Source organism: Tardiphaga sp. 37S4, assembly GCF_021044645.1.
GTDB lineage: Bacteria > Pseudomonadota > Alphaproteobacteria > Rhizobiales > Xanthobacteraceae > Tardiphaga > Tardiphaga robiniae.
The window spans coordinates 805,969-862,429 of the sequence record NZ_CP088008.1 but is presented as its reverse complement, the minus strand read 5'-3'; the positions used below and the strand labels follow the sequence as shown (position 1 = coordinate 862,429).

The window sequence follows — 56,461 nt, the reverse complement described above, 5'->3', positions numbered from 1 at the left end:
CCCGCGTGATGGGTGAATTTGGCGCCGTCTCCGTCGTCTCCGGCAACATCCGCGGCCAGACCACGACGTTGCCGTTGCAGATCGAACTTCTGTATCAGGACTACAATGTCGCCGGCGCCTTCGCAGCGGCAACGGTGCTGACGGCCGTGGCACTGCTCACCATCGTGATCAAGGTGGCGCTGGAGCGGATCTCGCCGGATCACGCGCAGGCCCCGGCCCGGCCGCCCGGCCACTGATCCCTTTAGGGGACTTCTCACCGGGTAGCGTTTGGCGTTAAAAGGTCCCATGGGCGCCGCGGTTTGGCGCCGTTTATGCTTATACTCCCTGAAATTAGAGCAGAATTGCCGCTTCTCGCGAGAAAGACACCATGAAACGCATCGACGCCCACGGACTGCAGATCGCCCCCGTCCTGTTCGACTTCATCGCCAAGGAAGCCGCCCCCGGGACCGGCATCCAGCCGGATGCGTTCTGGGCCGGCGTCGCCGCTCTCATCAAAGACCTGGGCCCGAAGAACCGCGAACTGCTCAAGGTGCGCGATACGCTGCAGGCCAAGATCGATGCCTGGCATCTGGCCAATAAGGGCGCCTTCGACATGAACGCCTATACGGCGTTCCTCAAGGAAATCGGCTACCTCCTCCCGGAGCCCGCGACCAAGCAGGTCGAGACTGCCAATGTCGATATCGAGATCGGCCAGATCTGCGGCCCGCAGCTCGTGGTGCCGCTCACCAATGCGCGCTACGCGCTGAATGCCGCAAATGCGCGCTGGGGCAGTCTCTACGATGCCTTCTACGGCACCGATGCGATCCCGCACGATCCGTCTGAAGGTGGCAAAGGCTACAATAAGGCACGCGGCGACAAAGTCATCGCCAAGGCAAAAGCCTTCCTCGATCAGGCCGCGCCGCTCGCTACCGGCAGCCACACCGATGTCACGGCCTACAGCATCATTGCGGGCCAGCTCTCGGCCAAGCTCAAGAGCGGCAACCTCACCGCGCTGAAGAACGAATCCCAGCTCGCTGGCTATCTCGGCGAGCTCGCCACCCCGACCTCGATCCTGCTGGTCAATAACGGCCTGCATATCGAAGTGAAGATCGATCGAACCAACACCATTGGCAAGGACGACTCCGCTGGTGTTGCCGACATGATCATGGAGTCGGCCGTCTCGACCATTCTCGACATGGAAGACAGCGTCGCCACCGTGGACGCTGACGACAAGGTGCTGGTCTATCGCAACACGCTGGGCCTGATGAACGGCACGCTCTCGGCCGATTTCGAAAAGGGCGGCAAGACGCTAAAGCGTTCGCTCAATGAAGACCGTGTCTATAAGACGATCGACGGCAAGAACCTGACCCTGCATGGCCGCAGCCTGATGCTGATGCGCAATGTCGGCCATCACATGTTTACGGATGCGGTGCTCGACAGCGCCGGCGAGGAAATTCCGGAAGGCCTGCTTGATGCCGCCGTTGCTGGCCTGATCGCAATCCACGACCTCAAGAGCAAGGGTCCGATCCGCAACAGCCGCACCGGCTCGATCTATATCGTCAAGCCGAAGATGCACGGCCCCGATGAAGTGGCGCTGACCTGCGAAATCTTTGCGCACGTTGAGAAACTGCTGTCGCTGCCCGAGAACACCATGAAGGTCGGCATCATGGATGAGGAACGCCGCACCACGGTGAACCTCAAGGCCTGTATCCAGAATGCATCCAAGCGCATCATGTTTATCAACACAGGCTTCCTCGACCGCACCGGCGACGAGATCCACACGTCGATGGAAGCGGGTCCGATGATCCGCAAGAACGACATGAAGGCGACGCCGTGGATCAAGGCTTATGAAGAGTGGAACGTGGATGTCGGCCTGATCGATGGCCTGCCGGGCCATGCCCAGATCGGCAAGGGCATGTGGGCCGCGCCCGACAAGATGGCGGACATGCTCACGCAGAAGCTCGGCCATCCGCAGGCCGGCGCCACCACCGCATGGGTGCCCTCGCCCACCGCCGCGACGCTGCACGCGTTGCACTATCATCAGATCGATGTCGCCACGCGCCAGAAGGATCTCGCCAAGGGCGGGCCGCGCGGCAAGCTCACCGACATCCTCACCATTCCGGTGTCGCAGTCGAACTGGGCGCCGGATGATGTGAAGCAGGAGATCGACAACAACTGCCAGGGTATCCTCGGCTATGTCGTACGCTGGATCGACCAGGGCGTCGGCTGTTCCAAGGTGCCGGACATTCATGGCGTCGGCCTGATGGAAGATCGGGCCACGCTGCGCATCTCCGCCCAGCACCTTGCCAACTGGCTGCATCAGGGCGTCATTACCAGGGATCAGGTGATGGAATCGCTGAAGCGCATGGCTGTGGTGGTGGACGAGCAGAACAAGGGCGACGCGCTGTATCAGAACATGGCGCCCTCGTTCGACGGCGTCGCCTTCAAGGCCGCCTGCGACCTGATCTTCGAGGGACGCACACAGCCGAACGGCTATACTGAATACATCCTCACGGCGCGCCGCCGCGAGGCGAAGGCGCTGGCTTGATCGCAAGCGGCACTATCAATAGCAAAAAGCCCCGGCAAACCGCCGGGGCTTTTTCGTTAGTCCATCTCGCTAGAAAACCGCGATGTATTTCAGCAGCGAGATCACACCGAGAATGATCACGACGACGCGGCAAATCTGCTTCGCGCGGCCGTCGATCGGCAACAGATTGATCAAGTACAGAATGAGAATGACGACGAGAAAAGTGATCAAGACGCCGACGAGCATGTGCGTATCCCCCCAGACTCAATGGAAACGAATAGCAGCCCCGGCCATCGCAGCTGCTCAACAGTGATCCAACGTGGGCGAGAGCATTGGGTTCCCGGATCGGAACAAAAGAACCTCGCCAAACTAGGCACGCAAGCTGGCCCTCAGGTCACCGACGGTCACGTAAAATCCGCGCCACCAGCGGAGTGCCGAACCCGCGCGGAGAAGCAGAACCGATCGCCGTGCCGCAAGAACGCTTACGCACGAACCACCTAAAGTAGCCGTATTAAAGCCTACTTCACGATACGTGTGCAATCGGAAATATTTACCATTTGAAGCCTTACTAAATCAAATATTTGGGGGATTCATGATGTTCAATCGATTGACCGTTTCCGCATTGCTTCAATCTGTCATCGTGGTCATGGCGCTCTGCGTGGTCGCCGTTCTGGCAACGACAGCCTGGGACTCCTACGGGCGGCTACGTTCAGCCAGCCGCATCTCGGTAATTGCGGACGCCTCCGCGAATGCCTTCAAGGCGATGCACAATCTGCGCACCGACCGTGCATCGACGAACCGGAACCTGAACAACGAGACAGTCATTCAGCCGGACGGAGAAAAATATCTCCGCTCCATTCGCGATTCCGAGATGCCGGCGATGCGAGCAGCGGCTGACCTCATTGCCACCATCGAATTCGCCGATCAAAAGACGCTGCACCCGACGCTGGTCCAGCTGGTCAACAAGCTGACCGCTCTGCAAACCGAATCCTGGGACGCGATGAGCAAGCCGAAGGCGTCGCGCCGTGCAGCCCTCGGCAAGGAGTATATGGAGACCACCCAAGCGCTGCTTGAAACACTGGAAAAAGTGTCGGCCCAGCTCGCCGCCGCGGTGAACCACAACGATCCCATGATCGATCAATTACTGTCGATCAAACAGGCGGCCTGGCTGTTGCGCAACACCGCCGGCGAAGGATCCCTCCTCGTCGCGAACGGCCTTGCTGTCGGGCGCGCCACACCTGAGAATAAGCTCGCCTACACCAAGTTTGTTGGCGGCATCGACGCTGCCTGGAATGCGCTGGAATTGTCCGCGTCTGGAATGCAGCTGCCGCCCAACCTGGCAGCAACCATGGCTGCTGCGAAGGTGGCTTATTTCGACCCGCAATATATGGCTCTTCGTGACCGTGTCATGAATGCGCTAGTGAGCGGCGAAAAGCCCGAAATCACCGCGAGCGAATGGACTCCAATCACCGTTGATCGCATGGCCAGTGCGGTTACAGTCGCCGAACGAGCGCTGAATGAAGCCAAAAGCCACACCTTGACGCAGTGGACTGCCGCGCAGCACGCGTTGATCCTGCAACTGGCGCTGCTCGCAGCCGCGCTCGGCATAGCATTCGGCAGCATGGTTGCCGTCACCCGCCGCGTCATCACCCCGCTGCACACCATTCGCGATGCGATGCTGAAAGTCGCCGCAGGCGATCTCGTCGTCGATGCCGGCTATTCCGAACGGAAGGACGAAATCGGCGCGCTCGCCGGCGCTCTGGAGACCTTCAAGCAACAGGCCAAGGAGAAAGCACAGATCGAACAGCAGGAGCGCAATCGCAACGCCGACGCGACCCAGCGGCAGCAGGCCATCGAACAGCACCTCGGGACCTTCGAGGTCCAGATGCGCGATGCGCTCAACGCGCTCGGCAACGCGTCCGATCAGATGAACACCACATCGGATGGCATGGCGGTCGTATCCAGCCAGACCAATGCCCGCGTGCAGGTCGCAGCAAAAGCTTCGGGCGAAGCCTCCCTGAACGTGCAGAATGTTGCCTCGGCCGCCGAACAGCTGAGCTCGTCGATCAACGATATCAGCCGGCAGGCCGCGCACGCCGCGGGAATCGCCAGTCGCGCCGTCAATCAGGCGCAGGAAACCGACGGCACCGTCCAAGGCCTCGCCAAGACCGCCAACCGGATCGGCGAGGTGGTCGGGTTGATCAATGATATCGCTTCGCAGACCAACCTGCTGGCGCTCAACGCCACTATCGAAGCCGCGCGCGCTGGCGAGGCCGGACGCGGCTTTGCGGTCGTCGCGTCGGAAGTGAAGTCGCTGGCCAGCCAGACCGCCAAGGCAACCGACGATATTTCCGAGCAGATCGCAGATATTCAGAAGGTCGCCAATGAGGCCATCGAGGCAATCAAGTCGATCGGCGGCATCATCGGCGAAGTCAATGAAGTAGCGACTGCCATCGCCGCGGCCGTCGAGGAACAGGGAGCCGCGACACAGGAGATCACCCGGAGCACGCAGCAGGCCGCCGATGGCACCCGCAATGTGTCGGACAACATCGCCGGCGTCAGCGCCGATGCGGATGCAGCTGGCGCCGCCGCGCAGGATGTGAAGGTAGCCTCGGAAACGCTGGCCACGCAGACGCGCCAGCTCGGCACTCAGGTAACGGACTTCCTCGGCAAGATCCGGGCTGCCTAGGCAGCGTCTCATCAATCACGTCATCGAGCGCTGACAAGCATCAAAAGCCCCGGCATCGTCGGGGCTTTTTTCGTTGAAGCGTCGCCGGACACGACAATTTTCCACCTAAAGTAGCTTTACAAGAAACGTATTTATCAAGACGGGCATGAGCGTGAATATTTACCAATTGCAGCCTTAAATACCGAAATATTTTTTGGGGGATTCATTGTGCTTCATCGATTGACCGTTTCCGCATTGCTCAAGTCCGTCATCGCCATCATGGCGGTCTGTGTCGTCATATTCCTGGTTCTCAGCGCGTGGGAATCATATGGGCGCCTCAACGTCGCGGGGCGCATGTCGACGATCGCCGAGGCATCCGGCCATGTGTTCAAGGCAATGCACAATCTGCGCACTGACCGGTCCACGACGTTCCGCACGTTGAACGCCGATATCGTGATTCAGCCCGATACTGAGGCCTATCTGCGCCGTATCCGCGGCGCCGAAATGCCGGCAATGAAAACAGCAGGAGAATTGCTGGTCACCGCCGACTTCCCCGGCAAGGCGACGCTGGTGCCCGAATTTAACCGGCTGATGCAGGCATTGATCGCGTTGCAGACCGAATCCTGGGACCAGATGAGCAAGCCAAAGGCCTCGCGCCGCGCTGGCCTTGCCAAGGAATTCCAGGACAATGTCGATTCCGTTCTGGCCATGCTCGAAAAAGTCTCCTCCGCCCTCACGGCCGCCGTAACCCACAACGATCCGGTGATCGATCAGTTACTGTCGATCAAGCAGATGGCCTGGCTGATGCGCAACACATCGGGCGACGCCTCGGTCATCGTGTCGAACGCGCTCGCGGTCAACAAGATCTCGCCGGAGCTGCAGCGGAGCTATGTGAAGCTGACGGGCGGCATCGAGACCGGATGGAATGCCTTGGAAATCGCATCGTCGGGAACTGAACTGCCGCAGGGTCTCGTCTCGGCCCTCGCTGCAGCGAAAACATCCTACTTCGATCCGCAATATCTGGCACTGCGCGACCGTCTGATTCAGGCCGTCGCAACCGGCGAGAAACCCGAAATGCCGGCGACGGCCTGGACACCGCTGACCGTGGACAAGATGAGCACAGCCGTGGTCGTCGCCGAACGCGCGCTTGATGAAGCCAAGAACCACAGCCTCGTGCAGTGGTCTGCTGCGCAACGCTCACTGATCCTGCAACTGGTGCTACTGGGGGCCGCCATCATGCTGGTCGTTGGCGCCATGGTCACCATCACGCGCCGTGTCACCACGCCGCTGCTCACCATCCGCGACGCGATGCTGAAAGTGGCGGGCGGCGATCTCACCGTCGATGCCGGCTATACCGATCGCCAGGATGAAATCGGCGGACTGGCCGGTGCGCTGGAGACCTTCAAGAAGCAAGCGATGGAAAAGGCCGAGATCGAGGCACAGGAACGCCATCGCAATGCCAATGCGAGCCAGCGCCAGCAGGCCATCGAGCAATATATCGGCATGTTCGAAATCCAGATGCGCGACACGCTCGGCACGCTGGGCAGCGCCTCCGATCAGATGAGCACGACATCCGATGGCATGGCCGCTGTGTCCAGCCAGACCAATGCCCGCGTGCAAGATGCTGCGCGCGCCTCCGGCGAAGCCTCAGTGAATGTGCAAAACGTTGCCGCCGCGGCCGAGGAGCTGAGTGCCTCGATCAACGACATCAGCCGCCAAGCATCGCATGCAGCCGGCATAGCCAGCCGCGCCGTCAGCCAGGCACAGCAGACCGACAATACCGTTCAGGGCCTCGCCCAGACTGCGAACCGGATTGGCGAAGTGGTCGGGCTGATCAACGACATCGCCTCGCAGACCAACCTGCTGGCACTCAATGCCACCATCGAAGCGGCGCGCGCCGGCGAAGCCGGCCGCGGCTTCGCTGTCGTCGCATCGGAAGTGAAGTCGCTGGCCAGCCAGACCGCCAAGGCGACCGAGGATATTTCCGAACAGATCGCGGATATCCAGAAGGTCGCCAATGAGGCCATCGAAGCCATCAAGTCAATCGGCGGCATTATCGGCGAAGTGAATGAAGTCGCCACCGCGATTGCGGCTGCGGTCGAAGAACAGGGCGCGGCGACGCAGGAAATTACCCGCAGCACCCAGCAGGCGGCCGATGGCACCCGCAACGTGTCGGACAATATTAGCGGAGTCAGTGCCGATGCCGACGCAGCTGGTGCAGCCGCTCAGGATGTGAAGGTGGCATCAGAGACGCTGGCGACGCAGACACGCCAGCTCGGCACTCAGGTGACGGACTTCCTCGGGAAGATCCGCGCGGCTTAAGCGCAATCGATCACGTGGCGCGGATTATTCCCGCGCCACGACCGGCATGCGCTCATATTTCGCCTGCACCGACGGCGACACCGGCGACATGTTCAGCGATGCACCGCGTTTGTCAGCGCCGCGGCCAGTGACCATCAGCCCATCGGCACCGGCGACGATATCGCCTTTGCGCAGTGTTGGATCGTTCTCGAGCTTCACCGGTGCCAAACCGATCTGGTCCTTACCGTTGCAGGTGCACCCGGCCACCAGTTCGGTGCGATACTTGAATGCATTCGGCAGCTCGGAATAGGGCTTGCCGCTCTCGGTCGCCGCCGTGTCGATACTGCTGCCATAAACAACCTTGGTATCGCTCGCCGGACAGAAATTATTGCACGACGCCGCGCGGCTCTGACTGTCGGTCGCTGATATCGGGAAGTAACGCCCATCGCACGTGCGCACGCAAAAAGCCTGACGCCCGCCGCTTGCTGCGCGAGGGCGCTGCTCCTGCACCGGCGGACCTTCATTGACGAAAGGGAGCGAGATATCCAGGCCACGACCACGCGCCATCCCGCCGAACAATGCCGAGAAGAAATCCTGTGCCTGCGCTGGGGCGGCACCGAGCATGACAATCGCCGTAACCGCGCCGAGAGCCATCCGTTGTCCTGGAAATCGGGTCATGGGGCCTCCAACGCGGCATCAAAGCAGAATGATCGACTCTCAGTAGAGCGACGACGCGGAAAGGTTCATCGCCTGACGGCCCGGAGCCTGCTGCACGCCGGCAGGGCGAACCGAGATCGATGTGACGCTGCGCGGCGCCGGAGCCGTGCGCGCCTCATAGTGTGGGGCAACGGACTTCGGCAGCACCACAACCCTGGTCCCAACGCTGACGCGACTGAAAAGGTCCTGCACATCTTCATTGGTCAGGCGGATACAACCCGACGACACGAACTTGCCGATGGTTGACGGATCATTGGTGCCATGGATGCGATAAGCGCTGGAGCCGAGATACATCGCGCGGGCACCGAGCGGGTTGCCGGGGCCGCCAGCCATGAAGCGCGGCAGATAGGGCTGGCGCGCAATCATTTCCTGCGGCGGATGCCAATCCGGCCATTCCGCCTTGCGCGTGACAGTCTGCGTTCCGGACCAGGTGAATCCTTCGCGGCCAACACCGACGCCGTAGCGAATCGCGCGGTTGTTGCCGAGCACATAATAAAGCTGGGTATTGCCGGTATCGATGATCACTGTGCCCGGCGCTTCGCGGGTCATATAGCCGACTTCAGCGCGGCGCAGGCGCTCGGGGAGAGCGGCATCCATATTTTCCCGCACCCGCGGTGCAGCCATCACGTCGTCGTCCGGTGGAAACGCACTTTGCGCAGCCGGTGCATAGTTCATCACCTGCGCCGATGCGCTGGAGATGAACGGCGGAGCAACGATCAGAGTGGCTGCAACAACGAGCGCGCTTGTGAGACGCAGCGACAGCTTGCGGTTTCCAGATGATGCCTGTGACATGTGACTGCCCCGTTTGGCGACGCGTCATCGTCGTGATGACCGCAACCAACTGCGCCGAAGCCTCACGGTTCCCTCCCCGCGGGCGTTCACCGAATGATTTGTCAACCAAGGAACCATCACGAAATCGCGACGGAACTTTTGCGGTATGCTCGTGTTGTAAAGCCCGATCGCATGTCAGCGATCTGACGCGCGAACGCGGTCTGCGCGACCAAATGGCGGCATGTCGGGACAGCTCATGAGTGAAGTCCGCGCTCTCCCCGAAAAGCCTGCAGGCACGCCGGTGCCCGAGAGCAAGATCGAGCAGCCGCCGGTGTTCCGTCGTGCCGAAGTGGTTGCTTTCACGCTGGTATCGATGCTGGTGATCACCGTGATTACGGTGCTCTATGTCGCCAAGGCATTCTTCCTGCCAATCGTGACAGCCTTCATCATTGGCACCATGTTGTCGCCCGCAGCGAGCTTTCTCGAAAAGCGCCGCATTCCGCGATCCGTCTCGGCAGTCCTGATCGTTATCTTGGTCTGCGCCGGGCTCGCCTTCATCGTGGGGCTTATTTCGTCCCCGCTGATGGAATGGACGACGCGGCTCCCCGAACTCGGTTCGCTGCTCAAGAACAAGCTGCATGTCTTCGACCGACCGCTGGCGCTCTGGCACCAGATACAGAGCATGTTCAGCAGCGCCGAAACGCTTGCGACAACAAAGTTCGAATTGCCCAAGATCGACTGGGTGCAGCCAACCGTCGAATTCCTGTCGCCAACCTTCACCGAATTCCTGCTGTTCTTCGCCACGCTGGTGCTGTTCATCGCAAGCTGGAAAGACCTGCGCCGCGCGCTGGTGATGAACTTCGCCGATCACGAATGGCGGCTGCGGACGCTGCGCATTCTCAATGCGATAGAGACCAGCCTTGGCGAATATCTGTTGATGGTCACTATGATCAATTTCGGAGTCGGCATTGCCACCGGCGTGATCTGCGCGGCCACCGGCATGCCCAACCCGGCCGGCCTCGGCGCGCTGGCAGCCACGCTCAACTTCTTCCCGATCATCGGCCCCGTCGCCATGTTCGTCATCCTGGTCGCGGTAGGTATCATTTCGTCGGAGACGATCGCAGCGGGCATGATCGCGCCGCTGCTGTTCGTCGGCCTCACCTTCATGGAAGGCCACTTCATCACGCCCACGATCATCGGACGCAAATTGCAACTCAACGCGCTGGCGGTGTTCATCGGGTTGGCGTTCTGGACCTGGCTCTGGGGCCCGATGGGCGGCTTCCTGGCGGCGCCGATCCTGATCGTCGGGCTGATCCTGAAAGAGCATTTGATGCCGATCAATTCGCCGCAGTTGCCGCCGGATTAATCCAGCTCTACTGATGGAACCTACGGTCTAACCGGGCGTTTCTGCATTGGATTTTCAGTATCAGGGGAGCTTCGCATGGCGGATATCGATGGCCTGGATGAACTCAAGAAACTGACCGACAAAGCAACCTATAGCCGCCTTCAGAAGGATCTCACCGCCGTGAAAAACGATGTTGCCGCCCTGACCGAACAGATCACCGACGCGCTTAATGCCTTTACCGGCCAAGCTACTAAACAAGCCCGCCGCGGCGTCAAGCAAGCCCGTGCTGACGCCGAAGACATGATGTCCGACATGCGGGAGCGCGGCAGCGCGGCCTATGATGCTGCGCATGACGCAGCCTATTCACTGGAGGAAACGCTGGAAGACAGCATTACCCAGCGGCCACTGGCCGCCGTCGGACTGGCGCTCGGCTTAGGCGTGCTGATCGGGATGGCCTGGCGCCGCTGAGCACATGCGCAGAATTGAGATGTGATGACTGGCGGTGCCCGAGGGTGCCGTCAGTTTTCTTTGTATTTTAGAGTTCGGGTTCGGGGGCTTCCATGCTGAAGAGTATCATCGACGATCTGAAGAACAGCACAGGCAACAGCCTGCGCATGACTTCACTCATGGCGCTGGCTGGTGTTGCTGGCTTTGTGGCACTGTGCTTCCTGTGTGCGGCGGCTTTCATCACGGTGATGCAGCGCTACGGCGTCATTGAGGCCTGCCTCACCATCGCCGGCATCTTTTTGGTCATCGCGGCGATCTTCGCACAGATCTATGCGACCAAGCAGAAGCAGGCCCGCGAACGCGCAGCAGCCGCGGCGCGCGCAGCGGCCAGAGCTGCTGCGAATGCGCCGCTGATCGATCCGATGCTGGTGGCGACCGGCATTCAGATCGCGCGCACGCTCGGCCTCAAGAAGGTTATTCCGCTGCTAGCGCTGGTCGGCGTCGCACTTGGCTATATGGCCAATCGCAGCAGCGCTGCGGCAGATGATGATACGAACGAGACCGGCGACCCCGATGAGGTCGCCGACGATTGATTTAAATTGTCAGCGTGAAGATCAGGTCACACAGCGACCCGGCTGCAGCATCTTTGCCATCTCGCTGAGCACACTCACAGGCGGTTCGCAGCCCACCGCCGCACGCTGCGGTTTGGCATTCATGGGGAGGGGCCGGATATTGACGGCTTCATTCTTGGTTGGAGCCACCACGGGCGCGACGCCCATCCGCAGAAGGACGGACGTATCCGACAGCCCCTGAACGCGGAACGAGAGAGTCTGGCTCTGCTCGTTCTGTGTGGTAATTAGTGATGCCCGGTCGCCCTTGGCAGCCCGGTTAACGCCGGTGGACGCAGCCTTGTCTGAATCGGTCAGCGTGCCCCGCAGATCATTGCCGGAAGCATACTGGATGGCGCCGAACATGGTCGCTCCAGCGACCATTCCCAAGACCAAGCTGGATACCTTTGACATGTGAGCCTCGCCTGCCCTGCACCGCGTCGTTGCGTGGCGCTCACAATAGGAACGTGCGTCAAGGCTCTAGGTTCAAGAACGGCGATCACTTAACCGTGTGTTAAATAATTTGACGCCCGCGGGAACGCTTTTCACCCTCGCGCGTCTTCCCGGAAGCCGGTCGTCCCCTGCCCCAATTGACCGGCGACGCGGGGTGGAGCTGTGGTGATGCCAGCTGCACCCCGCATTCTTTTGAGGAATAGGTAAGGCTCTCTCACCCTTCGAAAGAATCGCGGGTAAAGGTATTTCCCTGCCCACGACGCTCGGTTCATAGAGTTGTCTGTTCTTACTTCTTGCTCATCACCATTGGGCATGTACTCGCCGAGAGCGGCGAGAACGCGTCTTCGCCCTTCACCGTGGCGAGGATTCTGAACACGTCATAGCTATCGGTGACCTCGGAAGGCTTCTTGACCTCGGCGAGATACATGTCGTGGACCATCAGATTGTCTGGACGCAGCTTGCCGTTGCGCAGGAAGGCATCGTCAAAGGTACGCCCCTGCAGATCCTTGACCACGGCGACAGGATCCTTGGTATTCGCGGCCTCCACCGACTTGATGTAGTTCAGCGTCGAGGAATAGACACCGGCCTGCATCATGCTCGGCGGCTTGCCCATCTTGGCAGCATAGCGCTTGGAGAATGCACGCGTGCGGTCGTCCATGTTCCAGTAGAAGCCGGACGTCACCAGCAGGCCTTGCGCGCTCTTCAATCCGACGCTGCGGATGTCATTCACGTCGATCAAGAGCGCAATCATCTTCTGATCACCGCCCATCAAGCCGAACTCTTCTGCCTGCTTGATGGCGTTCTGCGTGTCACTGCCGGCATTGGCGATGGCGATGACCTTGGCGCCCGACGACTTGGCCGTCAGAAGCTGCGAGGAGAAATCCGCCGTGTTGATCGGATGCGGCGCACGGCCAAGCGCCTTGCCGCCGCCCTTGACGGCAACTTCCGTTACGTCACGCTCGAGCGCCTGACCAAAGGCATAATCCGCAACAACGAAGAACCATGTGTCGCCACCGCGCTGAAGCATCGCCTTGCCGGCGACATTGGCCAGCGCGTAAGTATTGTAGGTCCACTGAATGAAGTTCGGCGAGCAGAACTTGCCGCTGAGATCCGCCGAGCCGCCGGCCGATGTGATGAACATCTTGTTGCGGTCCTTGGCGAAGGTCTGCACGGCGATGCAAACAGACGACACCGGCACGTCGAGAATGACGTCGACGCCTTCCTGATCATACCACTGGCGCGCAATATTGCCGCCAACATCGGGCTTGTTGAGATGGTCGGCCTGGATCAGTTCTATCGCCTTGCCGAGCACCTTGCCGCCGCATTCCTCGATCGCGAGCTGCGCTGCCGCCACCGAGCCCTGCCCGCCATTGTCAGCGAACAGACCCGTCATGTCGGACAGCACACCGAACTTCAGTGGTGTATCCGCAGCGGCACGAACGATCGCTGGAGAAAAAACTGCAGCGCTGACGCCAGTTGCACCGAGGCCAGCTAGGAATGTACGTCGCTTCATCAATAGTCCTCCCGTTTTTGGTTTTTTGGTATGAAAGTATCGTCGTCCTATTGTGACGAAGATCATGGTGAGCCGGATGACGCTCCTTTGGCCGGCAGTTCGAATTCAAGCAGCGCAGAGCTGAATGATTTCCCGTGCGTATCCAGCGCGAGCGATCGCACAACACCGCCACCGAGCGCGCCCGTCAGCACGAAGTTTAGCGCGCCGAGCGCCGGCAATTCATAGCGCGTGACGGTGCCGGTGATGGTGTCGCCGAAATGGTCCGCGACGCAATCGGCGGTCACATGCTCGGCCAGAAACGCGAAGTCCCCCATATCGAAAGCGATGACAGAAATGTTGGACGTGTCACCCTTGTCGCCGCTGCGTGAATGCGCGATCTCACGGAGTTTCATGGTCAGGCCTCCATGAATGTGACTGATGACGTCACGACAGTTTCGGGCAGCAAAGCCGAAGCGACGCCGACGATTTCGCGTGCCGATTTCCAGGCCCCGCCGCCGCCGGCGGGTCCATTGGTGTAGAGCGTTTCGACCTCGTTGCCGATCTTCACGGCCTCTGCGAGCGAGTCGGTACGCCCGGCGACGCGGATGCGGACTTCATAGGGATCACGGCCTTCGGCCAGGGCGTCACCATGCAGCGCATTGACGCCGATCAGGTCGAACCGGCCCTCCGTCATCTTCACGCCGGTGATCGCAAGGCGTTCGCGCACAATTTCAAGCGCCAGACGCCCGCGCGCGACAGCATTGGCACCGGCATAGGAGATCTCGCCCTCGCCGATATAGCTGTCGAGATAGCCGACGGATGTTTTCAGAAGGCCCGTCTTAGGCGCCCCGCTCCCGCCGGTGACATGGATGCGGTCCGGACCAACCTCCTCGACACGCACCTGCGAGAAATCGGCAACCACATCCGGCTGGTAATAGCGGGTCGGATCATGAATTTCGTAGAGCAGTTGTTCGGTCACCGTCGCGCGCGTGATCTGGCCGCCCGAGCCCGCGACCTTGGTGACGACGAGATCGCCGTCCTCACGCACCTCGCCGATGGGAAAGCCAAGCCGCCCGAGGCCCTGCACATCCTTCACGCCGGGATCGGCGAAATAGCCGCCGGTGATCTGGCCAGCACATTCCAGGAGATGGCCGACCATGGTGCCCTTGCCGAGCAAATCCCAGTCATCCATCGCCCAGCCGAATTCATGCACCAGCGGCCCGAGAAACAGCGCCGGATCGGCCGCACGCCCTGTGATGACGACATCCGCACCGCCGGCCAGCGCCTCGGCGATGGGGGCTGCGCCTGTGTAGGCATTAGCTGAGATCACGCGGTTACCGAGAGCTTTGACGGAACCGCCGTCGTCCAGCGCAACGTCGGAATTTCGCGCCTGGTCCAGCACATCGTCGCCAGTCACTGCCGCGACTTTCAATCCGGTCAGACCAAGCGCCTTGGCGATGTCACGCGTTGCCTGCGCCGCCGCGACGGGATTCGCCGCCCCCATATTGGTGACGATCTTGACGCCGTTCTTTCGGCAGATGGACAGCACCGCCTTCATGCGGTCGGCAAGCAACGGGTCGAAACCGCCTTGCGGATCTTTCAGGCGGTCCTGCTGGGCAAGCGCAATAGTGCGTTCGGCAAGGCACTCGAAGACGAGATAATCGAGGTTGCCGCTTTCGGCGAGTTCGATCGCCGGTTCGATCCGGTCCCCCGAATAGCCGGCACCGGATCCGATCCTGATGGTACGCACGAGTAGTTCTCCCTGGATCAGACTTGCCTGCAGTCACATCGCGAAAACCGCGATCGCTGCATGTCTATCTCCCGATCTCTTTCGACGGACATGTCACGGGCCTGAGCAGGCGATCATGCGCATGTCGCTTTCGGGGATTGAAGCCAGAAGCTTCCCTCTATTCAATTGAATTAATTCTATCCAATTGATAGAAATTCTCTATGGATGTGAATCTCCGGCAGATCCGGTCTTTCGTCGTCGTCGCCCAAACCGGCAGCTTCACCCGCGCCGCGGAGTTGCTGCATCTGGCGCAGCCGACGCTGACGGTTCAGATCAGGCGCCTCGAAGAAACCCTCGAGGTGAAACTGTTCGATCGCAACACCCGCTCCGTCGAACTGACGCGAGTCGGCCGCGAACTGCTGCCGGTGTTTCAGCGCATGATCCGCGATCTCGATGCCGTCGTCGTGGATACTCGCGATATCGCGGCCAAGCGCCGGGGCGTCGTCCGGATCGCGGCGCTTCCCTCGGTCGCCGCGGGTGCCCTGCCCGAGGCCATCAAGTCGTTTCGCGAGTTGCAGCCCGGTACATCTTTCGTCCTGAAGGACGTGATCGCCAACCGCGTCCTTGACCTCGTCCGCTCAGAAGAGGTCGATCTCGGCATCATGGGCGGCAGCGTCACCGGCCACGACGTGGAAGTGCTGCTCGAAGTGCGCGACCGCATGCATGTGGTGTTTCCGGCGAAGCACCCTATCGGCGGCATCCGCAAGGTCACCATCGACGATCTGATGAAATATCCGCTGGTGCTGATGGATCCCGCGACCAGCGTCCGCGCGGTCGTCGACAGCGCCTTCCTGACCGCGGGACGCATCGCGCAGCCGACCTGCGAAGCGACCTATATGATGACGGCCATCGCCATGGTGCGCGCGGGGCTGGGCATCACCATCCTGCCAGGCTCCGCACGCGAAATCGGCGCGGAGCCGGACCTGCGCTCGCGGCAGATCGACGTCGCGGACTTCTCACGCGCCATCACAATCATCAAGAAAAGCGGCCGCACCCTGCCGCCGATCAGCGAAGCCTTTGGCGATCACCTTGCCAAATCAATCGGCGCGCAGCCATTGTTCGCACGCCGATGATGCGCAATTACTTCATCGCCTCATAGACCGCGAAGCTGTAGGCACCTTCCGGCTTCTTGGTAATCACGGGATCCGAACCGCCAGACATCAGCGTCGCAACGGTGCGATCATAGTCCTTGACGTCGAGCTTGCCATTGGCATCGCCGAGCAACTTGCTGACCTCGGTCATCATGCGCTTCTGGTCTTTGGCAGTCTTGGCGCCCGTGGAGTCGCCAGCCAGAATGATCTTCACGGCTTCGTCGGGATTGGTCTTGGCATAGTCCCAGCCCTTCATCGACGCCTTCACGAACTTCGCCATCTTGGCAACGAAGGCTGGATCCTTGAGATTCTTGTCGAGCACCCAGAGACCGTCCTCCAGCGTCGCGACGCCCTCGTCCTCATATTTGAACACGGTAAGCTGGCTCGGCTTGTAGCCGCCATCGATCACCTGCCAGTATTCATTATAGGCCATCGTCGATATACAATCGGCCTGCTTCTGCAGCAGCGGATCAACATTGAAGCCCTGCTTGATGATCTTGACGCCGGCCGGCGAACCATCGGTCTTGTAGCCCAGCTTCGACATCCAGGAGAGGAACGGATATTCGTTGCCGCCATACCAGACGCCGGTGACCTTGCCCTTCAGATCGGTCGGCTTCTTGATGCCGGTCTCGGCGCGGCAGGTGAGTTCGAGCCCGGACTTCTTGAAGGTCTGCGAAATATTCACCAGCGGCACGCCCTTCTCGCGCGAGGCCAGCGCCGACGGCATCCAGTCCACCACCACATCGGCACCGCCGCCCGCGATCACTTGCGGTGGGGCGACATCGGGACCGCCCGGCTTGATCGTCACGTCGAGCCCGGCGTCCTTGTAGAAGCCCTTCTCCTTGGCGACGAAGTAGCCGGCGAACTGGGCCTGTGCGACCCATTTGAGCTGGATGGTGACCTTGTCCGCCGCTTGCGCGGAGCCGAGCGAGAGAGCCATCGCTGCGCCGAATGCCATGATCTTCTTCATGCTCAACTCCAGAATTGGCGAACCTGCCGAACTAGGTCCGCATCGATGGATGCCAAAACGTCGTCACGCGCTCGGCGAGCGCAACAAGTCCATAAAATGCCATTCCCGCGATCGCGGCCAGCGCGATCTCCGCCCACACCATATCGAGCGCCATGCGCCCGGCTTCGGTGGAAATTCGAAAGCCGATGCCTTGCGTCGGCGTGCCGAAGAATTCCGCGACAATGGCACCGATCAGGGCCAGTGTGGCATTGATCTTCAGTGCATTGAAGATGAAAGGTAGAGCAGCGGGAAGATACAACTTGATGAGAGTCTGGGCATAGCTCGCGCCGTAGGAGCGCATCAGATCACGCTCGATATCGCCGGCAGCTTGCAGACCGGCCAACGCATTCACCAGCATCGGGAAGAATGTCACCAGCGCCACGACCGCGGCCTTCGACGGCCAGTCGAAGCCGAACCACATCACCATAATGGGTGCCACGCCGACCAGAGGCAGTGCCGAGAAGAAGTTACCCAAGGGTAGCAGCCCGCGGCCGAGAAATTCAAAGCGATGCGCGAGGATCGCCACCAGAAGCCCGGCGCCGCAGCCGATGGCATAGCCGATCAGCACACCACGGATGAAGGTCTGCACGAAATCCGCGCCCAATATCGGCAGCGACGCCATGAATTTCGTAGCGGCAGCGCTCGGCGACGGCAGCAGCACCGGCGGCACGCCCGCCCCGCGCACCACAACTTCCCAAAGATAGAACACGGCCGCACCGAACAGCAGCGGAATGGCGAGATCGATGACCTTGCGAAAGGCGCTGTTGCGCGGCTTCAACCCGGCCAGCGCGACGACACAGATCCACGACGCCAGCCAGACGCCGATCACCACCATCCAGAAGCCTGACGCGGCATCGCCAGCAATCAAGGGATCGCGCAACAGCATCAGTGTCATATCCGCAGTGATGCCTGCCCCGACAAGCCCGATCACGATGGCAGGCAGGCCACGGAAGCCGGCAGCGAAAGCGAACACAAGCACGATGACGCCGGTCAGCAGAAACGTCAGCGGGCGCGCCATCAGCGCGGCGACAGGCACACCCGAGAGCGGCAATGGCAGCATCAGTGTGATCAGCACGCACACTGCCGACATGATGAAGCCCAGGCGGATCTGGCGACGATTCATGCCCGCGCCCCCATCCGCTGCGCGACCTTGCGTTCGGCATAGCTCACAATCGCAATCAGGCCCGAGGCCAGCACGGCGGCGGCAACCAGTGCCGACCAGATCTGGATGGTCTGGCCGTAATAGGAGCCGGCCAGCAGGCGTGCACCGATGCCGGCTTCCGCGCCGGTCGGCAATTCCGCGACGATGGCGCCGATCAGCGAGATGGTGATGGCGACCTTGAGGCTGGCAAAGAGATACGGCACGGCCGATGGCCAGCGCAATTTCGACAGCACCTGTCTAGATGTCGCCGACCATGTCCGCATCAGGTCCATCTGCATCGGATCGGGCGAGGTAAAGCCTTTCACCATGCCGATGGTGATGGGAAAGAAGCTCAGATAGGCCGAGATGATCGATTTCGGCAGCAGGCCCTGTAGGCCGACGGCACCGAGCACCACAATGAAGATCGGCGCCAGCGCCAATATGGGCACCATCTGCGAGCAGATGATCCACGGCATCAGGCTACGCTCCAGCACGCGGCTGTGCACGATGGCGAGCGCCAGCACGATGCCGAGCAGCGCGCCCAGCGCGAAGCCGAGCAGCGTCGCCGACAGCGTCACCATGGAATGATAGACGAGGCTACGCGGCGCCGTCGGCGCATAGCCGAACACGCCGTCGATGAAAGCACCGACCACCTGATGTGGCGCCGGCAGCAGCGGCCGTTCCGCGCTCATGGTGCCTTCCAGCAATTCCATTGTCGTGTAAGGCGCTTCCTCGCGCTCGAAGCCGCCGCGCACAAGCGACAGGTTCATCAGCACGGCGCCGATGTACCAGACGACGATCAGCACCGCGACAATGGTCACCACCGGCGCGCTACCCTTGACCAGCGGATGCGTGCGCCATGCCGCACGCGCGACCGGCATCGTATCCACCGTGCTACTCGTCATAGGAATGTCCGGCGCGCAGCCCGGTGCGCACGCGCTGCGCGATCGCCATGAATTCCGGCGTCTCGCGAATTTCCAGCGTGCGGTCGCGCCGGAAATTGCAGTCGATGATATCAGTGATACGGCCCGGCCGCGGCGACATCACCACGATCTTGGTGGAAAGAAACACCGCTTCGGGAATCGAATGCGTCACGAACAGCACGGTCTTGCGGGTCTTGGCCCAGAGCTGCAGGAGCTGTTCGTTGAGATGATCGCGCACGATCTCATCCAGTGCTCCGAACGGCTCGTCCATCAGCAGCAATTCGGGATCGTACGACAGCGCCCGTGCGATGGAAACCCGCTGCTGCATGCCGCCGGAGAGCTGCCAGGGAAATTTCCGCTCGAAGCCGGTGAGATTGACCAGCTCCAGATAACGCGCTGCGCGCTGTTTCTGTTCGGTCGGCGAGAACCCCATCAATTCCAGCGGCAGCTTGAGGTTGGCCTCGATGCTGCGCCAGGGAAACAATGCGGGCGCCTGAAATACATAACCGTAATTGCGCCCGAGTCGCGCCTGCTCTGCGCTCATGCCGTTGACAGTGACGCTGCCAGAGCTTGGTTGCTGCAGATCCGCGATCACACGCAGCAGCGTGGTCTTGCCGCAGCCGGAGGGACCGATGAAGGAGACGAACTCCCCACCACTGATTTGCAGATCGACATTGGATAGCGCTTCGACCTTGCCGTCGGCCGTATCGAAAGTGAGCGACACCTTGCTGACATCGACCGCAACGGGGCGTGTCACTGTGGATTGATAGATATGAGGTTCAGCGTCGGCAGTTGAGTTCATGCGCACCGGTTCGACCAGAAGGGTCACGCAGCCCCGCCAGCCCGTCAAAGCCTATGAGCCCTGCGGGACGTGGCAATTTGCCGCCTATCGAGGGATGATATCGGCATTGATCGCTGCATCAACACAATACTGTCAGCCCCCTCCTTCTGCCCGCTGATAGTTTGCGCAAGCGAAGAGGACTTATTGAGCAGGTATCATCCGGCGCGCTCTGGATGGCTTCTGGCCAAACGAAAGCGGCCGGGCACATGGCCCAGCCGCTTCGATGTCAATCAATACCAGCGAAATCAGGACGCCCGAAGCTAGGGCGCCTTGAAATCAGGATGCCTTGGCTGTCTTGTTCTTTGAGTTGCGCTGGAAGAACAGCGCCTGGCTGGCGACGGCCGAGACCATCGCGGGCTGGAACGGCTTCGAGATCAGGAAGGCCGGCTCCGGACGTTCGCCAGTCAGGAAACGCTCCGGATAGGCGGTGATGAAGACCACCGGCACTTCGAAGATGCGCAGCAACTCGTTCACCGCGTCGAGACCCGAGCTGCCATCGGCGAGCTGGATATCGGCGAGGATCAGGCCGGGCTTCTTGTTCTTTGCGAGCGCAACCGCATCTGCATGGGTGCGTGCAACGCCGATGACGTTATGACCGAGATTCTTCACGAGGCTTTCGAGATCCATCGCGATGAAGGTCTCGTCCTCGATGATAAGAACGTCGGTGGCGATTTCGGCGGCCATTTCTCGGCCGGCCGTATCGGCCAGCGTACGCACTTCCGCCACATCAGCGTCGAGTACGAAGGCGACTTCCTCTTCCGAGAAGCCTTCGAGCGACAGCAACAGGAAGGCCTGTCGTGGCAGCGGGGTGATGTTGGAAATGCGCTTCTCGGAGGCGGCCTGCAGCGGCGCGACGTCCGGATTGTCGTTCAAGGCGACAGAGTTCCAAATCTGGGTGAACAGGCGAAACAAGCCGGCACGGGCTCCGTGTTGCTCGTCGAGCAACGACTGGTCCTGCAGCAACGCTTCCAGCATGGCGCCTACATAGGCATCGCCTGAGGCCTGGTTACCTGTGAGGGCGCGGGCATAGCGCCGCAACAGCGGCAAGTGTTCAGCTACGAGCTGTGATCGGGACATCCCCACTCCATCCTGTCTGGTCAAAGACGACTCTACGTCAAAGTCGAAGGGGTATTCGGATACAATCCGGCTCCCTCGTTGTGCTTGTTTACGCCCCAGCCAGACAAAAGTTCCATCGGGTCGGAACTTTCGGCCACGCTCCGCATTAGATCGCCGACAGACGCCGCAAAGGCTTCAAAAATCAAGAAAATTTCTCAAATTCCAGGGACATGTCTTCTGGGGAATGTGGAACGGGTCATGAAAGATGTGAAGCCAAAGGGCGGATTAAACGCCGAAATCCAGTCACGGATCGGGCATCAGTTGCGCGCCATGTACGACGATGTCGTGCGACAGGGCGTGCCGGACCGATTTGCGGAGCTGATCCGCAAGCTGGACGGGGCTGAGGCTCAAGCCCAGATCGCTGGCGATCCCGGCAAAAATGAAGGAGGGGAATAATGCCTCTCACAGACTCACTCCGCGACGACATTCTGGCGTCGGTGCCTAGCCTGCGCGCCTTCGCGATCTCGCTCTCCGGCAACGGCGACCGGGCCGATGACCTTGTTCAGGAAACGCTGTTGCGCGCTCTCGCCAATATCGACTCCTTCCAGGTCGGCTCGAATCTCCCTGCGTGGTTGTTCACCATTCTGCGTAACCTGTTCCGGTCGGACTATCGCAAGCGGCGACGGGAAGTTGAGGATGCGGACGGTAGCTATGCCAAGACTCTGAAGACCCAGCCGGCACAAAACGCCCATCTGGAATTTGAGGAGTTTCGCGCGGCGCTTGAGAAGCTTCCGCAGGATCAGCGCGAAGCGCTTATTCTCGTCGGCGCATCGGGCTTCTCCTATGAGGACGCGGCCACGATCTGCGGCTGCGCCGTCGGCACCATCAAGAGCCGCGTCAACCGCGCGCGTTCGAAGCTCAGCGCTCTTCTCTATGTGGATGGCGCGGAAGACTTCGGCCCGGACGATACCGTCCGCGCAGTGATCGGCGGATCGGGCGGTTAGTTCGATCCGACAATTGAGGCAAGACAAGCGGTCACTTCGGTGGCCGCTTTTTTTGTGCGAGTTGGTATGAGTGTATCAGCAGCGCGCCGACTTCTTCCGCAATCGGGGCGAAGGAACCGCCACCATCTTTCCGCCACACAGAAAGTGCCCCTCGCGCTCACATCGCCGGGGATTTTTGTTGATGCACATGCCATTAACGCCTCGCGACTGCTGCACGAGGACCAACCCGGGATGCCTGCCTTTCGACCACGAACAATCTCGCTTGCCGCCGCACTGAGCATCGCCTGCGCCGGCCATGCCCTCGCGCAGAAGCGATACGATCCCGGCGCATCCGACACTGAGATCAAGATCGGCAACATCATGCCCTATAGCGGGCCGGCTTCGGCCTATGGCATCGCGGGGATCATCGAAGCGGCCTATTTCCGTATGATCAACGATCAGGGCGGCATCAACGGCCGCAAGATCAGTTTCATCAGCTATGACGATGCCTATAATCCGTCCAAGGCCGTCGAGCAGGCACGCAAGCTGGTCGAATCCGACGAGGTGCTCGTCGTGTTCAATCCACTCGGCACACCGTCCAATGCGGCGATCCAGAAATATCTCAACATCAAGAAAGTGCCGCAACTGTTCGTCGCCGCCGGCGCGACCTATTTCGGAAATCACAAGGCTTTCCCGTGGACCATAGCGTGGCAGCCGCCCTATGAGAGCGAGGGCCGCATCTATGCGAAATATCTGCTGAACGAAAAGCCCGACGCGAAGATCGCGATGCTCTATCAGAACGACGACCTCGGCAAGGACGTGCTGAAGGGCCTGAAAGATGGTCTCGGCGACAAAGCTGGAGGCATGCTGATCGCCGCCGAAAGCTATGAGGTCACCGAGCCGACCATCGATAGCCACATCATCAATCTGAAAGCCTCTGGCGCCGATACGTTCATCAGCGTCACGACACCGAAGTCGGCTGTCCAGAGTATCCGCAAGGTCTCCGAACTCGGCTGGAAGCCGCTCTACATCCAGGGCTATGCCAGCGCGTCGATCAGTTCCGTGCTGAAACCGGCGGGACAGGAGATTTCGCAAGGCATCCTGTCGGCCTATTACGCCAAGGACGGCTCAGATCCACAATGGGACAATGACCCCGGCATGCAGCGCTTCTACGCGTTTCTCGCCAAATACGCGCCGGACGCCCGCCGCAACGACATCTCCGTGGTCTATGGCTACGGCGCAGCTCAGACCATGGTTCAAGTGCTGAAGCAGGCCGGCGACGATCTCACCCGTGCCAATGTGATGAAGCAAGCCGCCAGCCTGAAGGACTTCGTGCCGGACACGATGCTGCCGGGCGTCAAGCTCAACACGTCCGCGACTGATTTCTACCCGATCGAACAGTTGCAGATGATGCGCTTCAAGGGCGACAAATGGGAGCTATTTGGCCCTGTGATCTCGGGCGAGATCAGCCGCTGAATTATACCGGGGGACGGCATATCCATTGCCCAATAAAGCAGCCCTTCGCGCCATCATCGCGAGGGGCTTTTTGTTGCCGCATACACGCGAACGGTGTTCAATCCGGCCGGAGCCGCAAAGGCCCGCAAAACAAGACGAATAAAAATCAGGGAGTTCTGAAATGCCTTCGATCCGATCGCGCGCACTGGCTTTGTCGGTTGCCGCGGCCTTCAGCGCCGCAGCCAGCGGCGGCGCGCTGGCCCAGAAGAAATACGACACCGGCGCCACTGACACCGAAATCACGATCGGCAACATTATGCCGTATAGCGGCCCTGCCTCGTCCTACGGACTGATCGGCAAGACTGAAACCGCCTATTTCAAAATGGTCAACGACCAGGGCGGCATCAACGGCCGCAAGATCAATTTCATAAGCTACGATGACGCCTATTCGCCGCCGAAGGCGGTCGAGCAGGCCCGCAAGCTGGTCGAAAGCGACGAGGCACTGTTCATCTTCAATTCGCTCGGCACGCCGTCGAATACCGCGTTCCAGAAATACATGAATGCCAAGAAGGTGCCGCAACTCTTCGTCGCTACCGGCGCCAGCAAGTGGAACGATCCGAAGCACTTCCCGTGGACGATGGGCTGGCAGCCGAGCTACGCGGTCGAAGCACAAATCTACGCAAAATATCTGATGAAGGAGAAGCCGGACGCCAAGGTCGCGGTGATCTATCAGAACGACGATTTCGGCAAGGACTACCAGAAGGCGTTCAAAGAAGCGCTGGGTGCCAAGGCTGCCACGATGCTGGTCACGGAAGAGAGCTATGAGATTTCCGAGCCGACCATCGATTCCCACATCGTGAAAGTGAAGTCGCTCAATCCTGATGTTGTCGTCCATTTCGTAACGCCGAAATTCGCGGCTCAAGGCATCAAGAAGATCGGTGAACTCGGCTGGAAGCCGCTGCAGCTCGTGACCAATGTCAGCGTCTCCGTCGGAGCAGTGATGCAGCCGGCAGGCTTTGCCAATGCAGAGGGCGTCCTGTCGGCCGACTACCGCAAGGACGGCGCGGATTCGCAATGGAAAGACGATGCGGGCATGAAGAAATGGTCGGCCTTCATCGACAAATACATGCCGGGCGCCGATCGCACCGACAACAGCCTCGTCTACGGTTATGGCGCCGCGCAGACACTGGTGAAGGTGCTGGAGATGTGCGGTGACAACCTGACCCGCGAGAATGTCATGAAGCAGGCGGCAAGCCTGAAGGACTTCGCGCCAGACACGCTGCTGCCGGGCATTACCATCTCCACCTCGGCCACCGACTATGCGCCGATCGCGCAGTTGCGGATGATGCGCTTCAAGGGTGACAAGTGGGAGCTGTTCGGCGACGTGATCAATGCCGATACAACTGCGCCGGACTAGTGCCGCAGCACTTTGCACTGCACCACTGAAATAACGGAGCCCCTGCGATTTGGTCGCAGGGGCTTATTCTTGTGACTGGCGCATCAGGGGTATTCAATGCGGACAGGAGTCGCAGAACTCCACCAAAGACCTGGGAAGAAATGATCACGGAGATCCATGATGCTCGCACGATCCATGCGCCTTGCAGCACTGCCTGCTGCTATGGCGCTTCTGGCCGCCAGTGTGTCCGGCGCGCTCGCGCAAAAGAAATACGACACCGGCGCCACCGATACTGAAATCAAGATCGGCAACATCATTCCTTACAGCGGCCCCGCATCTGCCTATGGAACGATCGGCAAAACCGAGACCGCCTATTTCAATATGATCAACGCACAGGGCGGCATCAACGGACGCAAGATCAATTTCATCAGTTACGACGACGCCTATTCGCCGCCGAAAGCCGTGGAGCAGGTGCGAAGGCTGGTCGAATCCGACGAGGTGCTGGTGGTGTTCAATCCACTGGGTACGCCCTCGAACACCGCGATCCAGAAATATCTGAACGGCAAGAAAGTGCCGCAGCTTTTCGTTGCCACCGGCGCCACCAAGTGGAACGATCCGAAGAACTTCCCGTGGACGATCGGCTGGCAGCCCTCCTATCAGAGCGAAGCGCAGATCTATGCGAAGTATCTTCTGAAGGAGAAGCCGAACGCGAAAATCGGCGTGCTTTACCAGAACGACGATTTCGGCAAGGACTATCTGAAGGGCTTCAAGGACGGCCTCGGCGACAAGGCGGCATCGATGATCGCCATCGAGGACAGCTACGAGATCGCCGAACCGACCATTGACACCCATGTGGTGAAGCTGAAAGCTGCGAACCCCGACGTGCTGATGATCTTCACCACGCCAAAATTCGCGGCACAGACTATCAAGAAGACCGCCGAGCTTGGCTGGAAGCCGCTACAGATTCTCGCCAATGTCAGCGTCTCCGTGGGAGCGGTGATGCAGCCCGCCGGCTTCGACAATGCGCAAGGCGTGCTGTCGGCCTCCTACACCAAGGACGGCACCGACTCGCAGTGGAAGGACGATCCCGGCATGAAGAAGTGGAACGCGTTCCTCGACAAATACATGCCGGACGCCAACAAGGCGGATTCGAGCACGGTCTATGGCTATGGTGCTGCGCAGACGCTGGTCAAGGTGCTGCAGATGTGCGGCGACGACCTGACCCGGGCGAATGTCATGAAGCAGACCGCCAGCCTGAAGGACTTCACGCCGGACACGCTGCTGCCGGGCATCACCATCAATACCTCGCCCACCGATTTCGCGCCGATCTCGCAATTGCAGATGCAGCGCTTCAAGGGCGACAAATGGGAGCGCTTCGGCGAGATATTCAGCGCCGACGCCGTCACGCAATAGCTCGGCTGCGGCAGCAGTTCTGCTGCATCAGCGAACACGAATTATACCGCCCCCGCGACATCGTCACGGGGGCTTTTTCTTGCTGCGAAATGCAGGCGGGTGTTGAATGCTCTCAGGAGCCGCAGAGCTCCTTGTCAAGAAACGTGACACATCACAATTGATCAGGGAGATCAGAAATGCCCGTAATTCGTCTGCGCCTAGCCGCGTTTTCAGCCGCCTATTTGGTTGGCTGGGCTTTGCTCGCCGCGTCCGCCACCGGGGCGCTCGCCCAGAAAAAATATGACACCGGCGCCTCAGATACCGAAATCAAGATCGGCAACATCATGCCCTATAGCGGACCCGCCTCCGCCTATGGCGTGATCGGCAAGACCGAGGAAGCCTACTTCAAGAAGATCAATGCTGCTGGCGGCGTCAACGGCCGCAAGATCAACTTCATCAGTTATGACGATGCCTATTCGCCGCCAAAAACCGTCGAGCAGGCGCGCAAGCTGGTGGAATCGGACGAAGTTCTGCTGGTGTTCAACTCGCTCGGCACACCGCCGAACTCGGCGATCCAGAAATACATGAACAGCAAGAAGGTGCCGCAACTGTTCGTGGCCACCGGCGCCACGAAGTGGAACGACCCGAAGGACTTCCCCTGGACCATGGGCTGGCAGCCCAACTACCAGAGCGAGACGCAGATCTATGCGAAATATCTTCTGAAGGAAAAGCCCGGCGCGAAGATTGCCGTCCTTTACCAGAACGATGACTATGGCAAGGACTATCTCAAAGGTCTGAAGGACGGCCTTGGCGCAAAGGCCGCCTCGATGATCGTAGTGGAGGAGAGCTACGAGACCTCCGAGCCGACCATCGACAATCACATCGTCAAGCTGAAGTCGTTGAACGCCGACGTATTCGTCAACATCACGACGCCGAAATTTGCGGCGCAGGCTATCAAGAAGGCCGCCGAGATCGGCTGGAAGCCGATGCACTTCCTCAACAACGTGTCCAACTCGATCGGCAGCGTGATGAAGCCGGCCGGCTTCGAAAACTCGCAGGACATTATTTCCGCAGCGTATCTGAAGGACGTCGCGGACACCCAGTGGAACAACGACCCCGGCATGAAGGAATTTCTCGCCTTCCTCGACAAAGATTTTCCGGAAGGCAACAAGCTCGATGGATTGATCGTCACCGGTTACGGGGTCGCCCAGACGCTGGTTGAGGTTCTCAAGAAGTGCGGTGACAACCTGACCCGCGAAAACGTCATGAAGCAGGCGGCCAGCCTGAAGGACTTCCGAACCGAGGTGCTGCTGCCCGGCATCAAGATCAACACATCTGCGACCGACTTTGCGCCGATCAGCCAGCTTCAGCTGATGCGTTTCAAAGGCGATAAATGGGAGCTGTTCGGCGAGGTCATTAGCGCTGATGTAGGCGGCTGATCGCCCTCATTCCACATAACGGAAAATACGTGAGGCCCGCGTCAAAAACGGCGCGGGCCTTATTGCGTTTTTGGTCGCTTTCCATTTGAGCCATTGTGCAATCGCGGTATGACTATCTCGCAGGCGCAAAAGAGCCTGCAGAACAAGAAAATCTCGCCTTGCAAGCAAGGGAAGGAACTCAAATGTCTGCCACGTCCGCGCGGCTGTTGTCGCTCTCGGCCGCCACCGTGTTGCTCGTCGTTTCCTCGACCCACGTCCTCGCCCAAAAGAAATACGACACCGGCGCCAGCGACACCGAAATCAAGCTCGGCAATATCGTGCCCTACAGCGGCCCCGCTTCGGCCTATGGCGCGGTGGGCAAGGCGCAGGCAGGCTATTTCAAGATGATCAACGATCAGGGCGGCATCAACGGCCGCAAGATCAACTACGTCAGCTATGACGATGCCTATTCGCCGCCGAAGGCTGTCGAGCAGACCCGCAAGCTCGTCGAGTCCGACGAAGTGCTCTTGATGTTCTCGGCGCTCGGCACGCCGTCCAATACGGCGATCCAGAAATATCTCAACGCCAAGAGGGTGCCGCAGCTGTTCCTCGCCACCGGCGCTACCAAATGGGCCGACCCGAAGAACTTCCCCTGGACCATGGGCTGGCTGCCCAGCTACCAGAGCGAAGGCCGCATCTACGCCAAGTACCTGCTGAAGGAAAAGGCCGGCGCCAAGATCGGCGTGCTCTATCAGAATGACGACTTCGGAAAGGACTACCTGAAGGGCGTCAAAGACGGCCTTGGCGACAAGGCCTCGTCCATCGTCATCGAGGAGAGTTATGAGCTCACCGAGCCGACCGTGGATTCCCACATCGTCAAGATGAAGTCGCTCAATCCCGATGTGGTCATCATCTTCGCCACGCCGAAATTCGCCGCGCAGACGATCAAGAAGATCGCTGAACTCGGCTGGAAGCCGACTATGATCGTGCCGGGCGTCAGCGTCTCGATCGGTCAGGTGCTGCGTCCGGCGGGCTTCGAGAACGCACAGGGCTTGCTCTCCGCGCATTACTCCAAGGACGCCACCGACCCGCAGTGGAAGGACGATCCGGGCATCAAGGCCTATCGTGAGTTCCTCGCCAAATACGTCCCGGACGGCAACCCGTCGGATTCGTCGCTGATGTCCGGCTACAATATCGCCGAGACCATGGCGATCCTGCTCAAGCAGTGTGGCGACGACCTCACCCGCGCCAATGTGATGAAGCAGGCGGCGAACCTCAAGGATGTCCAGCAGTCGACGCTGCTGCCTGGCGTCAAGGTCAACACCTCGCCCATCGACTTCTCGCCCATCGAGCAGATGCAGCTGATGCGTTTCGAAGGCGAGAACTGGAAACTGTTCGGTGACGTGCTGACCGGTGAACTCGGCGAAAGTGGCAAGGGCGGTTAGTTCTTACTTCCCCTCTCCCCCAGCGCAGCGAAGCTGCGCGCCGCGGGAGAGGGTGCCCGAGCGAAACGAAGGCGGGAGAGGGCTCCTTGCTTCTTAAGCGAAGCCCGCCTCTCCCGTCTCGAACCGCTCCCCGGTTCGATCCACCCTCTCCCACCAGTCGCGGCTGCGCCGCGTCCGGGGGCGAGGGGAAGCGCTTGCCGTCCCTGCCGTAGAGCGGCATAACCCCGCCATGACCGACAAACGCCCCCTGCTCCGCGCAATTTTCGATGCCGCAGTTGCTGCGGCCCATCCCGATGTCATCCTCAGCGCCCACCTGCCGGCGCCGCCGAAGGGCCGCATCATCTGCCTCGCCGCCGGCAAGGGCGCCGCCGCCATGGCTGCCGCCGCGGAAAAGCACTATCTCGACACGCTGAAACTCGATCCCGCGCGCCTCACCGGCATCGCCACCACGCGCCATGGCCATGGGGTGCCGACACGGCGCATCCGTGTGGTCGAGGCCGGCCATCCCGTGCCCGATGAAGCGGGCCTCAAGGGTGCCGACGACAGCCTCAAGCTCGCAGCGGAAGCCACCGCGGACGACCTGCTGCTGGTGCTGATTTCCGGCGGCGGCTCCGCCAACTGGACCGCGCCAGTGGCGGGCATCACCTTCCAGCAGAAGCAGCAGCTCAACCGCGCGCTACTGCGCTCCGGCGCCGTGATCGGCGAGATCAACACCGTGCGCAAGCATCTCTCACGCATCAAGGGCGGCCGCCTCACCCGTGCCGGGCAGAAGGCCGAGATCGTGACGCTGGCGATTTCCGACGTGCCGCACGACGATCCCGCAGTGATCGCGTCGGGACCAACGGTGCCGGATACAACAACGTTGGCCGATGCCCGCGCCATCATCGCGAAATTCAATCTCGCCATCGATGACGCGGTACGGGCGGCGCTCAGCGATGAGGCCAATGAAAGCGTGAAGCCGGATGACGCGGCGTTCGCGCGCGCACGGTTTGAGCTGATCGCACGGCCGCGGGAGTCGCTGGATGCCGCGATCAAGGTCGCGAAGGATGCAGGCTATGAGATCATCGATCTCGGCGCCGACCTGGAAGGCGAAGCCCGCGAGGTTGCCGCCGAGCATGCGAAGCTGGCGCTTAAGGCCAAGGCCGACGGCAAGAAGCTCGCGATCCTCTCCGGCGGCGAACTCACTGTGACCGTCACGGGCAACGGCCGTGGCGGCCCGAACCAGGAATACGCGTTGGCGCTCGCGGATGCTTTCAAGGATACCACCGGCATCGTCGCGCTCGCCGGCGACACCGACGGCGCCGATGGCGGCGCCGGCAGCGCCAGCGATCCCGCCGGCGCGGTCATCGATGCGCGTACGTTCGAGGCAATGCGCGCACAGAAGCTCGATGCGAAGGCAACGCTGGCGAATAACGACGCGACGACGTTCTTCACCGCGACAGGCGATCTGCTGCAGACCGGGCCGACGCTGACCAATGTGAATGATGTCAGGGTGATTTTGGTGGATTGAGACTATCTCGTCATTCCGGGCCGCGAGCGCCACTTAGCGGTCGCGAACCCGGAATCCCGATATGAGTGTCACATGTCGAGGTTCCGGGCTCGGTCCCGTCACCTGCGGCGCCGGTCCCGCCCCGGAATGGCGGGTGTTTGGCTAAAAGTCCCGTGCAATCTTCGCCATCATGCCCAGCAGCGCTTTGTGCTCGGCCGGCCCCAGCACCTCGATCAGCCGCGCTTCATGCCGCGTCGCCACCAGCTTCTTGGCACGGGCCAGCGTGGCACGCCCCTTGTCGGTGAGCATCAGCACATGGGAGCGGCGATCGCTCGGCGAGCGCATCCGCGTCAGCAAGTCGCGACTCTCGAGAGCGTCAAGCAGCGAAACGAAATTCGGACGGAGAATGCCGAGCGTATTGGCGATTTCGGTCTGGTTGCGGCCTGGGTTCTTGTCCAGCAGCAGCAGCACCGAGAACTGCGCCGGCGTCAGCTGCAGTGGCGCCATGCAGCGTAGGAAGTCTTCAAACACTTTCAACTGCGCACGTTTCAGCGAATAGCCTAGCAGTTCGGACAGTTCGCCGAGCTGTAGCGCACCGCCCTCCTCGTCGAACCCGACGGGCGCGACCTGCTTGGCTTGATCCTGAGACGTCATCTTTGAAACAGTCATCGCTCGCTTTCCGCGATACCCGGCGGCTTGAATGAAACACCTGGTCGACGTGCGACAGGCCTTGAGATTATGTTCAATAATCGTTATGAAGTATATCAAATAGAGGGCGGGTTTCAACCGCCATTGTTGATCGTCCCGCGCCTGTGGTATCCGGCGCGCCAGACAGTGTGGGGGAGCGCGCGGCTTTGAATACGACGATTTTGCTGTTCCTTTTGCAGGACGGCATCACCAATGGCGCGATTTATGCGCTGCTCGGGCTGGCCCTGGTGCTGGTCTTTGCGGTCACACGTATCATCCTGATCCCCCAGGGCGAATTCATCACCTTTGGCGCGCTGACCTATGCCAGCCTCTCGGCCGGCCAGATGCCGGGCACCATCAAGCTCGCCGTCGCCATGGGCGTCGTGGCCTTTGCCTTCGATCTCTTCACCTTCCGCAAGGCGCTCCATGCCAGGCGCGTACTGCGCTCGATTGCCGTCAATATCGTGTTCCCGCTGGCGATCTGGGGCGTGATGTGGGCGCTGGGTGGACGGCCGGGGAATATCGCCCTCAACATCGCGCTGTCGCTGCTGATCGTCGCCGCCATCGGCCTTTATCTCTATCGCATCGCGTTCCAGCCGATCGCCCACACATCGGTTCTGGTACTGCTGATCGCCTCGGTGGGCTGCCACCTCGCGCTGCAGGGTTTTGGCCTCGTCTTCTTCGGCGCCGAAGGCCAGCGCGGCCCTGCGATCTCGTCTGACGCCATCACCATCGGCGCGCTGCGCTTCACCGGCCAGAGCATCGCCGTCTATGGCATCACCATCGCTCTGATCGTCGGGTTGTGGCTGTTCTTCGGCTACACGCTTTATGGCAAAGCACTGCGCGCCACGGCGGTAAACCGCCTCGGTGCTCGCCTCGCCGGCATCCGCACCTCACTGTCGGGTCAGATCGCATTCCTGCTGGCCTCGGTCATCGGCGCCATCTCGGGCATCCTGATCGTCCCGATCACCACGCTCTATTACGACACCGGCTTCCTGATCGGCCTGAAGGGCTTCGTCGCCGCGATCATCGGCGGCCTCGTCAGCTATCCGCTCACCGCCGCGGCCGCGATCCTGGTCGGCTGCGTCGAGGCATTCTCGTCCTTCTATGCGAGCAATTACAAGGAAGTCATCGTCTTCACGCTGATCCTTCCGGTTTTGGTGCTGCGCTCGCTCGCCGCACCTGAAGTCGAAGAAGAGAAGGATTAAGCGCCATGCAACAGCGTCTCCTTCCCATTCTCGTCTTCGCGCTGGTAATGGCCGCGATCCCGTTCGTGCCGGGCGTGCCGCCGTTCTGGATCGTGCTGCTCGACAATATCGGCCTCGCCGCGCTCGTCGCCATGGGCCTCGTGCTGCTCACCGGCGTGGGCGGCCTGACCTCATTCGGCCAGGCGGCGTTCTGTGGTTTCGGCGCTTATACGACGGCTTATCTCACCACCGCCTATGGCATGTCGCCGTGGCTGACGCTGCCGATGTCGCTGATCGTCTCGGGCCTCGCCGCGGTACTGCTCGGCATCATCACCATGCGTCTGTCGGGCCACTATCTTCCGCTCGGCACCATCGCCTGGGGCATCAGCCTGTTCTATCTGTTCAGCAAGCTGGAATTCCTCGGCCGTAACGACGGCATTTCGGGCATCCCGCCACTGTCGATCGGCACGTGGAAGATGCTGGATCCCGGCTCGATCTATTTCCCGATCTGGATCGCGGTCATCATCTGCGCGCTGCTGTCCATGAACCTTCTGGACTCGCGGACCGGCCGCGCCATCCGCGCGCTACGTCGTGGCCATATCGCAGCCGAAGCATTCGGCGTGCAGACGGCGCGCGCGAAGCTCCTGGTCTTCATCTACGCAGCAGTACTCGCCGGCCTGTCCGGCTGGCTCTATGCGCATTTCCAGCGCGCTGCGAATCCGACGCCGTTCGGACCGCATCTCGGTATCGAATATCTGTTCATCGCAGTGGTCGGCGGCGCGGGCTATGTCTGGGGCGGTGTGCTCGGTGCGGCCGTGGTCGTGATCCTCAAGGAAGTGCTTCAAAGCTATCTGCCGCTGATCTTCGGCGGGGGCGGCGGCCAGCTCGAAACCATCGTGTTCGGCATCCTGCTCGTCGCGCTGCTCCAGCTCGCGCCGACCGGCATGTGGCCGTGGCTGACCGCGTGGCTGCCGTCTGGCGACAGCCGCAAGCGCCCCACGCCAGCCGATGCACTGCCCGCCCGCAACGACCACCGTCCGGACACCGGCGTATTGCTGCAGGTCGACAAGGCACGCAAGCAGTTTGGCGGCGTCGTCGCCGTCAACGACGTGTCGTTCAATGTGCAGGCGCGCGAGATCGTCGCTTTGATCGGCCCCAATGGCGCCGGCAAGAGCACGACCTTCAACCTTATCACCGGCGTACTGGCCGCGACCGCCGGCAAGGTCGCGGTACTCGGCAAGAGTGTGTCCGGCGCGCCGCCGCAGGAGATCGTCAAGCTCGGCATTGCCCGCACCTTCCAGCATGTGAAGCTGGTGCCCGACATGACCGTGCTGGAAAACGTCGCCCTCGGTGCGCATCTGCGCGGACGTTCGGGCGCCATCGCCAGCATGCTGAGGCTTGACCGCGCCGACGAAGCGAAGCTGCTCGCGGAAGCTGCCAAGCAGATCGAACGCGTCGGCCTCGGTGACCAGATGAACCAACTCGCAGGATCCCTGTCACTCGGCCAGCAGCGCATCGTCGAGATCGCCCGGGCGCTGTGCGTCGATCCGATGCTGCTGCTGCTGGATGAGCCTGCCGCCGGCCTGCGCCACATGGAAAAGCAACGGCTCGCGACGCTGCTGCGCCAGCTCCGCGACGGCGGCATGTCGGTGTTGTTGGTCGAACACGATATGGGCTTCGTCATGAATCTCGCCAATCGCATCGTAGTGCTCGATTTCGGCACCAAGATCGCCGAGGGCACGCCTGCCGACATCAAGACCAATCCCGACGTCATCAAGGCCTATCTGGGAGCGGTCGCATGAGCGCATTGCTGCAAGTCACCGATGCGCATGTCGCCTATGGCAAGGTCGAGGCCGTGCGTGCGGTCAATCTCGAGGTTCGCGCCGACGAGATCGTCACGATCATTGGCGCCAACGGCGCCGGCAAGACCACGCTGCTCAATGCGGTGATGGGTATCCTTCCGCTGAAGGGTGGCGTGACATTCGCCGGACAGGACGTCTCTAAGATCGACATCGAGGACCGCGTCGCTGCCGGCCTCAGCCTCGTGCCCGAACATCGCGAATTGTTCGCCACGATGAATGTGGAAGACAATCTGCTGCTCGGCGCCTTCCGCATCGACAAGGCCACCGCCGCCCGCTCGTTCGAGCACGTCTACAATTTGTTTCCGCGCCTGAAGGAGCGCCGCAAGCAGCTCGCCGGCACACTCTCGGGCGGCGAACAGCAGATGCTGGCCATGGGCCGTGCTCTGATGGGCGCGCCAAAGCTCTTGATGCTCGACGAACCAAGCCTCGGCCTCGCCCCTATCATCGTCGCCGACATTTTCCGCATCGTCAGCGAGCTGAAGGCTGCCGGCGTCTCAGTGCTGCTGGTCGAGCAGAATGCGCAGGCGGCACTGAAGATCGCCGACCGTGCCTATGTGATGGAGCTCGGCGAGTTCATCCTGGATGGCGCCGCCAGCGATATCGCCAGCAACCAGCGCGTGGTGGCGAGCTATCTTGGCTTTCAGCACGAAGGCGCGAGCGCAATCTGATCTCGATCATATGAAAAAGCCGGCTGTCTCGCGACAACCGGCTTTTTCGTTTCTTGAGTTCAGCGCTTACTTCGCCGGAACGTACTTCCCGTCCTTGACCGTCAGCAGGATCCGCGAACGGTCATCGACGCCGTTGCGGTCCTTTTCGGTGTAGTTGTAGACGCCCTGGGTGGCCGCGATTTCCTTCTCGCTCATCAGCGCCTGGCGGATGGCCTCGCGGAATTCCGGGGTGCCGGGCTTAGCGGTCTTCAACGCCACGGGCACGACGCGCTTCAGCACTTCGAACACGTCATAGGCGTGACCGGCGAACTGGCTGCGGCTGTTGGCGCCGTATTTGGCTTCATAGGCTGCGTTGAGTTCAAGGCCGGGCTTCTTGGTCAGCGCCGAGTCCGGCTGGCCTTCCGGATACATCACGGGACCCGCAGCCATCAGCACGTTTTCGGCAGATTTTCCGGCGATGCGGATGAAGTCTGATGAGGCGGCGCCATGGGTCTGATAGATCAGGCCCTTGTAGCCGCGGTCACGCAGTTCGGACTGCGGCATGCCGGCACCGGTGCCGGCGGCGCCGATCAGGATGGCATCGGGATTAGCTGCAATCAGCTTCAGCGCCTGGCCGGTGATCGACGTATCCGGACGCGCGAAGCGCTCATCATCGACGATGGACATACCCATCGCTGATGTCTGCGCCTTGAGGTCGTTGAACCACAGGTCGCCATAGCTGTCCGAATAGCCGACATAGCCGATGGTCTTCACGCCGTGGACCTTCATGTGGTCGTACATGACCTTGCCGACGATCTCGACTGGCTGCGGCATGTCCACCGACCACTTCACACGCGCTGACGTAAACGGCATCGGCGACAGGCTGAAATGCGGCACACCGGCTTCGTTGGCGACCGCCGACATGGCGACCGAGGACGGCACGATCGACGAGCCGACCATGATGTCGGCCTTGGATTCCGACACGAACCGGCGCGCGTTGGTGGTGGCGATGGACGGATCGCCGCCGTCGTCGAGCACAATCAGCTTCAACGGCACGCCGCCGATGTCCTTGGGCACGAATTCCAGCGCGTTGCGCTCGGGCACGCCCAGCGCGGCCGCGGGGCCCGTGGTGGAAATGCTGATGCCGACGGTGATGTCGGCAGTCTGGGTTTCGGCCGGGGTGGCAATCGCCAGCGAGACGGCAACAGCCGCGATCGCCAGATGAAGCTTAGACATGTCTTATCTTTCTCGTGTGGAAGCGGAGAGCGCCGAAAGCGGCAGCGATACCGGCAGACGTGGCGCTGGTTGTGGCCGCGCGAAGGCTCGCGCACAGCAAAAAGCCGACCCTCTGGCGAGGGCCGGCCTTGTTATCGAAAAATGCCGGCGAAGCAAAGACGCTTCGCGCCACTGCCCTCCGTCAGATCTGCATTACTGGGCGAGAACGTATTTGCCGTCTTTCACCGTCAGCAAGATGCGCGAACGCTCATCCAGACCATACCGATCCTTTTCCGTGAAGTTGTAGACGCCCTGGGTGGCGGCAATCTCACGCTCGGTGAGCAGCGCCTGCCGGATCGCCTCGCGGAACTCCGGAGTGCCAGGCTTGGCGGTCTTCAGCGCCGTCGGGATCACTCGCTTCAGCACCTCGAAGGCGTCATAGGAGTGGCCGGCGAACTGGCTGCGGCTGTTCGGGCCGTATTTGGCCTCATAGGCGGTGTTGAGCGTCATGCCGGGCTTCTTGGTCAGGGCCGTATCGGCCTGGCCTTCCGGATACATCACCGGGCCGGAGGCCATCAGCACGCCTTCGGCGGCCTTGCCGGCGATACGGATGAAGTCCATCGAGGCGGCGCCGTGGGTCTGGTAGATCAGGCCCTTGTAGCCCTTGTCGCGCAATTCGGTCTGCGGCAGCGCGGCGGCGGTGCCGGAGGCGCCGACCAGGATCGCGTCAGGATTGGCAGCAAGCAGTTTCAGTACCTGACCGGTGACCGACGTATCCGGACGGGCAAAACGCTCTTCCGCCGCGATGTTGATGCCCATCGGCACCGCCTGGGTCTTGAGATCGTTGAACCACAGATCGCCGTAGCTATCGGAATAGCCGATATAGCCGATGGTCTTGATGCCCTTGGACTTCATGTGGTCGTACATCACCTTGCCGACGATTGGCACGGGCTGGGGCATGGCCACCGACCACTTGGCGCGTTCCGGCGTGATCGGCAGCGGCGACAGGGCGAAATGCGGGATGCCAGCTTCGTTGGCCACGTTGGACACCGCAATGCTGGTTGGCGTCACCGCCGAACCCATGATGATGTCGGCCTTGGATTCGGTCATGAAACGGCGGGCATTGGTGGTCGCGGTGGTCGGATCGCCGCCATCGTCGAGCACGATGATCTTGAGCGGCACGCCGCCGATTTCCTTCGGCACGAATTCCAGCGCGTTGCGTTCGGGAATGCCCAGCGCCGCCGCGGGGCCCGTGGTTGACGTGGTGATGCCGATAGTGATGTCGGAGGTTTGGGCAAAAGCCGGTGCAGCGAGTGCCAGCGATGCGGCAACAGCCGCGATCGCCAAGTGATGCTTGGTCATGGGTCTCTCCCTCAGAGTCATTTTTTATGGCTTCAGCTAAATCAAAGTTCGGCTGGCTTATCAGCCCCTTCTTTAGGTCAGTGCGCCCGTACCGGTAAAGGGCTGGCGCACTGATGCTTTGCCGCAGGCTTAACGTGGCGCCATGCGCAGCGAGGCGTCGAGCCGGACCACCTCGCCGTTGAGATACGGATTGTCGATCATGTGCAGTGCGAGAGACGCGAATTCGTCGGCATGGCCGAGCCGGCGTGGGAACGGGATCGCTGCGGCGAGACTGTCCTGCGCCTCCTGCGGCAGGCCCGCCAAAAGCGGCGTCATGAACAGGCCCGGCGCGATGGTCAGCACGCGGATGCCGAACTGGGCCATCTCGCGGGCGATGGGCAGTGTCATGCCGACGATGCCACCCTTGGAGGCCGAATAGGCGGACTGGCCGATCTGGCCGTCATAGGCCGCCACCGAGGCCGTCGAGATCACCACGCCGCGCTCGCCGGTCTCCAGCGGCTCCAGCTTGGACATCGGGTCCGTTGCCAAGCGGATCATGTTGAACGAGCCAATCAGGTTGACGCGAATGACCTTGTCGAAATCGCCGAGCGCCATCGGACCATCGCGGCCGATCACGCGCTTGGCGACGCCGATGCCAGCGCAGTTCACCAGCACACGCGCCGGGCCGTGCGCATTGGCGGCGGCGGCGACCGCGGCTTCAGCGGAGGCGGCGTCGGACACGTCGCAGGAAATGGCAACACCGCCGATTTCCTTGGCGACGGCTTCGGCGAGGGCGATGTTGAGATCGAGCAGCGCGACTTTCGCGCCCTGCGCGGCGAGCCTGCGGGCGGTCGCAGCGCCGAGACCGGAAGCGCCACCCGTGACGATAGCGGCCTGGTTCTTCAATTGCATGATGTCCTCCCCTGTTCGATTTCTCTGCCGTTCATTGGCGGCTTTCAACTAGATCGCGATCACTTTCGCAACTTCCGGATTCCCATAAATATCGTCGATCAACCTGGCGCGATGCTCCAGCACGGCGCGCTGATTGACCGAGCCCTTGTCCGTGACCTCACCACGATCGATGGACAGCGGAGTGTCGAGCAGCACCGCCTTGGCAATCCGCGTGGACGAGCCGGTAGCACCGGCCATGAAACGTGCGAGGCGCTCACGGAACGCGTCGCGGATGATCGGATCATTGGCTGCCGCGGCAAGATCGCCAGCCGGCAAGTCAGGATTGATGACACGGCAGCCATCGAGATCGAGGATTACGAGAGCCGCGAGTTCATCGCGGTTGATGCCAGCGATGACGACATCGCGGACCAGTGGCGCGCAGGTGCCGACGAAGCGCGCGCGAAGCGGGCCGACGCTGACCCAGGTGCCGCTGCCGAGTTTGAAGTCCTCGGAGATGCGACCGTCGAAATCAAAGCCGGCAGAGAGATCATCGGGATCGACGGCCTTCAGCGCATCGCCGAAGATGTAATAGCCTTCCTCGTCGAACGCCTTCGCGGTCAGTTCCGGTTCGCGCCAATAGCCCGGCGTGATGTTCGGCCCTTTGGCGCGCACTTCCATCTTGCCGTTGTTCGGCACCAGCTTGGCATCGTTGCCTGGCACCGGGAGACCGACATGACCGGAGCGGCTGGTCGCGGGATTGACGCACATGAAGAAAGGCGAGGTTTCGGTCGCGCCGAGACCCGTCAGCATCGGCACGCGCACACCAGTGGTCTGAACCGACAGCTCATCGAGACTGTCCCAGACATAGGCGGACAGCGCAGCGCCCGAGAAAAACATCGCATGCAGGCGGGTGAAGAATTTTTCGCGCAACTCTGCGTCTTCGCGCAGATAGGGCAGCAGCGATTCATAGCCCTTAGGGACGTTGAAATAGACTGTCGGTGAGATCTCGCGGAGATTACGAATTGTCTGTTCGATACCCGCGGGCGTCGGCTTGCCGTCGTCGAGATACATCGAACCGCCATTGAACAGCGTCAGCCCGATATTGTGATTGCCGCCAAATGTATGATTCCATGGCAGCCAGTCGATGATCACCGGCGGCTCGTCCTTCAGGAAGGCCAGTGTATCGCGCAGCATGATCTGGTTGGCGCACATCATGCGCTGTGTATTGATCACGGCCTTCGGATTGCCGGTGGAGCCGGAGGTCAGCAAAAACTTCGCAATGGTATCCGGACCGATGGCTGCGTTCGCAGCGTCGAGATTGGCGGCCTCCGGCGTCACGAGCAGATCGGAGAGTTTGGTCACGCGCCGGTCCGGCAGAGCGCCGGTGGAAACGACAACTTCGGTGTCGGCCGGTACGTTGAAGTGAATGGCGTTCGTGAACGCATTGGCGTCCTCGACGAAGACCAGCCCCGGCGTCAGCAGCTTCATGAGATAGCCGAGCTTGCCGTAATCCTTCGACACCAGCGAATAGGCCGGCGACACCGGCGCATAGGGGATACCGGCATAGAGCGCGCCGAAGGCGATCAGTGCATGATCGACGGAATTGCCGGAGAGAATGACGATGGGCTTGTCGGCGGACAGCTCGCGCGACAGCAGCGCCGAGGCGATGTGGCGCGCCGCATCCAGCATCTGCGCGTAAGTGACTTCACGCCAGCCGCCGCCTTCCGCGCGCTCAGCCATGAAGACGCGATCCGGCGCTTCCCTGGCCCAGTGATGCAGATAGTCGGTGACACGCTCCGGATAGTCGCCGATGGCATTGGTCGGACGCAGATAGATGGTGCCGTCATCGCGCCGATCGATGGTGACCGCGGGATCGCCATAGGAAATCGGCCGCAGCGGATGCGCCGTCGTCGCGCGCTTTGTCTGATCGATCTTGTCGGCACTTGCAGACATTGTTTCCGCCCTGTGTATTCGTCCCGATTGTTGTTTTTATTTTTGTTCGTTGTCGTCTTGCCGGATTAGCCGGGTTTCACCTTGCCGGCCTTGCGCTCCAGAAAATCCCTGATGCGATTTTTTGCCTCCTGATCGCTCTGCGCCACCGAGGCCATTAGCGCTTCGAGCATCAGGCCTGTCTGCGGACTGGCTTCGGCGATCAGCGGCAAGGCTTGCAGCACGGCGAAATTTGTCAACGGCGCGTTCTGTGCGACACGCTCGGCAAGCTCGATGGCCTTGGGCAAGGCGCCGCCGGCTTCCGTCAGATACTGGGCGAAGCCGAGCGCCATGCCTTCCTCCGCCTTGTAAACACGGCCGGTGAGCATCATGTCGGCCATCCGGTGCACACCGATCAGGCGCGGCAGACGCATCGAGCCGCCACCACCGACGAAGATACCGCGACTGCCTTCCGGCAGCGCGTAATAGGCCGAGGGATCGGCAACGCGAATATGCGCGGAGCAAGCCAGTTCAAGGCCGCCACCGATGACCGCACCCTGCAGCGCTGCAATCACCGGCACGCGGCAATGCTGGATGATATCGAACACCCGGTGCCACATCCGCGAATGCATCAAGCCGGCTGTCGCGTCGCGCTCGGTGAGTTCGGACAGATCGAGACCCGCGGAAAAATGCCCGCCGATGCCGTGGACGACGACGGCACCGATTTCCTCGGGCAGCGACGCGAAGCAACGCTCGATGTCCAGGATCAGTCCATCGTTCAGCGCGTTGCGCTTGGCAGGACGGTTCAGGCCCACGATCAGCACGCGGCCTTGGGTTTCGATCTGGAGCATGGCAGCGGTAGCGGCGACGGCTTGGTTCATGAGCGCGATTAGGTCCTAGCTAGAATAATTATATCTTATAACGAATAGCGCATGAGTCAATCTTGCGGTGCAATAGGCTGATCTCGTCCCGCATAAAGTCAGGTATTCTGGTGCGACAGCGATCCGGTCTCGCCTGATAGACCGGATCGCCTCTATTACCGGGGCTAGCGGATCGCCACCGGGTTGATCATGCTCTGTACACCGCCCTTGAAGCGGGGCTGACCAAGCACAAACAGGAATTCGTAGCCTTTGTCCTTGGCCAGTTCGGACGTATCCATGTTTTCGAGGATGTAAGTCCCGTTCATCGCCAGAAGTATCTGGTGGATTTCAAATACATTGCCGGTTTCGAACGGCAGCACCTCGACGCCCCAGGTATCGGCGCCGACCGCGACGACACCCTTGCTGGTCAGATACTTAGCGCCCTCGGCGCCAAGGCCGGGCTCGCCGGCATTGTAGCGTTTATCGTCCTTGCCGAGCAGGCTGAGCCATCCCGTGTGGAACAGCACGACGTCGCCTTGCCTGATCTCAACGCCCTGCGCCTTGGCGACCTCCTCGATTTCCTTGACATTGAAAGCAGTGCCTTCCTTGACCACGTCGGTCTTGTAGTAGGCCGCCATGTCCAGCAGCACGCCACGGGTGACGAGCGGCGGCACCTTGTCGATGCCGAGCTTCTTAAGGCCAGTAGGATCACCAAAGTCTGCAATTTTGTTGCCGTTATAGTAGACGTGATTGACGCCGAGATGGCCGAGCCCGTCCATCTGGCTGCCGACGCCGACCCAGCCGTTGAGCATGTCGTCGTTGTAGGTCGCGTGATTGGGACCGAGCCCGGGGTTGCCGGCCTGACCGGGCTGCACCACGGTGATCTTGAAACCGCGGGGCGGATAGGCCGGCGTGTCCGCGCCCACCGGAATGCCGAGTGCATAGGTCTTGCCGGTCTTCACCAGCTGCGCGGCCGACTTCACCAGATCGGGCTTCATGTAGTTCGCGGCGCCGATCTCATCGTTCGGCCCCCATTTCGATTTGGTCCAGTCCTGCGCCAGCGCAGGCACAGCCATCAGTAGCGAAATCGCAGATCCAAGCACCCAAGCTCTCAGCATCGTCGCCTCCCTGTGTAACGCCGGCTTTTTGCCGGTCGATGGAGATTTAACACCAGAAATTGCGGAGAAAGTAAGCTGCCACCTCCGCCATTGCGAGCGAAGCGAAACAAATCCAGAAAGCCAAGAACTGGATTGCCGCGTCGCTTCGCTCCTCGCAATGACAGCGGAGAGGATGGAGCCCTACAGCACCTGATGCACCGCGAGTTCGACGCGATCGGGATGCCGTGCGCCGACGCCGATGAACAGGTTCTGCATCAGCCACCGATAGCTGGGATGCCCTGTCTCGAATTTCGGCACCGAGCGGAAGTAGATCAGCGCGGGATCGACCGCCTCGCCCCGAGCGATGCGGTCGAGTGCTTCTTTCGGCCCGAAGCGGACACCGATATTCTCAATATAGACCACGGCGCCGTCATCGAGTTCGAACGTATATTTCGCTTCCAGCTCGGTGAAGCCATCCGGACGGATAATCTGAAAATCGGCGCCGCCCGAATGGATCGTACCCTTGATGCCCTCGCCCTGCACAGTGCCGCCAAGGACCGGAATGACGCGACGGATGCCATATCCGAGATCACCGGCCACGATCGGCGTGCCAACCTTGATCGACAGGCTGAAGACATATTTCGTCGCAAGCTGCGGTGTGGTCACAACATCACCCGATCATCCGCATCGGCAGCCAAGTGGCAATCAGCGGGAACAGGATCAGCAGCACGAGACGGATCAGGTCGGTAACCACGAATGGCAGCACGCCTTTGAATATCGTCGACATGCTGACGTCCTTGATCACACTCTTGATGACGAACACGTTCATGCCGACCGGCGGATGAATCAGGCCGAGCTCGACGGTCATGACGATGACGATGCCGAACCAGATCGGATCGAAACCAAGCGCCATGATCACCGGAAACACGATCGGCACGGTGAGGATCACCATGGCCATGGCATCCATCAGGCAGCCCAGCACCAGATACATCAGGAGGATCAGCGCCAGCACGCCGTAGGGGCCGATGCCGAGGCCGGTGAGGAACTCGGTGACGTGCTGCGGGGTCTGGGTAATGGTGAGAAAATAGCCAAAGCACAGCGCACCGATGAGCACGGTGAACACGGCGGCCGCGGTCCGCGTCGCTTGCAGTAGTGACTGCAGGATGCCGTCCTTGTTCAGCTTGCCGCGCAGCACGCCGATGATGAAGGCGCCGACCGCGCCGACCGCACCGGCTTCGGTCGGGATGAAGAAGCCGCCATAAAGGCCGCCAATCACGAAGACGAACAGCAACAATGGCGACCAGACATCGCGGATCGCCGCGGCGCGCTCGCGCCACGAGGCTTTCGGGCCAGCCGGCAAGAAGCCCGGCTTGACCACGCCGATGATCGCAATGGTTATCATGTGCATGACGATAGCGAGCAGGCCCGGCACGATGCCGGCGATGAACAGCTTGCCTATGTCTTGCTGGGTAATAATGCCGTAAACTGCCAATACCGTGGACGGCGGCAGCATCGCGCCGAGCGTGCCGCCCACGGCGATGACGCCTGTGGCGAAGCTCTGCGGATAATTGAAACGGCGCATTTCCGGATAGGCAACGGCGGAGAATGTCGCAGCCGTCGCCACCGACGAGCCGGAGATCGCAGCGAAGCCGCCGCAGGCGGCGATAGTCGCGATGCCCAGCCCACCTTTCCAGTGGCCAACAAAGGTGTTGGCCGCGCGAAACAGTTCACGGCTGATACCCGACACCGAGACGAAGGCGCCCATCAGGAGGAACATCGGGATCACGCCAAAGGAATAGTCCGTCACTGTCCGCATGGTAGTCTGGCCGACCAGTTTCAGCGCTGGCGCAAAACCAGTGAGATAGCCGAAGCCCGTGATGCCCACGAGCCCCATTGCCATACCCACCGGCACGCGCAACAGCATCAACACGAACAGGCTGACAAAGCCGATGACGGCAACCGCTTCGTTACTGAGATCCATGCGATTTACTCTGCCGTCTTGATTTCGGGTTCATGCATCTCTTCCGGATGGAAGATCAGCCTGTAAGTGCGGATCGCGATCAACAGCACCGCCGAAACGTCGCCGATCCATGACAGCAGGAAGAACGGCCAGACCGGTAGTTGCAGATCCATGGTGACGATGTGGCTCGAATAGGTGTCCACAACCTTGTCGAACAGCGTGTAGGTCTGCACGGTCACGACGAACAGCAGCACCAAGGTTGCGAACACGTCGATCCAGCGCTGATACTTTGGCGTGGCATTGGCCCAGACCAGATCGACGGTGATGTGCGAGCCGCGATAGGACGTCGCGGCGATGCCCCAGAAGATCAGCACGCCAAGCATGAACTGGCCGATATTGTAATAATCGGGGATCGTGACCGCAAAGAATTTTCGCATAAACACCGCGATGAAAGTGTTCAGCGCGACGATACCGACGAAGAACGCGGCAATCCACTCGATGGAATCGATAAAGCGATCCATCACGTTCTTGCGGGGCGGCTCCGGCGGAATGCCGAGGGCGCTGGATTGGGAGATTTCGGACGTGGCGGTCATCGTCGATGTCACAATGCTCAAGAGGAGAAGCCAGCCTCCGCCCTCTCGATCGTCATGCCCGGGCAGCGCGAAGCGAACTTCACTAGATGACCCGGGCATTCATCTTCTGGGTGGCGAAGGAAAGTGGATGGCCGGGTCAAGCCCGGCCATGACGTGGTGAGAGGTCCGTGCGATCAACGGACTCGGCGGAAAGCTACAGCCCCGCGTCGTGCTTCTTCAGCATCGCCTTGAGGTCGGCGTCGATGGCATCGGCATCGCCGCCGGCCTTCTTCACGGCCGCAGCCCAGGCGGCGTTGAGCGGTTGAACGCCCTTCTTCCACTCGGCGAGCTGCTCGGGCGTCAGCTTGTAGACTTCGTGATCCGGCAGCGCCTTCATCTTGGTGCGGCCATTGGCTTCGAAGTCGACCCAGGGATCGGTGACCTTGGAGGCCCATTCCGGTGTGCAGTGATCGTCGATGATCTTCTTCTGCGCTGCGGACATGGAATTATACTTGGCGAGGTTGATGTTGTAGGTGAACACCGTCGAATAGAGCGGCACGTCGATGTGATACTTCACCACCTTGTCGATACCGAACAGGAAGATCGAGCCCCACGGGAACGCGATCTCGTCAGCAACGCCGCGCTCGATCGCATCGCGCGATTCCGGCGCCGAGGCCTGCACATTGGTTCCGCCGAACAGCTTGACCATTTCGCCGATGGTGCTCTGCGCCGGGCGGACCTTCACGCCGTTGAGGTCTGACGGCACTACGATCTTCTTCTTGCCGTGGATCGATCCGGGATCGTGGATGAAAGCGAAGCACAGCTTCGTGTCCTTCATCTCGGTCTTGGCGTATTTCTGATACCACTCGTTGAGCGCGAGGGTGCCCTTCTTGCCGTCCGAGAACACGAAGGGCAGCTGGCCCGCGGCCACGATGGGGAAACGGCCGGGCTGATAGCCGGGATTCACATAGGTGATATCGGCGATACCATCGCGCGCCATGTCGTAATGGTCGAACGCCTTGCCGAGCTGTTCGGAGGGGAATACCGACATCTTGATGCTGCCGCCCGAGGCCTTCTCGATATCGGCCGCCCAGGCCTGTGTGGCCGGCACCAGCGGATGCGCCGGCGGCACCCACAGCGATACTTTCATATTGACGGTTTTGTCTTGCGCCTGCGCCGGGCTCATTGCAGTCGTCAGACAGCCAGCCGCCAGCAATGCAAAGATTGCCCTTTTCATCGACGTCTCTCCCTCTACGCCCGTTTGGACGTGTTCTCACGAACCTGTTCACCGGACCTTGAATGGCCCTTTGCGAATATTGTTATATGTTATAATCATCCTTGCAAGCGGTGCGATAGCACGCGTTGCGGAGCCAGTGTCGCGACCCCGCTTGACTTGTCAACTCAGTCGGACGACAGAGCCTATATCAACCGCGGGAGCAAGCGTTGCGAACAAAAGTTGCCATCATTGGAGCTGGTCCGGCTGGAATGTTGCTAGGGCAACTATTGCATGCCTATGGGATCGATAACGTCATTCTGGAGCGCAAGGATCGGGACTATGTCCTCGCCCGCATCCGCGCCGGCGTGCTCGAACAGGGCACCGTTGGCCTGCTGGAAAAGCTGGGGATTACCGAGCGCCTGCATCACGAAGGCCTGATCCATGACGGGATCGAACTTCTATTCGGCGGAATTCGCCACCGCCTCGACCTGAAGAAGGCATCCGGCGGTAAGGTCGTTACCGTCTACGGCCAGACCGAAGTCACCCGCGACCTGATGGACGCCCGCGACAAGGCCGGGCTGACCACGGTCTATGACGCCGACAATGTCTCGCTGCACGATTTCGACGGCACAAGCCCCCGCGTCCGCTACGTCAAGGACGGCGTAAGCCACGAGATCGCCTGCGATTTCATTGCCGGCTGTGATGGGTTCCACGGCGTCTCGCGCCAGAGCGTTCCGGCGTCCGCCATGCAGACTTTCGAGCGCGTCTATCCGTTCGGCTGGCTCGGCCTGCTCTCGGATACGCCGCCAGTGTCGCATGAGCTGATCTACGCCAATCACGAACGCGGCTTCGCGCTGTGCTCGATGCGCTCGATGACGCGCAGCCGATATTACGTCCAGTGCTCCCTCGACGAAAAAGTCGAGAGCTGGACCGACGACATGTTCTGGGACGAGTTGCGCCGTCGCCTCGACACGGAGGCCGCCGAAAGCCTCATCACCGGCCCATCGCTGGAGAAGAGCATCGCGCCGCTGCGTAGTTTTGTCGCGGAACCGATGCGCTTCGGCAGACTGTTCCTCGCCGGCGACGCCGCCCACATCGTACCGCCGACCGGCGCCAAGGGGCTCAACCTCGCGGCCTCCGACGTCCATTACCTGTCGATGGCGCTGCGCGAATTCTATGACGAGAAATCCTCGAGCGGTCTCGACTTCTATTCGGCCATCGCGCTGAAGCGCGTGTGGAAAGCCGTGCGCTTTTCGTGGTGGATGACATCGATGATGCATCGCTTTCCCGACAATGACGGTTTCGGCACCAAGCTGCAGCAGGCCGAGCTGGATTATGTCGTACATTCGGATGTCGCGACAGCGTCGCTGGCGGAAAATTATGTGGGACTGCCGTATTAGGATCGTAGACGCCGCGTTGTTTTAAACGGCCGGATAAAGCCGTTTCAAACTTTGTTGGCCTGTCCTTTGCGCGTGCTTTCGTTTCTATGGCGCAAACAATCCAGATGGATGTGCCATGACCGACACCGCGATCCCCGACGGCTTCGCGCCACACTATCGCAAGAGCCCCCTCACCACGCCGTGGGAACCGATCTATTCAAAGGTGACGGAGACCAATGTCATCCTCGGCCTCCGCATTGCTGAAGCGCATACCAATTCGCGCCGCATGGCGCATGGCGGGCTGATCACGGCGCTGGCCGACAATGCGATGGGCCTGAGTTGTGGCCATGTGCTCGGAGGCGGCACACGGCTGCTCACCGTCAATCTCTCCGCCGATTTTCTCGGCTCCGCGCAGATCGGGCAATGGCTGCAGATCGACACCGAGGTCATCAAGACCGGCAAGCGTCTCTGCTTTGCGCAGGCACTAATCACGGCAGACGGCGAGCCTTGCGCCCGAGCGAATGGCACGTTCAGCGTGGCCCCGCCAAAAACGTAGCGAAGCTATCGCTTGCTGAAATCCCACTGGCAGGTTTCGGCGGCAAGGTCGATGAAGACGCGCACTTTAGCCGATAGCAACCGCGACGTCGGATAGACGATGTGGATCGGCACCACCGGCGGCTCGAACTTCGTCAGCACGCGCTTCAGCCGTCCCGCCGCCAGCCCCTCCGCAGCCTGATAGGCCAGCACGCGAGTCAGGCCGCCACCGTGCTCGGCGTGCCAGATGGCGGCATCGGCGACGTCGGTGGTGAAGCGCGGCGTATGCGTGATGCGAACATCCCGGCCATCACGCACGAAGCGCCATTCCGGCGCTGACGCGATCGAACCGAACTGGATCGTGTCGTGCTTTGCGATATCCTCTGGTGCCGTCGGCTGGCCGCGCTGCGCCAGATAATCCGGCGACGCCACCACGATGCGCGACATGGTGCCGAGGTTGCGCGCCACGAGGCTGGAATCGGCGAGATCGCCGATCCGCACCGCGACATCGATGCCGTCCTCGACCAGGCCGACCATGCGATCGGTCAGCCGCAATTCACCCGAGACATCGGGATAGCGCTGCAGATAGGCCGAGATCAGCGGCGTCACATGCAGCCGCCCGAAGCCGACTGGCGCCGAGACGACCAGACGCCCGGTCGGCTTGGCCCGTTCGGCCTGTGCGGAGCCTTCGGCTTCCTCGATATCCGCGAGAATCTGGCGCGCTCGTTGCAGATAGCGCGCGCCGACATCGGTCAGCATCACCGAGCGCGTGGTCCGCTGCAGCAGGCGAGCGCCCAGCCGTTCCTCCAGCGCCGCCACCATGCGGGTGACCGCCGACGCGGAGAGTCCGAGCTTGCGGGCCGCAGGCGCAAACCCCTGCAGGTCCGCCACGGCGACGAAGACGGTCATGGCTTCGATGCGATCCATCGAACCATTTCATATCCAGCAATAATGAAGTGTCAATTCCGATGATTGTTCTTGTGCAAGGAAATAGCCAACTTGGGGCGGCGGGAACGCATCCCGTCCCAAGCTCCAATCAGGGAGTAAGTCATGTCAGACATCCACACCTATTCCAGCGACATTGCCTTCACGCCGACCGTCAAGGCGATCCAGACGCGCAAGGGGTCGCGTTCCGGCTACGCGCATGTCGAGGAAAACGGCGGCTGGCGCACCGAGATCGACGACAATCTCGCAGCGTTTCTCGCCGAGGCGAACAGCTTCTTTCTGGCTACCGCCAGCGCTGACGGCCAGCCTTACATGCAACATCGCGGCGGACCGAAGGGCTTCGTGAAGATCCTCGACAAGCAGACGCTGGCCTTTGCGGACTATAGCGGCAATCGGCAATACATCACCCAGGGCAATCTCGCCGAGAATCCCAAGGCCAACATCTTCATCATGGATTATGCACATCGCCGACGCGTCAAGCTCTGGGGCACCGCGCGGGTGGTCGAGGACGATCCGGCGCTGCTGGCGTCGCTAATGCCGCAAGGTTATCGTGCCAAGCCGGAACAGGTGATCCTGTTCACGATCGCCGCGTGGGACACCAATTGCCCGCAACATATCCCGCAGAAGTTCGATGCCGCCGATGTTGCAGCAGTACTGGCAGCGCGCGATGCGCGAATTGCGGAGTTGGAAGCAGAACTGGCGACGCTGAAGGGGGCAGCGTCGCCGCATTGAAGGCGACACAGCCTCAGGCAGCGACGCTGCACTGCCAGACGTGTTCGGGATAATACTCTGCCATCATCCGATCCACATAGGTGACGAGGTTGCCGTAGCGGTGCAACTGACGCTGCAGGGGTGACGGAAACAACGGCGACATGATCCCGGCCAGAACGCCGAATGCGGTCGCATCGACACCCGCCGGGCGGTTGCTCATCAAGTGAGACTTCCCGGCCAGCAGCACCGACAGAGCCATCAGCGAACGATCCGCGAGTTGTAGCGCCTCATCGGCAGGATGCCGGCCGAGGCCATTCGCCAGATGGTTCTGAATGACGGATTTGCGCGCGGATGCACGAATCTCGTCGCGCTGCGCTTCGGGAATGCCGTCGAAGAAATGCGACGGTCCCTTGGCGAAGTTATCGGCATCGACCCAGCGCACCCCGACAAGTGCCCAGTAGAGATGATGCTCGATCATCCGCTCGATCGCCCAGGCCTGAGCGCGCTGGGCGAGATCGAGACCCCTATCGAAATCGACGTCATATTTGCGTTCGATATAGGCGCGGATAAAGGTGGAGTCGGCAATGCACTCAGCGCCGTCATCAATATAGGGCATCTGCCCTTTCGGCGAATCCTGCGGCCGTGCCGGTTGCTTCTCATAGGGCAAGCCGGCCATCTTGAGCTGGACTTCCGTCTTAGTAACGAAAGGGCTGATTTCCGGCAGGCCAAAGCCTGCACCTGCGCCGTGAAGGACGATCATGTGGTTTCTCCAAGTGATAAGGACAAGAGACTAGGCAGTCGCTGCTGCCACCGTGGTGTCAGCAGCCGTCACGCCGGGTCGCGCCGGCGACCCAGACACGCGTCTGGACCGCCGCGGTGGAAACCATGCGCCAGCCGAGCCCGATCAGGGCCCAGCGGAGGTCTCCCGACAGGGCGAGAATGGCGCGTTCCAGCAGCCATGCCCGGATGCGCCAGAGCCGGTCATCATGCGAAAAGACGGCGAGGCTATCGAAAGCGGTCATTGCAGAATCCTTCGTTCGTTTGAACCTGGACCCTGTATGACTGCCCCCTGCTGCCAACATGCTGTCAGCATCGACATCTGCCAACAAAGATAGAGGGACGACCATGAGACGCGCCGACCGCCTGTTTCAGATCATCCAGGTGCTTCGGCGCACGCGGAAGCCGCTGACGGCGGATGCCATTGCAGCCGAACTGGAAACGTCCAAGCGGACGATCTATCGCGACATCGCGACACTGATGGCGCAACGCGTCCCGATCCGCGGCGAAGCCGGCATGGGGTATATCCTCGAACGCGGCTTCGACATGCCGCCGCTGATGCTGACACCCGACGAGATCGAAGCCGCAGTGCTCGGCGCGCAATGGGTGATGGGGCACGCCGATCCGGCATTGGCCAAGGCGGCACAGAATCTCATCGCGAAGATCGCGGACACCGTGCCCGAGCGCTTGCGCCCCTTCGTGCTGGAACCCGCGAGCCGCGCACGGCCGCATTTCCGCGGCACCGCCGACAGCATGGATATGGTGCAGATGCGCGCGCATATTCATGCGGGCAAGAAGGTCCGGCTGCTTTACCGGGACGAAGCCGGTCGCGACAGCGAGCGCATCGTCTGGCCGATCGCGGTGGGTTATCTGGAAGCGGTGCGGCTGCTAGCGGCGTGGTGCGAGCTCCGCCAGGATTTCCGCAGTTTTCGAACCGATCGCGCAATCGAGGCCCATTTCCTCGATGAGAAGTATCCGGAGCGGCGTGAAGCATTGCGCAGCAAATGGCGCAAGACGCTGAGCTGGGAGCGGCCACAGGATACCTGAAACAGCCGAACCTGCATCTGCACGGCTGGCGGAACCGGCCCGATCGGGATAAACCGCGGCATGACAAGCGATGCCACCACGATCAGCGACGCCAGCCCGTGCCAGGCCTGTGGTGCGTGCTGTTCGTATTCCAGCAACTGGCCGCGTTTCACCATCGAGGACGATGCCGATCTCGATCTGATCCCGGCCAAATATGTCAACGATCGTGAATCGGGAATGCGCTGCGACGGAGACCGCTGCAGCGCATTGACCGGAAAGGTTGGAGAGGCCACAGCCTGTGGGATTTACGCTGTCAGACCGGACGTGTGCCGGACCTGCATGCCTGGCGATCCCGAATGCGCCATGGCGCGGCGCCGGCACGGGCTGCCAATTCTGGCAGCCGCAGAGTAGTTGATGTCAGCTTACGCCGTGACGGCGTGAGCGAATTCCTTGTCATCCAGCTCGTCGTCGAGATCATCATCCATCGGCGCCAGCGTCGAGAGCGGCTTGGTCGACAGCGTGATGGCCTTGCGGTTGTGATAGGCCGACACCGAAGGACGCGCCACGGCCGTGTCGTGTGACAGCGCGTAGAGCGTGGAACCAACGCGGCCACCGAATTCGATCAGCTCACGCTCGCTGCAGCTCGATGCGATCGAAATTGCCAAAGCGTGAAGATGACTGCGGCGATAGCAGAACAGAGCCAGCATCGCGCGGACATCGGATGAAACGCTGGCCACGAGATGGGGCAGGCCATTTTCATTTGCACGATACATTGCACCGAGCAGATCTTCCTCGACGGGGCAAAAATCGTTCTCAAAAGCTTGACGGCTGGACCGCATGGGGTTTCTCCTCGTTAATGAGGATGCGGTTGAATTTCCTAACGCAGGGTTAACCAACAGCCTTAATGGCAGCGTGCGACTCTTGAGTAACAGTTTAAAATGTGGCAGCCGTGCCCTGCTACCGCCACATTGGAACTTGATGCGTTCAAACGCGCATCAGCTGTTGGCGACGATGAAGATGGCCAGGAAGAAGTCGGTCAGGTGATGCAGCGCCTGATCGATGCCGATCAGCCACCAGAACCAGCGATGGCCCTGCGTCACACCGAAATGCGATACGCAGATGCCCTTGAGCCGATCGATGGTGATGTGGATCGCGAAGTCGACCAGTCCCAGGAACCAGAGCTTGGGTTGTACAACGGCAATGAACAGCGTCGTCAGCACGCCATGGATCGCGCAATGCGCCAGCAGCGGCAGCGCCCAACCGGTCCGCTGATCCTTGCCTATCGCCATCCAGGCGTTTTGCAGCAGGAAATCAGCGATCACGTGCTTGACGGTGAGGACGAGCATCCACCCGACGAGCCCGCCCAGAGCAATCGACGACGACATTGCAGGAAACAACAAGCTGACGTCCCTCTCACCGGTCACGACAGGCTGGCCCGCTTAGCCGGCCCGATCACTCGCCCTATTTATGACACTCCGAAACCGGGAATGCACGCCGCGGAACCGAAAACCCACCGCTTCCTGCAGAGCCAGCCTGGTCGGGAAAACACTGCGCACGTTCCACTTTCTCGCTAGTTCAGGACGGCATGCGCGCGGAGCTCGCCGATCGCCTTGCGTAATTGGTCACCCTTCGGGTCGCGCGGCACCGCACGCGCACGCGTGATTGCGTCCGGCAGATCGGCAATCACCAGCGTCCCGTCGAAAGCCGGCTTGGCCAGTCCGTCGATGATCTGATGCCAGGCGGCCATGCCCTGCCGATAGCCCGTGCCGTAACCTTCGATCATGGTTGCCGTCTGCACGATGGCCATTGCCGCGTCCGGCTGCTTGGTCAGTGCCCGATCAATCATGTGCAGCCAGCGTTCGACCCAGACGCGCTCGGTTTCATAACGCGTCGACAACAGGCGCCAACGTCGCAGCCAGGATTCGAACTCAAGGCGCTTGATGCCCCAGATGCTCGCCTTGCTGAAACGGATCGGCACCGTGCGATGCGCACAATAGATGCGCTCGAGCGCCCACATCAGGGGATCGCCGACGATCTCCGGCAATGCCGACACCAACTCGTCGAGGCGAAAACGCCGCCTGTCGACGACGGGCGGCCGGCCGGGCATCACGGGCTCCTGCAGCTTGAGCTGCGCAATGCGGATCGGGTCGTGATAGCTCATGCGCATCGTGAGCAGCCGCGCAATCTCGCTGAACAACTCGTCGCTGACGTTGCGCCGTCCGACAAAGCGACGCAGCCGGTCGCTGTAGAGCTGCGCGTAGACTGCGCTCTGATAGTTGATCAACAGGGCCACGCCATCTTCCGCCACAGGACGCACCGCAGCCGGCAGCCCCACCGGCAAAACCGGCGCTGCAGGTTCGCTCCTGTTCGCCAGCTCGGCGAGCGTGGAGCGGATGACGTTGATGAAACCTGCCACGGGACGTCCTGATGCTTATGCGTGCTGCGGCGCCATGGGCAATGCGGGCGCGTCCTGCTTCATCAGACGCGCTTCCAGCTTGTCGATATTCTCGAACAATCGCGCGCTGGCGAGACGCAGGAAGAAGAAACCGAATTCCGGATTCTGCACGTAGAGCTCTTCGACCTGGCTGTAGCTGACGCTGAGCACCATGCCGGGCTCGATACATTCCAGCGTCTGGGTGCGTTCGTTCAAGGGCGACAGCATGCCGAGTTCACCGACAATGGCGCCGACCGGCAATTCGATCCCGGATTCGACGAGACGATAACGGCCACTGACGATGTAGAACATGTCTTCGGCCTTCTCGTCCTTGTAAAACAACACCTCACCGGCCTTACAGGGACGCTTGGTCATGAACGGCTTCAGCCATTCCATCGACAGGTCCGAGTTCACCGACTTTTTCACATCCTGGACCAATTGCAGCATCTGGCGCAGGCGGTAGATGTTGAGCGGCAGCAGTACCGCATGCAATGCCATGGTCGGATAGTTGTGGGTCGGGATCGAGATCGCGATTAGCAGGACATTGGCCATGATGCCAAACACCCGCAGCGGAATCATCGTCCGCATCGTGGCGGTCGCGACCACGAAGATCGTGGCGGCGGCGCTGCCAAAGTGATGGAGATAGGACATATCCATGGGAGCAAACCGGGTTTCCAGGAACGGCCGCACCGTCCTCCGCGACTATGAAGCGCGAATGACCGGGCCTTTGCAGCCGCAATATAGCCCATCTGGTTAAAATAGCCCGTGTTGCAACCCGCAAAAATCACGGAGTCGTGCGCAGATTGACGCGATCCGCCGGTGCGGGCACCGTCGCTCGCATCCCAAAGGAGAACAACATGTCGGAAACGACGGAAACCGCATCTGACCAGTCCTCGCCCCCCATTCTGACCATCGACGGCCCCCGCGCCACCATCCGCCTGAACCGCCCCCAAAAGCTGAACCGGCTGTCCCAGCTCGACCTGGACACCTTGGTACAGCTGTTCGATCGCGTAGAGGCCAATCGCGCCGTCCGGGTGCTGGTGCTCACCGGCACCGGCCGCGCCTTCAGCGCCGGCTTCGATCTCAATGCGATCTCCGAACGGGCTGCCAGCGCGCCCAAGCCCGTGGCGGAAGGCTCCTCCGGATCGGCCTTCGAGGCCGTGGCCAACCGGCTGGAGGACCTGGCGCTGCCGACCATCTGCCGGCTCAATGGTGGCGTCTATGGCGGTTCGACCGACCTGGCACTGGCCTGTGACTTCCGGGTCGGCGTCGACACCTGCGAGATGTTCATGCCGGCCGCCCGGCTCGGGCTGCATTATTACAAGGGCGGCATCAAACGCTATGTGAGCCGGCTCGGGGTCGACAACGCCAAGCGATTGTTTCTCACCGCGCAGAAGCTGGAAGCCAGCGAACTGCTGCGGATCGGCTACCTCACCGCCATGGTGCCGACCGAGGCGCTGGACGAGGAAGTCGACAAGCTCGCCATGATTCTGGCCGGCAACGCCCCGATCGCCATGCGCGGCATGAAGCAGGCGATCAACGAATTCGCCCGCGGTGAACTGGACGAGGCTGCCGCCGATCAGCGCGCGCGGGACAGCCTGCGGGGCGATGAGATCAAGGAAGGCACGAAGGCGTTCGCGGAGAAACGGGCACCGCGGTTTTAAACGTTAAGCCCGTGGCACTTTTCTTCCCCTCTCCCCTTGCGGGAGAGGGTGCCTGAGCGAAGGGACGGCGGGAGAGGGGTAGCCAAGCTCGGAGCTCGTGGCAGCCCCTCTCCCGTCTCGACCGCTTCGCGTTCGATCCACCCTCTCCCACGGCGCGCAGCTTCGCTACGCTGGGGGAGAGGGAAGTGAGCAGAGTCACTCCACAAACGTCGCCACATCGCCTAACTGCGCGCGGTTCGTTCGGTAGCTGTTGACCTTGTGCTCGCGGTCCGGATAGCCGAACGAAATGCCGCAAACGACGCGGCGGTCGTCGCTCATGCCGAAATGCTGGCGCACCACGGCCGAGTGAAACGCCAGCGCCGCCTGCGGCACGGTCGCGAGGCCGAGCGCCTGCGCAGCCAGCATGAAATTGTTTACATAGCCGCCGCAGTCCACTGCGCCATAGACCCCGAGCGCTTCATCCGACGTGATGATCGCCACATGCGGCGCGCCGAAGAAGTTGAAGTTCTGCAACGCCTGCTCGGCATAGGCCGTCTTGTCGCCGCGCGCGATACCCAGTGTGTTGTAAAGCTGGAAGCCGCTTTCGCGACGGCGGTCCAGATAGACCCCGCGATATTCGCGCGGAAACGGGAAGTCGCCCGAATTCGGCGTGCCCGCGGCCGCGACAGGATAGAGCACGTCGCGAAACTTCTTGGTGGCTTCACCCGACGTGATCGTGACCTGCCACGGCTGGCTGTTGCACCACGACGCGGTCTTCTGCGCGGCATTGAGAATGCGGTCGATGATGGCGC

Annotated in this window: 56 protein-coding genes (2 of these 56 running past the window's edge); 25 read left to right on the top strand and 31 right to left on the bottom strand. The window is 61.1% G+C overall.

Translation table 11 applies throughout. The annotated features are described in order from the left end of the window. Both cysW and LPB73_RS04140 read left to right on the top strand, forming a co-directional pair. A protein-coding gene (gene cysW, locus LPB73_RS04145) for a sulfate ABC transporter permease subunit CysW (RefSeq protein WP_093756819.1) crosses the window boundary here: on the top strand, positions 1 to 236 show its 3' end. Its footprint begins 652 nt before the window's first position; 236 of the gene's 888 nt are visible here — the last part of the coding sequence; its start codon lies off the left edge, out of view; the stop codon is at positions 234 to 236. Positions 237 to 367: 131 nt separating this feature from the next. Further along, positions 368 to 2,527, top strand: coding sequence for a malate synthase G (locus LPB73_RS04140; RefSeq protein ID WP_231079710.1), 2,160 nt, complete (start codon positions 368 to 370; stop codon positions 2,525 to 2,527). A gap of 69 nt (positions 2,528 to 2,596) precedes the next feature. On the opposite strand, the gene LPB73_RS04135 is transcribed toward LPB73_RS04140, so the two are convergent. Further along, positions 2,597 to 2,752 carry a Thivi_2564 family membrane protein gene (locus LPB73_RS04135; RefSeq protein ID WP_086937086.1) on the bottom strand — a complete coding sequence of 52 codons (156 nt, stop codon included), beginning with the start codon at positions 2,750 to 2,752 and terminating at the stop codon, positions 2,597 to 2,599. Between the two features lie 349 nt (positions 2,753 to 3,101). Between LPB73_RS04135 and LPB73_RS04130 the strand changes: the two genes are divergently transcribed. Both LPB73_RS04130 and LPB73_RS04125 read left to right on the top strand, forming a co-directional pair. Further along, entirely contained in the window at positions 3,102 to 5,195 is a 2,094-nt protein-coding gene (locus LPB73_RS04130) for a methyl-accepting chemotaxis protein (RefSeq protein WP_231079709.1), read from the top strand. A gap of 207 nt (positions 5,196 to 5,402) precedes the next feature. Further along, positions 5,403 to 7,496: a methyl-accepting chemotaxis protein gene (locus tag LPB73_RS04125; protein ID WP_231079708.1), complete on the top strand. Its 2,094-nt coding sequence runs from the start codon at positions 5,403 to 5,405 to the stop codon at positions 7,494 to 7,496. A 24-nt stretch (positions 7,497 to 7,520) separates the two neighbouring features. Here LPB73_RS04125 and LPB73_RS04120 read toward each other — a convergent pair whose 3' ends face one another. Both LPB73_RS04120 and LPB73_RS04115 read right to left on the bottom strand, forming a co-directional pair. Continuing rightward, complete coding sequence (locus LPB73_RS04120; protein WP_231079707.1) at positions 7,521 to 8,153, bottom strand: DUF2865 domain-containing protein; 633 nt, start codon at positions 8,151 to 8,153, stop codon at positions 7,521 to 7,523. 39 nt (positions 8,154 to 8,192) lie between these two features. Continuing rightward, complete coding sequence (locus LPB73_RS04115) at positions 8,193 to 8,984, bottom strand: L,D-transpeptidase (RefSeq protein WP_120291751.1); 792 nt, start codon at positions 8,982 to 8,984, stop codon at positions 8,193 to 8,195. A gap of 235 nt (positions 8,985 to 9,219) precedes the next feature. On the opposite strand from LPB73_RS04115, the gene LPB73_RS04110 reads away from it, so the two are divergent. The 3 genes from LPB73_RS04110 (at position 9,220) to LPB73_RS04100 (ending at position 11,348) form a co-directional block, all read left to right on the top strand. Beyond that, a complete protein-coding gene (locus LPB73_RS04110; protein ID WP_120291925.1) occupies positions 9,220 to 10,329 on the top strand; it encodes an AI-2E family transporter in 1,110 nt (369 codons plus the stop codon). Between the two features lie 75 nt (positions 10,330 to 10,404). Then, complete coding sequence (locus LPB73_RS04105) at positions 10,405 to 10,776, top strand: DUF883 family protein (protein ID WP_175368300.1); 372 nt, start codon at positions 10,405 to 10,407, stop codon at positions 10,774 to 10,776. Between the two features lie 92 nt (positions 10,777 to 10,868). Further along, positions 10,869 to 11,348: a hypothetical protein gene (locus LPB73_RS04100; protein ID WP_175368299.1), complete on the top strand. Its 480-nt coding sequence runs from the start codon at positions 10,869 to 10,871 to the stop codon at positions 11,346 to 11,348. Positions 11,349 to 11,369: 21 nt separating this feature from the next. Here LPB73_RS04100 and LPB73_RS04095 read toward each other — a convergent pair whose 3' ends face one another. From LPB73_RS04095 to LPB73_RS04080, 4 genes are all read right to left on the bottom strand, one after another. Then, positions 11,370 to 11,729: a hypothetical protein gene (locus tag LPB73_RS04095; protein WP_175368298.1), complete on the bottom strand. Its 360-nt coding sequence runs from the start codon at positions 11,727 to 11,729 to the stop codon at positions 11,370 to 11,372. Between the two features lie 373 nt (positions 11,730 to 12,102). Further along, complete coding sequence (locus tag LPB73_RS04090) at positions 12,103 to 13,329, bottom strand: ABC transporter substrate-binding protein (RefSeq protein WP_175368297.1); 1,227 nt, start codon at positions 13,327 to 13,329, stop codon at positions 12,103 to 12,105. A gap of 62 nt (positions 13,330 to 13,391) precedes the next feature. Next, positions 13,392 to 13,721, bottom strand: a complete 330-nt coding sequence (locus LPB73_RS04085) for an AtuA-related protein (RefSeq protein WP_231079706.1) — start codon at positions 13,719 to 13,721, stop codon at positions 13,392 to 13,394. A gap of 2 nt (positions 13,722 to 13,723) precedes the next feature. Further along, positions 13,724 to 15,058, bottom strand: a complete 1,335-nt coding sequence (locus LPB73_RS04080; protein ID WP_231079705.1) for an acyclic terpene utilization AtuA family protein — start codon at positions 15,056 to 15,058, stop codon at positions 13,724 to 13,726. A 200-nt stretch (positions 15,059 to 15,258) separates the two neighbouring features. Between LPB73_RS04080 and LPB73_RS04075 the strand changes: the two genes are divergently transcribed. Continuing rightward, entirely contained in the window at positions 15,259 to 16,170 is a 912-nt protein-coding gene (locus LPB73_RS04075; protein ID WP_231079704.1) for a LysR family transcriptional regulator, read from the top strand. A 7-nt stretch (positions 16,171 to 16,177) separates the two neighbouring features. Here the strand turns inward: LPB73_RS04075 and LPB73_RS04070 are convergent, their stop codons facing one another. The 5 genes from LPB73_RS04070 to LPB73_RS04050 form a co-directional block, all read right to left on the bottom strand. After that, positions 16,178 to 17,158: an ABC transporter substrate-binding protein gene (locus LPB73_RS04070; RefSeq protein WP_231079703.1), complete on the bottom strand. Its 981-nt coding sequence runs from the start codon at positions 17,156 to 17,158 to the stop codon at positions 16,178 to 16,180. A 31-nt stretch (positions 17,159 to 17,189) separates the two neighbouring features. Further along, the gene (locus LPB73_RS04065) at positions 17,190 to 18,320 is read right to left on the bottom strand and encodes an ABC transporter permease (RefSeq protein ID WP_414716858.1); all 1,131 of its coding nucleotides are present in this window, start codon (positions 18,318 to 18,320) and stop codon (positions 17,190 to 17,192) included. After that, positions 18,317 to 19,219, bottom strand: coding sequence for an ABC transporter permease (locus LPB73_RS04060; RefSeq protein WP_231081067.1), 903 nt, complete (start codon positions 19,217 to 19,219; stop codon positions 18,317 to 18,319). The genes LPB73_RS04065 and LPB73_RS04060 overlap by 4 nt, the downstream gene beginning before the upstream one ends. A gap of 13 nt (positions 19,220 to 19,232) precedes the next feature. Further along, on the bottom strand, positions 19,233 to 20,063 hold the full coding sequence (locus tag LPB73_RS04055) for an ABC transporter ATP-binding protein (protein ID WP_414716898.1): 831 nt from the start codon (positions 20,061 to 20,063) through the stop codon (positions 19,233 to 19,235). Between the two features lie 315 nt (positions 20,064 to 20,378). Beyond that, complete coding sequence (locus LPB73_RS04050; RefSeq protein ID WP_068735059.1) at positions 20,379 to 21,179, bottom strand: response regulator; 801 nt, start codon at positions 21,177 to 21,179, stop codon at positions 20,379 to 20,381. Positions 21,180 to 21,416: 237 nt separating this feature from the next. Here LPB73_RS04050 and LPB73_RS04045 point away from each other — a divergent pair, with 237 nt between their 5' ends. From LPB73_RS04045 to LPB73_RS04010, 8 genes are all read left to right on the top strand, one after another. Next, entirely contained in the window at positions 21,417 to 21,614 is a 198-nt protein-coding gene (locus tag LPB73_RS04045; RefSeq protein WP_068735402.1) for a NepR family anti-sigma factor, read from the top strand. Continuing rightward, entirely contained in the window at positions 21,614 to 22,162 is a 549-nt protein-coding gene (locus LPB73_RS04040; protein WP_068735058.1) for a sigma-70 family RNA polymerase sigma factor, read from the top strand. Before LPB73_RS04045 ends, LPB73_RS04040 begins: the two co-directional genes overlap by 1 nt. A 231-nt stretch (positions 22,163 to 22,393) precedes the next feature. Continuing rightward, positions 22,394 to 23,617: an ABC transporter substrate-binding protein gene (locus tag LPB73_RS04035; protein ID WP_231079702.1), complete on the top strand. Its 1,224-nt coding sequence runs from the start codon at positions 22,394 to 22,396 to the stop codon at positions 23,615 to 23,617. Positions 23,618 to 23,777: 160 nt separating this feature from the next. Next, on the top strand, positions 23,778 to 25,013 hold the full coding sequence (locus LPB73_RS04030; RefSeq protein WP_231079701.1) for an ABC transporter substrate-binding protein: 1,236 nt from the start codon (positions 23,778 to 23,780) through the stop codon (positions 25,011 to 25,013). 156 nt (positions 25,014 to 25,169) lie between these two features. Continuing rightward, positions 25,170 to 26,405, top strand: a complete 1,236-nt coding sequence (locus tag LPB73_RS04025; protein ID WP_231079700.1) for an ABC transporter substrate-binding protein — start codon at positions 25,170 to 25,172, stop codon at positions 26,403 to 26,405. Between the two features lie 176 nt (positions 26,406 to 26,581). Beyond that, the gene (locus tag LPB73_RS04020) at positions 26,582 to 27,823 is read left to right on the top strand and encodes an ABC transporter substrate-binding protein (RefSeq protein ID WP_120291778.1); all 1,242 of its coding nucleotides are present in this window, start codon (positions 26,582 to 26,584) and stop codon (positions 27,821 to 27,823) included. A gap of 182 nt (positions 27,824 to 28,005) precedes the next feature. Then, positions 28,006 to 29,247 carry an ABC transporter substrate-binding protein gene (locus tag LPB73_RS04015; RefSeq protein ID WP_231079699.1) on the top strand — a complete coding sequence of 414 codons (1,242 nt, stop codon included), beginning with the start codon at positions 28,006 to 28,008 and terminating at the stop codon, positions 29,245 to 29,247. Positions 29,248 to 29,476: 229 nt separating this feature from the next. Further along, positions 29,477 to 30,757: a glycerate kinase type-2 family protein gene (locus LPB73_RS04010; RefSeq protein ID WP_231079698.1), complete on the top strand. Its 1,281-nt coding sequence runs from the start codon at positions 29,477 to 29,479 to the stop codon at positions 30,755 to 30,757. Between the two features lie 141 nt (positions 30,758 to 30,898). Here LPB73_RS04010 and LPB73_RS04005 read toward each other — a convergent pair whose 3' ends face one another. Then, the gene (locus tag LPB73_RS04005; protein ID WP_120291784.1) at positions 30,899 to 31,405 is read right to left on the bottom strand and encodes a MarR family winged helix-turn-helix transcriptional regulator; all 507 of its coding nucleotides are present in this window, start codon (positions 31,403 to 31,405) and stop codon (positions 30,899 to 30,901) included. A 185-nt stretch (positions 31,406 to 31,590) separates the two neighbouring features. On the opposite strand from LPB73_RS04005, the gene LPB73_RS04000 reads away from it, so the two are divergent. The 3 genes from LPB73_RS04000 to LPB73_RS03990 are packed head-to-tail and all read left to right on the top strand — an operon-like array spanning position 31,591 to position 35,140. Then, complete coding sequence (locus tag LPB73_RS04000) at positions 31,591 to 32,631, top strand: branched-chain amino acid ABC transporter permease (protein WP_175368285.1); 1,041 nt, start codon at positions 31,591 to 31,593, stop codon at positions 32,629 to 32,631. Positions 32,632 to 32,636: 5 nt separating this feature from the next. Further along, positions 32,637 to 34,412 (top strand): ABC transporter permease subunit, encoded by a 1,776-nt coding sequence (locus tag LPB73_RS03995; protein WP_231079697.1) that lies wholly within the window; start codon positions 32,637 to 32,639, stop codon positions 34,410 to 34,412. Beyond that, the gene (locus LPB73_RS03990; RefSeq protein WP_231079696.1) at positions 34,409 to 35,140 is read left to right on the top strand and encodes an ABC transporter ATP-binding protein; all 732 of its coding nucleotides are present in this window, start codon (positions 34,409 to 34,411) and stop codon (positions 35,138 to 35,140) included. The genes LPB73_RS03995 and LPB73_RS03990 overlap by 4 nt, the downstream gene beginning before the upstream one ends. 66 nt (positions 35,141 to 35,206) lie before the next feature. Here LPB73_RS03990 and LPB73_RS03985 read toward each other — a convergent pair whose 3' ends face one another. The 10 genes from LPB73_RS03985 to LPB73_RS03940 all read right to left on the bottom strand — a co-directional run bounded on the left by LPB73_RS03985 (position 35,207) and on the right by LPB73_RS03940 (position 46,221). Next, positions 35,207 to 36,355 carry an ABC transporter substrate-binding protein gene (locus tag LPB73_RS03985; RefSeq protein WP_231079695.1) on the bottom strand — a complete coding sequence of 383 codons (1,149 nt, stop codon included), beginning with the start codon at positions 36,353 to 36,355 and terminating at the stop codon, positions 35,207 to 35,209. Positions 36,356 to 36,547: 192 nt separating this feature from the next. Beyond that, positions 36,548 to 37,696: an ABC transporter substrate-binding protein gene (locus tag LPB73_RS03980; RefSeq protein WP_093756840.1), complete on the bottom strand. Its 1,149-nt coding sequence runs from the start codon at positions 37,694 to 37,696 to the stop codon at positions 36,548 to 36,550. Positions 37,697 to 37,825: 129 nt separating this feature from the next. Next, on the bottom strand, positions 37,826 to 38,587 hold the full coding sequence (locus LPB73_RS03975) for an SDR family NAD(P)-dependent oxidoreductase (protein ID WP_089265449.1): 762 nt from the start codon (positions 38,585 to 38,587) through the stop codon (positions 37,826 to 37,828). Between the two features lie 48 nt (positions 38,588 to 38,635). After that, positions 38,636 to 40,519, bottom strand: coding sequence for a feruloyl-CoA synthase (locus LPB73_RS03970; protein WP_231079694.1), 1,884 nt, complete (start codon positions 40,517 to 40,519; stop codon positions 38,636 to 38,638). 65 nt (positions 40,520 to 40,584) lie between these two features. Further along, positions 40,585 to 41,376, bottom strand: coding sequence for a crotonase/enoyl-CoA hydratase family protein (locus LPB73_RS03965; RefSeq protein ID WP_184511528.1), 792 nt, complete (start codon positions 41,374 to 41,376; stop codon positions 40,585 to 40,587). A gap of 164 nt (positions 41,377 to 41,540) precedes the next feature. Further along, positions 41,541 to 42,473: a cyclase family protein gene (locus LPB73_RS03960; protein ID WP_231079693.1), complete on the bottom strand. Its 933-nt coding sequence runs from the start codon at positions 42,471 to 42,473 to the stop codon at positions 41,541 to 41,543. Between the two features lie 180 nt (positions 42,474 to 42,653). Further along, on the bottom strand, positions 42,654 to 43,118 hold the full coding sequence (locus LPB73_RS03955) for a DUF3237 domain-containing protein (RefSeq protein WP_231079692.1): 465 nt from the start codon (positions 43,116 to 43,118) through the stop codon (positions 42,654 to 42,656). A 4-nt stretch (positions 43,119 to 43,122) separates the two neighbouring features. Continuing rightward, positions 43,123 to 44,433 (bottom strand): TRAP transporter large permease, encoded by a 1,311-nt coding sequence (locus LPB73_RS03950; RefSeq protein WP_089265454.1) that lies wholly within the window; start codon positions 44,431 to 44,433, stop codon positions 43,123 to 43,125. Positions 44,434 to 44,438: 5 nt separating this feature from the next. Continuing rightward, positions 44,439 to 44,933, bottom strand: a complete 495-nt coding sequence (locus LPB73_RS03945) for a TRAP transporter small permease (protein WP_231081064.1) — start codon at positions 44,931 to 44,933, stop codon at positions 44,439 to 44,441. A 265-nt stretch (positions 44,934 to 45,198) separates the two neighbouring features. Then, positions 45,199 to 46,221 (bottom strand): TRAP transporter substrate-binding protein, encoded by a 1,023-nt coding sequence (locus LPB73_RS03940; RefSeq protein ID WP_089265456.1) that lies wholly within the window; start codon positions 46,219 to 46,221, stop codon positions 45,199 to 45,201. 206 nt (positions 46,222 to 46,427) lie between these two features. On the opposite strand from LPB73_RS03940, the gene pobA reads away from it, so the two are divergent. Next, entirely contained in the window at positions 46,428 to 47,600 is a 1,173-nt protein-coding gene (gene pobA, locus LPB73_RS03935) for a 4-hydroxybenzoate 3-monooxygenase (protein WP_231079691.1), read from the top strand. Positions 47,601 to 47,715: 115 nt separating this feature from the next. After that, the gene (locus LPB73_RS03930) at positions 47,716 to 48,135 is read left to right on the top strand and encodes a PaaI family thioesterase (RefSeq protein WP_231079690.1); all 420 of its coding nucleotides are present in this window, start codon (positions 47,716 to 47,718) and stop codon (positions 48,133 to 48,135) included. Between the two features lie 5 nt (positions 48,136 to 48,140). On the opposite strand, the gene LPB73_RS03925 is transcribed toward LPB73_RS03930, so the two are convergent. Then, positions 48,141 to 49,040, bottom strand: a complete 900-nt coding sequence (locus LPB73_RS03925; protein WP_231079689.1) for a LysR family transcriptional regulator — start codon at positions 49,038 to 49,040, stop codon at positions 48,141 to 48,143. A 123-nt stretch (positions 49,041 to 49,163) separates the two neighbouring features. Between LPB73_RS03925 and LPB73_RS03920 the strand changes: the two genes are divergently transcribed. Further along, positions 49,164 to 49,790, top strand: coding sequence for a pyridoxamine 5'-phosphate oxidase family protein (locus tag LPB73_RS03920; protein ID WP_175368272.1), 627 nt, complete (start codon positions 49,164 to 49,166; stop codon positions 49,788 to 49,790). Between the two features lie 13 nt (positions 49,791 to 49,803). Here LPB73_RS03920 and LPB73_RS03915 read toward each other — a convergent pair whose 3' ends face one another. Beyond that, positions 49,804 to 50,529, bottom strand: a complete 726-nt coding sequence (locus LPB73_RS03915) for a glutathione S-transferase family protein (protein ID WP_231079688.1) — start codon at positions 50,527 to 50,529, stop codon at positions 49,804 to 49,806. A 58-nt stretch (positions 50,530 to 50,587) separates the two neighbouring features. Then, the gene (locus LPB73_RS03910; RefSeq protein WP_231079687.1) at positions 50,588 to 50,791 is read right to left on the bottom strand and encodes a hypothetical protein; all 204 of its coding nucleotides are present in this window, start codon (positions 50,789 to 50,791) and stop codon (positions 50,588 to 50,590) included. Between the two features lie 103 nt (positions 50,792 to 50,894). Here LPB73_RS03910 and LPB73_RS03905 point away from each other — a divergent pair, with 103 nt between their 5' ends. Both LPB73_RS03905 and LPB73_RS03900 read left to right on the top strand, forming a co-directional pair. Continuing rightward, positions 50,895 to 51,593 (top strand): helix-turn-helix transcriptional regulator, encoded by a 699-nt coding sequence (locus LPB73_RS03905; RefSeq protein ID WP_231079686.1) that lies wholly within the window; start codon positions 50,895 to 50,897, stop codon positions 51,591 to 51,593. Positions 51,594 to 51,653: 60 nt separating this feature from the next. Beyond that, on the top strand, positions 51,654 to 51,983 hold the full coding sequence (locus LPB73_RS03900; RefSeq protein WP_175368268.1) for a YkgJ family cysteine cluster protein: 330 nt from the start codon (positions 51,654 to 51,656) through the stop codon (positions 51,981 to 51,983). Between the two features lie 11 nt (positions 51,984 to 51,994). Here LPB73_RS03900 and LPB73_RS03895 read toward each other — a convergent pair whose 3' ends face one another. The 4 genes from LPB73_RS03895 to LPB73_RS03880 form a co-directional block, all read right to left on the bottom strand. Beyond that, positions 51,995 to 52,411, bottom strand: coding sequence for a hypothetical protein (locus tag LPB73_RS03895; protein WP_068735003.1), 417 nt, complete (start codon positions 52,409 to 52,411; stop codon positions 51,995 to 51,997). 156 nt (positions 52,412 to 52,567) lie between these two features. After that, the gene (locus LPB73_RS03890; RefSeq protein WP_068735395.1) at positions 52,568 to 52,972 is read right to left on the bottom strand and encodes a DUF3307 domain-containing protein; all 405 of its coding nucleotides are present in this window, start codon (positions 52,970 to 52,972) and stop codon (positions 52,568 to 52,570) included. A 170-nt stretch (positions 52,973 to 53,142) separates the two neighbouring features. Continuing rightward, positions 53,143 to 53,988: a DUF6537 domain-containing protein gene (locus LPB73_RS03885; protein WP_115030234.1), complete on the bottom strand. Its 846-nt coding sequence runs from the start codon at positions 53,986 to 53,988 to the stop codon at positions 53,143 to 53,145. A 15-nt stretch (positions 53,989 to 54,003) separates the two neighbouring features. Continuing rightward, positions 54,004 to 54,663: a Crp/Fnr family transcriptional regulator gene (locus tag LPB73_RS03880; protein WP_089265467.1), complete on the bottom strand. Its 660-nt coding sequence runs from the start codon at positions 54,661 to 54,663 to the stop codon at positions 54,004 to 54,006. Between the two features lie 200 nt (positions 54,664 to 54,863). On the opposite strand from LPB73_RS03880, the gene LPB73_RS03875 reads away from it, so the two are divergent. After that, entirely contained in the window at positions 54,864 to 55,670 is an 807-nt protein-coding gene (locus tag LPB73_RS03875; RefSeq protein ID WP_231079685.1) for an enoyl-CoA hydratase/isomerase family protein, read from the top strand. A gap of 195 nt (positions 55,671 to 55,865) precedes the next feature. Here the strand turns inward: LPB73_RS03875 and LPB73_RS03870 are convergent, their stop codons facing one another. Beyond that, on the bottom strand, positions 55,866 to 56,461 hold the 3' portion of the coding sequence (locus LPB73_RS03870) for a nitroreductase (protein WP_231079684.1). It continues 82 nt past the right edge of the window; only the last 596 of its 678 coding nucleotides appear in the window; the start codon falls outside the window, past its right edge; the stop codon is at positions 55,866 to 55,868.

Coding starts and splice junctions, on each gene's coding strand:
- LPB73_RS03925 (WP_231079689.1), bottom strand. CDS start 49,040: ATGGATCGCATCGAAGCCATGACCGTCTTCGTCGCCGTGGCGGACCTG.
- LPB73_RS04075 (WP_231079704.1), top strand. CDS start 15,259: ATGGATGTGAATCTCCGGCAGATCCGGTCTTTCGTCGTCGTCGCCCAA.
- LPB73_RS04090 (WP_175368297.1), bottom strand. CDS start 13,329: ATGAAGCGACGTACATTCCTAGCTGGCCTCGGTGCAACTGGCGTCAGC.
- LPB73_RS04040 (WP_068735058.1), top strand. CDS start 21,614: ATGCCTCTCACAGACTCACTCCGCGACGACATTCTGGCGTCGGTGCCT.
- LPB73_RS04070 (WP_231079703.1), bottom strand. CDS start 17,158: ATGAAGAAGATCATGGCATTCGGCGCAGCGATGGCTCTCTCGCTCGGC.
- LPB73_RS04085 (WP_231079706.1), bottom strand. CDS start 13,721: ATGAAACTCCGTGAGATCGCGCATTCACGCAGCGGCGACAAGGGTGAC.
- LPB73_RS03995 (WP_231079697.1), top strand. CDS start 32,637: ATGCAACAGCGTCTCCTTCCCATTCTCGTCTTCGCGCTGGTAATGGCC.
- LPB73_RS04120 (WP_231079707.1), bottom strand. CDS start 8,153: ATGACCCGATTTCCAGGACAACGGATGGCTCTCGGCGCGGTTACGGCG.
- LPB73_RS03920 (WP_175368272.1), top strand. CDS start 49,164: ATGTCAGACATCCACACCTATTCCAGCGACATTGCCTTCACGCCGACC.
- LPB73_RS04005 (WP_120291784.1), bottom strand. CDS start 31,405: ATGACTGTTTCAAAGATGACGTCTCAGGATCAAGCCAAGCAGGTCGCG.
- LPB73_RS04025 (WP_231079700.1), top strand. CDS start 25,170: ATGATGCTCGCACGATCCATGCGCCTTGCAGCACTGCCTGCTGCTATG.
- LPB73_RS04135 (WP_086937086.1), bottom strand. CDS start 2,752: ATGCTCGTCGGCGTCTTGATCACTTTTCTCGTCGTCATTCTCATTCTG.
- LPB73_RS04050 (WP_068735059.1), bottom strand. CDS start 21,179: ATGTCCCGATCACAGCTCGTAGCTGAACACTTGCCGCTGTTGCGGCGC.
- LPB73_RS04020 (WP_120291778.1), top strand. CDS start 26,582: ATGCCCGTAATTCGTCTGCGCCTAGCCGCGTTTTCAGCCGCCTATTTG.
- LPB73_RS04010 (WP_231079698.1), top strand. CDS start 29,477: ATGACCGACAAACGCCCCCTGCTCCGCGCAATTTTCGATGCCGCAGTT.
- LPB73_RS03875 (WP_231079685.1), top strand. CDS start 54,864: ATGTCGGAAACGACGGAAACCGCATCTGACCAGTCCTCGCCCCCCATT.
- LPB73_RS04130 (WP_231079709.1), top strand. CDS start 3,102: ATGTTCAATCGATTGACCGTTTCCGCATTGCTTCAATCTGTCATCGTG.
- LPB73_RS03900 (WP_175368268.1), top strand. CDS start 51,654: ATGACAAGCGATGCCACCACGATCAGCGACGCCAGCCCGTGCCAGGCC.
- LPB73_RS03940 (WP_089265456.1), bottom strand. CDS start 46,221: ATGAAAAGGGCAATCTTTGCATTGCTGGCGGCTGGCTGTCTGACGACT.
- LPB73_RS04035 (WP_231079702.1), top strand. CDS start 22,394: ATGCCTGCCTTTCGACCACGAACAATCTCGCTTGCCGCCGCACTGAGC.
- LPB73_RS03990 (WP_231079696.1), top strand. CDS start 34,409: ATGAGCGCATTGCTGCAAGTCACCGATGCGCATGTCGCCTATGGCAAG.
- LPB73_RS04140 (WP_231079710.1), top strand. CDS start 368: ATGAAACGCATCGACGCCCACGGACTGCAGATCGCCCCCGTCCTGTTC.
- LPB73_RS04055 (WP_414716898.1), bottom strand. CDS start 20,063: ATGAACTCAACTGCCGACGCTGAACCTCATATCTATCAATCCACAGTG.
- LPB73_RS03980 (WP_093756840.1), bottom strand. CDS start 37,696: ATGACCAAGCATCACTTGGCGATCGCGGCTGTTGCCGCATCGCTGGCA.
- LPB73_RS03895 (WP_068735003.1), bottom strand. CDS start 52,411: ATGCGGTCCAGCCGTCAAGCTTTTGAGAACGATTTTTGCCCCGTCGAG.
- LPB73_RS03930 (WP_231079690.1), top strand. CDS start 47,716: ATGACCGACACCGCGATCCCCGACGGCTTCGCGCCACACTATCGCAAG.
- LPB73_RS03905 (WP_231079686.1), top strand. CDS start 50,895: ATGAGACGCGCCGACCGCCTGTTTCAGATCATCCAGGTGCTTCGGCGC.
- LPB73_RS04100 (WP_175368299.1), top strand. CDS start 10,869: ATGCTGAAGAGTATCATCGACGATCTGAAGAACAGCACAGGCAACAGC.
- LPB73_RS03960 (WP_231079693.1), bottom strand. CDS start 42,473: ATGCTGAGAGCTTGGGTGCTTGGATCTGCGATTTCGCTACTGATGGCT.
- LPB73_RS03950 (WP_089265454.1), bottom strand. CDS start 44,433: ATGGATCTCAGTAACGAAGCGGTTGCCGTCATCGGCTTTGTCAGCCTG.
- LPB73_RS04015 (WP_231079699.1), top strand. CDS start 28,006: ATGTCTGCCACGTCCGCGCGGCTGTTGTCGCTCTCGGCCGCCACCGTG.
- LPB73_RS03880 (WP_089265467.1), bottom strand. CDS start 54,663: ATGGATATGTCCTATCTCCATCACTTTGGCAGCGCCGCCGCCACGATC.
- LPB73_RS03945 (WP_231081064.1), bottom strand. CDS start 44,933: ATGGATCGCTTTATCGATTCCATCGAGTGGATTGCCGCGTTCTTCGTC.
- LPB73_RS04065 (WP_414716858.1), bottom strand. CDS start 18,320: ATGAATCGTCGCCAGATCCGCCTGGGCTTCATCATGTCGGCAGTGTGC.
- LPB73_RS04110 (WP_120291925.1), top strand. CDS start 9,220: ATGAGTGAAGTCCGCGCTCTCCCCGAAAAGCCTGCAGGCACGCCGGTG.
- LPB73_RS04060 (WP_231081067.1), bottom strand. CDS start 19,219: ATGCCGGTCGCGCGTGCGGCATGGCGCACGCATCCGCTGGTCAAGGGT.
- LPB73_RS04045 (WP_068735402.1), top strand. CDS start 21,417: ATGAAAGATGTGAAGCCAAAGGGCGGATTAAACGCCGAAATCCAGTCA.
- LPB73_RS03910 (WP_231079687.1), bottom strand. CDS start 50,791: ATGACCGCTTTCGATAGCCTCGCCGTCTTTTCGCATGATGACCGGCTC.
- LPB73_RS03965 (WP_184511528.1), bottom strand. CDS start 41,376: ATGAACCAAGCCGTCGCCGCTACCGCTGCCATGCTCCAGATCGAAACC.
- LPB73_RS03975 (WP_089265449.1), bottom strand. CDS start 38,587: ATGCAATTGAAGAACCAGGCCGCTATCGTCACGGGTGGCGCTTCCGGT.
- LPB73_RS03970 (WP_231079694.1), bottom strand. CDS start 40,519: ATGTCTGCAAGTGCCGACAAGATCGATCAGACAAAGCGCGCGACGACG.
- LPB73_RS04095 (WP_175368298.1), bottom strand. CDS start 11,729: ATGTTCGGCGCCATCCAGTATGCTTCCGGCAATGATCTGCGGGGCACG.
- LPB73_RS04115 (WP_120291751.1), bottom strand. CDS start 8,984: ATGTCACAGGCATCATCTGGAAACCGCAAGCTGTCGCTGCGTCTCACA.
- LPB73_RS03985 (WP_231079695.1), bottom strand. CDS start 36,355: ATGTCTAAGCTTCATCTGGCGATCGCGGCTGTTGCCGTCTCGCTGGCG.
- LPB73_RS03915 (WP_231079688.1), bottom strand. CDS start 50,529: ATGATCGTCCTTCACGGCGCAGGTGCAGGCTTTGGCCTGCCGGAAATC.
- LPB73_RS04030 (WP_231079701.1), top strand. CDS start 23,778: ATGCCTTCGATCCGATCGCGCGCACTGGCTTTGTCGGTTGCCGCGGCC.
- LPB73_RS04105 (WP_175368300.1), top strand. CDS start 10,405: ATGGCGGATATCGATGGCCTGGATGAACTCAAGAAACTGACCGACAAA.